This window comes from Marinitoga sp. 1137 (assembly GCF_001941525.1).
GTDB classification, from domain to species: domain Bacteria; phylum Thermotogota; class Thermotogae; order Petrotogales; family Petrotogaceae; genus Marinitoga; species Marinitoga piezophila.
Genome location: NZ_CP009471.1, coordinates 288,357 through 346,027, shown reverse-complemented (window position 1 = coordinate 346,027; position 57,671 = coordinate 288,357). Strand labels below are relative to the sequence as shown.

At 27.7% G+C, this 57,671-nt stretch carries 56 protein-coding genes, 1 pseudogene and 1 CRISPR repeat array (2 of these 58 cut by a window edge); of the genes and pseudogenes, 19 read left to right on the top strand and 38 right to left on the bottom strand.

The features are described 5' to 3' along the window. The 4 genes from LN42_RS01730 to LN42_RS01720 all read left to right on the top strand — a co-directional run. A protein-coding gene (locus LN42_RS01730; RefSeq protein WP_075780199.1) for a viroplasmin family protein crosses the window boundary here: on the top strand, positions 1 to 73 show its 3' end. It extends 1,379 nt beyond the left edge of the window; the window shows 73 of its 1,452 coding nt (coding positions 1,380-1,452); the start codon falls outside the window, past its left edge; its stop codon occupies positions 71 to 73. A gap of 11 nt (positions 74 to 84) precedes the next feature. Beyond that, positions 85 to 447 carry a type II toxin-antitoxin system RnlB family antitoxin gene (locus LN42_RS01725; RefSeq protein WP_075780198.1) on the top strand — a complete coding sequence of 121 codons (363 nt, stop codon included), beginning with the start codon at positions 85 to 87 and terminating at the stop codon, positions 445 to 447. 161 nt (positions 448 to 608) lie between these two features. Further along, positions 609 to 776: a hypothetical protein gene (locus LN42_RS10905; RefSeq protein ID WP_156865366.1), complete on the top strand. Its 168-nt coding sequence runs from the start codon at positions 609 to 611 to the stop codon at positions 774 to 776. Further along, positions 773 to 2,227: a recombinase family protein gene (locus tag LN42_RS01720; protein WP_075780197.1), complete on the top strand. Its 1,455-nt coding sequence runs from the start codon at positions 773 to 775 to the stop codon at positions 2,225 to 2,227. Before LN42_RS10905 ends, LN42_RS01720 begins: the two co-directional genes overlap by 4 nt. Positions 2,228 to 2,311: 84 nt before the next feature. Here the strand turns inward: LN42_RS01720 and LN42_RS01715 are convergent, their stop codons facing one another. Next, positions 2,312 to 3,121 carry a hypothetical protein gene (locus LN42_RS01715; protein WP_075780196.1) on the bottom strand — a complete coding sequence of 270 codons (810 nt, stop codon included), beginning with the start codon at positions 3,119 to 3,121 and terminating at the stop codon, positions 2,312 to 2,314. Between the two features lie 352 nt (positions 3,122 to 3,473). On the opposite strand from LN42_RS01715, the gene LN42_RS01710 reads away from it, so the two are divergent. After that, a complete protein-coding gene (locus LN42_RS01710; RefSeq protein ID WP_075780195.1) occupies positions 3,474 to 4,748 on the top strand; it encodes a TrpB-like pyridoxal phosphate-dependent enzyme in 1,275 nt (424 codons plus the stop codon). Positions 4,749 to 4,846: 98 nt separating this feature from the next. Here the strand turns inward: LN42_RS01710 and LN42_RS01705 are convergent, their stop codons facing one another. Together LN42_RS01705 and LN42_RS01700 are read right to left on the bottom strand one after the other, a co-directional pair. Next, positions 4,847 to 6,601: an ABC transporter ATP-binding protein gene (locus tag LN42_RS01705; protein ID WP_014295811.1), complete on the bottom strand. Its 1,755-nt coding sequence runs from the start codon at positions 6,599 to 6,601 to the stop codon at positions 4,847 to 4,849. Beyond that, positions 6,602 to 8,332 carry an ABC transporter ATP-binding protein gene (locus LN42_RS01700; RefSeq protein ID WP_075780194.1) on the bottom strand — a complete coding sequence of 577 codons (1,731 nt, stop codon included), beginning with the start codon at positions 8,330 to 8,332 and terminating at the stop codon, positions 6,602 to 6,604. A gap of 648 nt (positions 8,333 to 8,980) precedes the next feature. Between LN42_RS01700 and LN42_RS01695 the strand changes: the two genes are divergently transcribed. Continuing rightward, positions 8,981 to 9,511 (top strand): hypothetical protein, encoded by a 531-nt coding sequence (locus LN42_RS01695; RefSeq protein WP_075780193.1) that lies wholly within the window; start codon positions 8,981 to 8,983, stop codon positions 9,509 to 9,511. Between the two features lie 75 nt (positions 9,512 to 9,586). Here LN42_RS01695 and LN42_RS01690 read toward each other — a convergent pair whose 3' ends face one another. The 31 genes and pseudogenes from LN42_RS01690 to LN42_RS01540 all read right to left on the bottom strand — a co-directional run bounded on the left by LN42_RS01690 (position 9,587) and on the right by LN42_RS01540 (position 39,279). Further along, positions 9,587 to 9,778, bottom strand: coding sequence for a hypothetical protein (locus LN42_RS01690; RefSeq protein WP_075780192.1), 192 nt, complete (start codon positions 9,776 to 9,778; stop codon positions 9,587 to 9,589). A 55-nt stretch (positions 9,779 to 9,833) separates the two neighbouring features. Beyond that, on the bottom strand, positions 9,834 to 10,115 hold the full coding sequence (locus LN42_RS01685) for a hypothetical protein (protein WP_075780191.1): 282 nt from the start codon (positions 10,113 to 10,115) through the stop codon (positions 9,834 to 9,836). Positions 10,116 to 10,288: 173 nt separating this feature from the next. Further along, positions 10,289 to 10,652: direct repeats of the CRISPR family, unit length 30 nt; unit sequence ATTTACATTCCAATATGGATTATTAAAGAC. 174 nt (positions 10,653 to 10,826) lie between these two features. After that, positions 10,827 to 11,111 (bottom strand): CRISPR-associated endonuclease Cas2, encoded by a 285-nt coding sequence (gene cas2 / locus LN42_RS01680; protein ID WP_075780190.1) that lies wholly within the window; start codon positions 11,109 to 11,111, stop codon positions 10,827 to 10,829. Between the two features lie 5 nt (positions 11,112 to 11,116). Continuing rightward, positions 11,117 to 12,099 (bottom strand): annotated as a pseudogene (cas1b, locus tag LN42_RS01675) (type I-B CRISPR-associated endonuclease Cas1b). 9 nt (positions 12,100 to 12,108) lie between these two features. Continuing rightward, positions 12,109 to 12,600, bottom strand: a complete 492-nt coding sequence (gene cas4, locus LN42_RS01670; RefSeq protein ID WP_075780189.1) for a CRISPR-associated protein Cas4 — start codon at positions 12,598 to 12,600, stop codon at positions 12,109 to 12,111. A gap of 9 nt (positions 12,601 to 12,609) precedes the next feature. Further along, on the bottom strand, positions 12,610 to 14,781 hold the full coding sequence (locus LN42_RS01665) for a CRISPR-associated helicase/endonuclease Cas3 (protein WP_075780188.1): 2,172 nt from the start codon (positions 14,779 to 14,781) through the stop codon (positions 12,610 to 12,612). A gap of 10 nt (positions 14,782 to 14,791) precedes the next feature. Next, the gene (cas5b, locus tag LN42_RS01660) at positions 14,792 to 15,541 is read right to left on the bottom strand and encodes a type I-B CRISPR-associated protein Cas5b (RefSeq protein WP_075780187.1); all 750 of its coding nucleotides are present in this window, start codon (positions 15,539 to 15,541) and stop codon (positions 14,792 to 14,794) included. After that, positions 15,528 to 16,400, bottom strand: a complete 873-nt coding sequence (gene cas7i, locus LN42_RS01655) for a type I-B CRISPR-associated protein Cas7/Cst2/DevR (RefSeq protein WP_075780186.1) — start codon at positions 16,398 to 16,400, stop codon at positions 15,528 to 15,530. The genes cas5b and cas7i overlap by 14 nt, the downstream gene beginning before the upstream one ends. A gap of 1 nt (position 16,401) precedes the next feature. Further along, the gene (gene cas8a1, locus LN42_RS01650) at positions 16,402 to 18,099 is read right to left on the bottom strand and encodes a type I-B CRISPR-associated protein Cas8b1/Cst1 (RefSeq protein ID WP_075780185.1); all 1,698 of its coding nucleotides are present in this window, start codon (positions 18,097 to 18,099) and stop codon (positions 16,402 to 16,404) included. Positions 18,100 to 18,110: 11 nt separating this feature from the next. Next, entirely contained in the window at positions 18,111 to 18,815 is a 705-nt protein-coding gene (cas6, locus tag LN42_RS01645; protein ID WP_075780184.1) for a CRISPR-associated endoribonuclease Cas6, read from the bottom strand. Between the two features lie 419 nt (positions 18,816 to 19,234). Then, entirely contained in the window at positions 19,235 to 19,825 is a 591-nt protein-coding gene (locus LN42_RS01640; RefSeq protein WP_075780183.1) for a hypothetical protein, read from the bottom strand. Positions 19,826 to 19,867: 42 nt separating this feature from the next. Next, a complete protein-coding gene (locus LN42_RS01635; protein ID WP_075780182.1) occupies positions 19,868 to 21,112 on the bottom strand; it encodes a hypothetical protein in 1,245 nt (414 codons plus the stop codon). Between the two features lie 4 nt (positions 21,113 to 21,116). Further along, positions 21,117 to 22,256: a GspE/PulE family protein gene (locus LN42_RS01630; protein ID WP_075780181.1), complete on the bottom strand. Its 1,140-nt coding sequence runs from the start codon at positions 22,254 to 22,256 to the stop codon at positions 21,117 to 21,119. After that, a complete protein-coding gene (ftsZ, locus tag LN42_RS01625; RefSeq protein WP_014295792.1) occupies positions 22,246 to 23,358 on the bottom strand; it encodes a cell division protein FtsZ in 1,113 nt (370 codons plus the stop codon). The genes LN42_RS01630 and ftsZ overlap by 11 nt, the downstream gene beginning before the upstream one ends. Beyond that, positions 23,348 to 24,664, bottom strand: a complete 1,317-nt coding sequence (locus LN42_RS01620) for a cell division protein FtsA (RefSeq protein WP_075780180.1) — start codon at positions 24,662 to 24,664, stop codon at positions 23,348 to 23,350. Before LN42_RS01620 ends, ftsZ begins: the two co-directional genes overlap by 11 nt. 11 nt (positions 24,665 to 24,675) lie before the next feature. Next, positions 24,676 to 25,149, bottom strand: a complete 474-nt coding sequence (locus tag LN42_RS01615; RefSeq protein ID WP_075780179.1) for a DUF4894 domain-containing protein — start codon at positions 25,147 to 25,149, stop codon at positions 24,676 to 24,678. A gap of 1 nt (position 25,150) precedes the next feature. Then, a complete protein-coding gene (locus LN42_RS01610; protein WP_014295789.1) occupies positions 25,151 to 27,079 on the bottom strand; it encodes a type IIA DNA topoisomerase subunit B in 1,929 nt (642 codons plus the stop codon). Beyond that, on the bottom strand, positions 27,076 to 27,375 hold the full coding sequence (locus tag LN42_RS01605; protein ID WP_014295788.1) for a DciA family protein: 300 nt from the start codon (positions 27,373 to 27,375) through the stop codon (positions 27,076 to 27,078). The genes LN42_RS01610 and LN42_RS01605 overlap by 4 nt, the downstream gene beginning before the upstream one ends. A gap of 1 nt (position 27,376) precedes the next feature. Beyond that, positions 27,377 to 28,198: an aminotransferase class IV gene (locus tag LN42_RS01600; RefSeq protein WP_014295787.1), complete on the bottom strand. Its 822-nt coding sequence runs from the start codon at positions 28,196 to 28,198 to the stop codon at positions 27,377 to 27,379. Next, complete coding sequence (mtaB, locus tag LN42_RS01595; RefSeq protein ID WP_198029620.1) at positions 28,188 to 29,480, bottom strand: tRNA (N(6)-L-threonylcarbamoyladenosine(37)-C(2))-methylthiotransferase MtaB; 1,293 nt, start codon at positions 29,478 to 29,480, stop codon at positions 28,188 to 28,190. The genes LN42_RS01600 and mtaB overlap by 11 nt, the downstream gene beginning before the upstream one ends. Positions 29,481 to 29,482: 2 nt before the next feature. Next, positions 29,483 to 29,935: an HPP family protein gene (locus tag LN42_RS01590; protein WP_014295785.1), complete on the bottom strand. Its 453-nt coding sequence runs from the start codon at positions 29,933 to 29,935 to the stop codon at positions 29,483 to 29,485. After that, entirely contained in the window at positions 29,935 to 30,891 is a 957-nt protein-coding gene (locus tag LN42_RS01585) for a 1-phosphofructokinase family hexose kinase (RefSeq protein ID WP_014295784.1), read from the bottom strand. Before LN42_RS01585 ends, LN42_RS01590 begins: the two co-directional genes overlap by 1 nt. 71 nt (positions 30,892 to 30,962) lie before the next feature. Next, a complete protein-coding gene (gene murJ, locus LN42_RS01580; RefSeq protein ID WP_014295783.1) occupies positions 30,963 to 32,462 on the bottom strand; it encodes a murein biosynthesis integral membrane protein MurJ in 1,500 nt (499 codons plus the stop codon). A gap of 54 nt (positions 32,463 to 32,516) precedes the next feature. Next, a complete protein-coding gene (locus LN42_RS01575; protein ID WP_041638713.1) occupies positions 32,517 to 32,891 on the bottom strand; it encodes a CoA-binding protein in 375 nt (124 codons plus the stop codon). 14 nt (positions 32,892 to 32,905) lie between these two features. Then, positions 32,906 to 33,814 carry an AEC family transporter gene (locus tag LN42_RS01570; RefSeq protein WP_014295781.1) on the bottom strand — a complete coding sequence of 303 codons (909 nt, stop codon included), beginning with the start codon at positions 33,812 to 33,814 and terminating at the stop codon, positions 32,906 to 32,908. Positions 33,815 to 33,818: 4 nt separating this feature from the next. Beyond that, entirely contained in the window at positions 33,819 to 35,006 is a 1,188-nt protein-coding gene (locus tag LN42_RS01565) for a L,D-transpeptidase family protein (RefSeq protein ID WP_050899147.1), read from the bottom strand. After that, positions 34,933 to 36,141 (bottom strand): bifunctional phosphopantothenoylcysteine decarboxylase/phosphopantothenate--cysteine ligase CoaBC, encoded by a 1,209-nt coding sequence (coaBC, locus tag LN42_RS01560; RefSeq protein ID WP_075780177.1) that lies wholly within the window; start codon positions 36,139 to 36,141, stop codon positions 34,933 to 34,935. Before coaBC ends, LN42_RS01565 begins: the two co-directional genes overlap by 74 nt. Continuing rightward, positions 36,122 to 37,528, bottom strand: coding sequence for a glutamate--tRNA ligase (gltX, locus tag LN42_RS01555; protein ID WP_075780176.1), 1,407 nt, complete (start codon positions 37,526 to 37,528; stop codon positions 36,122 to 36,124). The genes coaBC and gltX overlap by 20 nt, the downstream gene beginning before the upstream one ends. Next, a complete protein-coding gene (locus tag LN42_RS01550) occupies positions 37,525 to 38,049 on the bottom strand; it encodes a TIGR00725 family protein (protein WP_075780175.1) in 525 nt (174 codons plus the stop codon). The genes gltX and LN42_RS01550 overlap by 4 nt, the downstream gene beginning before the upstream one ends. Before the next feature lie 5 nt (positions 38,050 to 38,054). Further along, the gene (lptB, locus tag LN42_RS01545) at positions 38,055 to 38,765 is read right to left on the bottom strand and encodes an LPS export ABC transporter ATP-binding protein (RefSeq protein ID WP_014295776.1); all 711 of its coding nucleotides are present in this window, start codon (positions 38,763 to 38,765) and stop codon (positions 38,055 to 38,057) included. Between the two features lie 4 nt (positions 38,766 to 38,769). Then, the gene (locus LN42_RS01540; protein WP_014295775.1) at positions 38,770 to 39,279 is read right to left on the bottom strand and encodes an OmpH family outer membrane protein; all 510 of its coding nucleotides are present in this window, start codon (positions 39,277 to 39,279) and stop codon (positions 38,770 to 38,772) included. 273 nt (positions 39,280 to 39,552) lie between these two features. On the opposite strand from LN42_RS01540, the gene LN42_RS01535 reads away from it, so the two are divergent. Both LN42_RS01535 and LN42_RS01530 read left to right on the top strand, forming a co-directional pair. After that, complete coding sequence (locus LN42_RS01535) at positions 39,553 to 41,178, top strand: putative manganese-dependent inorganic diphosphatase (protein ID WP_014295774.1); 1,626 nt, start codon at positions 39,553 to 39,555, stop codon at positions 41,176 to 41,178. Between the two features lie 243 nt (positions 41,179 to 41,421). Beyond that, positions 41,422 to 41,931, top strand: coding sequence for a hypothetical protein (locus LN42_RS01530; RefSeq protein ID WP_014295773.1), 510 nt, complete (start codon positions 41,422 to 41,424; stop codon positions 41,929 to 41,931). 55 nt (positions 41,932 to 41,986) lie between these two features. Here LN42_RS01530 and LN42_RS01525 read toward each other — a convergent pair whose 3' ends face one another. Genes LN42_RS01525 through obgE form a run of 4 tightly spaced genes read right to left on the bottom strand, consistent with a single transcriptional unit; the run spans position 41,987 to position 45,901 of the window. Then, positions 41,987 to 43,168: a class I SAM-dependent rRNA methyltransferase gene (locus LN42_RS01525; RefSeq protein ID WP_014295772.1), complete on the bottom strand. Its 1,182-nt coding sequence runs from the start codon at positions 43,166 to 43,168 to the stop codon at positions 41,987 to 41,989. Positions 43,169 to 43,208: 40 nt separating this feature from the next. Next, positions 43,209 to 44,000, bottom strand: a complete 792-nt coding sequence (locus tag LN42_RS01520; RefSeq protein WP_083635616.1) for a shikimate dehydrogenase — start codon at positions 43,998 to 44,000, stop codon at positions 43,209 to 43,211. A 9-nt stretch (positions 44,001 to 44,009) separates the two neighbouring features. Next, entirely contained in the window at positions 44,010 to 44,567 is a 558-nt protein-coding gene (nadD, locus tag LN42_RS01515) for a nicotinate (nicotinamide) nucleotide adenylyltransferase (protein WP_014295770.1), read from the bottom strand. Between the two features lie 5 nt (positions 44,568 to 44,572). After that, the gene (gene obgE / locus LN42_RS01510) at positions 44,573 to 45,901 is read right to left on the bottom strand and encodes a GTPase ObgE (RefSeq protein WP_014295769.1); all 1,329 of its coding nucleotides are present in this window, start codon (positions 45,899 to 45,901) and stop codon (positions 44,573 to 44,575) included. Between the two features lie 65 nt (positions 45,902 to 45,966). Between obgE and LN42_RS01505 the strand changes: the two genes are divergently transcribed. The 11 genes from LN42_RS01505 to LN42_RS01455 all read left to right on the top strand — a co-directional run. Further along, on the top strand, positions 45,967 to 46,212 hold the full coding sequence (locus LN42_RS01505) for a DUF370 domain-containing protein (protein WP_014295768.1): 246 nt from the start codon (positions 45,967 to 45,969) through the stop codon (positions 46,210 to 46,212). A 2-nt stretch (positions 46,213 to 46,214) separates the two neighbouring features. Next, positions 46,215 to 46,805, top strand: a complete 591-nt coding sequence (gene clpP / locus LN42_RS01500) for an ATP-dependent Clp endopeptidase proteolytic subunit ClpP (RefSeq protein WP_041638420.1) — start codon at positions 46,215 to 46,217, stop codon at positions 46,803 to 46,805. A gap of 117 nt (positions 46,806 to 46,922) precedes the next feature. After that, complete coding sequence (gene mutS / locus LN42_RS01495; RefSeq protein ID WP_232223912.1) at positions 46,923 to 49,337, top strand: DNA mismatch repair protein MutS; 2,415 nt, start codon at positions 46,923 to 46,925, stop codon at positions 49,335 to 49,337. A 61-nt stretch (positions 49,338 to 49,398) separates the two neighbouring features. Next, a complete protein-coding gene (locus LN42_RS01490; protein WP_075780174.1) occupies positions 49,399 to 50,481 on the top strand; it encodes a Xaa-Pro peptidase family protein in 1,083 nt (360 codons plus the stop codon). A gap of 29 nt (positions 50,482 to 50,510) precedes the next feature. Further along, the gene (efp, locus tag LN42_RS01485; protein WP_014295764.1) at positions 50,511 to 51,068 is read left to right on the top strand and encodes an elongation factor P; all 558 of its coding nucleotides are present in this window, start codon (positions 50,511 to 50,513) and stop codon (positions 51,066 to 51,068) included. Between the two features lie 15 nt (positions 51,069 to 51,083). Continuing rightward, positions 51,084 to 51,518 (top strand): Asp23/Gls24 family envelope stress response protein, encoded by a 435-nt coding sequence (locus tag LN42_RS01480; RefSeq protein ID WP_014295763.1) that lies wholly within the window; start codon positions 51,084 to 51,086, stop codon positions 51,516 to 51,518. After that, complete coding sequence (gene nusB / locus LN42_RS01475; protein WP_014295762.1) at positions 51,515 to 51,943, top strand: transcription antitermination factor NusB; 429 nt, start codon at positions 51,515 to 51,517, stop codon at positions 51,941 to 51,943. The genes LN42_RS01480 and nusB overlap by 4 nt, the downstream gene beginning before the upstream one ends. Positions 51,944 to 51,953: 10 nt before the next feature. After that, entirely contained in the window at positions 51,954 to 53,795 is a 1,842-nt protein-coding gene (dxs, locus tag LN42_RS01470; protein ID WP_148265119.1) for a 1-deoxy-D-xylulose-5-phosphate synthase, read from the top strand. Positions 53,796 to 53,809: 14 nt separating this feature from the next. Continuing rightward, complete coding sequence (locus LN42_RS01465) at positions 53,810 to 54,370, top strand: hypothetical protein (protein ID WP_041638418.1); 561 nt, start codon at positions 53,810 to 53,812, stop codon at positions 54,368 to 54,370. A gap of 6 nt (positions 54,371 to 54,376) precedes the next feature. Then, positions 54,377 to 56,698, top strand: a complete 2,322-nt coding sequence (locus LN42_RS01460) for an endonuclease MutS2 (protein ID WP_014295759.1) — start codon at positions 54,377 to 54,379, stop codon at positions 56,696 to 56,698. A 2-nt stretch (positions 56,699 to 56,700) separates the two neighbouring features. Beyond that, positions 56,701 to 57,671 carry the start of a cell division protein FtsA gene (locus LN42_RS01455; RefSeq protein WP_014295758.1) on the top strand. 1,111 nt of this gene lie beyond the right edge of the window, so only the first 971 of its 2,082 coding nucleotides appear in the window; the start codon lies at positions 56,701 to 56,703; its stop codon lies beyond the right edge, outside the window.

Below are 57,671 nucleotides of genomic sequence, written 5' to 3'. Positions count from 1 at the left end.
TGCAATGATAATGGAAGGAATTCAATTAATAAAAGATACATACGATATATATATAAATAATAAAAAACCATAGAGGTGATTACTATGGAATCGTTTAAAATAAAAAAAATTAAAAATGAAAAATATGAATATTTAGTTTTATCAATTTCATATATTAATCCTTTCGAGGAACTTGATAAAATTGAAAAAAAATTAAAAACAAGAAAATATAAAGGTTATATTTTATTTGACCTTTATTTGTCTCATGTCAATAACAATTATAGATTTGCGGAAGGCTATTTTGATGGTGAAAAATTTGTAAAATCTAAATTCAAATGGTTATCTGATATTGGTGAAAATATAAAGAAAATATCTTATAAGTTTTTTTCTGATCATCCTGATTATATCGATAATAGTTTGTTGTCATCAGTCGATAAACTGTATTTCAAAGAAAAAATGTTTATATAATGAAAATCGTTCCTTCGTGGAACGATTTTTTTTATTTTCCGAAATAACAAAAATGTAGTATAATATATGTTGATATTAATCTATAATGTTTAATCATAATATATTTATAAGTTTGCATCACTTCAGTAAGAAAATATTAAAATGTGTTTGAGGTGATGCAAATGATTATAGTTCGTGTGCTTGTTTCTGAAGAAGATTTGGATCTTTTGAAGGAATTTGGATTTATGTTTTGGGATGAGAGAAAGTTAACTCAGGAAGAGCTTTATAATTTTTATAAGTTTTTACTTTCGCTACAAAAGGTTAGTAAGGAGGGAAGTGAGGAACTATGAAAAAGGCTGCAGCTTATGCAAGAGTATCTACTACCGAACAATCAAAAACAAGTATTGATGGACAATTAGATACTATAAGAAATTTTGCTAAATTTAATGATATAAAAATAGTTGAAGAGTTTTGGGATAAGGAGTCTGGAGGTAAAATGTCCAGACCTAATTTTGATATTATGATAGAAAATGCTTTTGCTGGAAAATATGATCTTATTCTTGTGGAAAAGATAGATAGGTTCGCAAGAGAGGACATTGAGGCTACTTTATTGATTAAACAACTTGAAGATGCTGGGATATTTGTTATGTCTGTTTTAGAACCTGCTGACGTAACAACTCCCTCTGGAAGATTTCAACGTTGGATTATGTTAGGTTTCGGGAAATTAGAAAGAGAAATAATCGCTGATAGAACAAAAAGAAGAATGAGAGATACTGCTAAGCGCGGCTATTGGATGGGGGGAATTCCACCATATGGTTATAAAACTGTAGAAGTGAAAGATAACGAAGAAAGAATAAGAAAGAAGTTAGAAATAGTTGAAGAAGAAGCAAAAGTAATAAGAAAAATTTTTGAGTTGCATGCTGATGGTAAAGGATTAGCAGCAATCGCAGATTATTTAAATAACAAAAATATTCTAACTAGGAAAGGAAAAACGTGGGCCAAAACAACAATATATGATATTCTTAGAAATAAAAAATATATTGGAATTTATGAATATGGAAGAGGAACTAAAAAAAATCATCATGCTAAAAATACCAAGCCTTTAATTATAGAAAATGTAATTCCACCTATTATTGATGATGAGTTATGGGAAAAGTCAAAAAGTCAATTTAGAACTCCTGTAAGAATTTCTATGATCAGAAATTATTTATTACGAGGAAAAATATATTGTGCTGAATGCGGAGCTCCTCTTGTTGGAAACGGCGGGAAAAAGAGTATGTATGTATGCTCTAACTGGAAAAGCAGGAAAGGTGATCATTATGTTGGTATATCGAAAAATAAAATTGAAAAACATGTATTTCTCCATTTAAAACATTTATTGATTGATAATAAACCTGATTTTCGTGAAATTGCAAATACATTTAATTACCTATATCAAACCAAAAAGCAGTCTAAAAATAAAAAGATAAAATATGTTGAAAATATGTTGAATGAAAAATATGAACAAAGAAAAAATATTATAGATGCAATTAAAAAAGGAGTGATGGTTGAAAGTTTAACAGAAGAAGCAGAAAATATAGAAAAAGAAATTAAAAGACTTAAACTGGAATTAGAAAGATTAATGCAAAATGAATATTTTGAAATTACTGAAGAAGAATTAGAACATCGTTGGAACAATTTAACAGAAATGATTTTAAGTGATGATGAGGATACATTGAAAGAATTATATGATTTGTTAATTGAAAGAATAGAGGTGGCAAGTGATGGATATATACGAATTATAAATAAAGAACTTTTATAATCCATACTTGTATGGAAAGGTACGAATAGCCGTGGGGCTGCCATAAAAAACAGCGACGTTTATTAAAACGTCGCTGTTTTTTTATCAAGTTTTTGTTAAATAATTGATTTCCCAGAAATTCCATAGATATTCTGGTCCTTTTTTATATAATAATTTTAATGAATCAAGTTTTTTATTGTTTGAATGCCAGAAATCTATAATGGCGAACATTCCTGATATTGCAATATATTTATCCCAATAATTATTTGCTGTAATTCCCTTTATTAAAAGATTTTTATCTAATTTATTTTTCAATTTTTCTTTTAACATTTCATATGAATATTCTCTTTTTTTAATATATTTTTTTTCGTTCCAATTAATTTGTTCTATGTTATTTGAATAGGATAAAAAATGTGCAAATCCCTCGTCAAAAAATAAATATTTTAATTGATTTTCGATTTTTTGTGGATATTGAAATCTTTGATGAATGTAGTAATGAGCTAATTCATGAGTGATTAATAAGGATATATTTTCTTTTAACTTTGGAGGATTGTCAATATTTTTTTCAAGTAAATATATATCGAAAATCATCAAAGTATTTCCATTTTCATCATATCTTATCATTGCTTCGTAAGGGGATGGAGCGCCAATGATTGGGAAAATAATGAAGCTATTATCTGTATTATCAGATATTTCAAATATATTTTTCCATATATTATAATTACAAGGTTTAAATGAAAAAATGATATTTTTGAATAAATTATAAGTGTTTTTAATTTTTTGATAAGATTCCTCTGGAGGTGCTTCAAATAAAATTTTTCCATTCTCAATAAGAGAAAAGATTTTATTGTTTGAGAGTTTTTTTAAATTTTTTTCCATTAAATATGTATCTATTATTTCTGTATTTATTTTCATTTTCCATTTTTCTCCTTTCATGAGTTTTTATATTTAATATAATATATTATACATTATTTTTGGTGGAAGACTTTACTTTTTGAAATTTTTGTAGTATAATATACGAAAATTATTATAAAGAGGTTTTGTGTATGGGAAATTATTATAATAGAAATATAGTTGTGAATACAAATTTTAATAGCGTAAATTGGTGGTGGACGCCCGGTGGGTGTCTACTGCTTTGTCATGCTTCGGAAAAATGAGGCATTAAAGCGAGTGATTATTAATTAATGTAGGCAGTCACCGGATATCCAAATTGGATATCCGGTTTTTTTATTTTAAATTACAAATTTGAAAGAAAGGGGTTGATTTTATGGGTAAAAGAGAAAGAGTTTATTTGTCTGTTGAGGAGATGCCAAAATACTGGTATAATGCATTAGCTGATTTGCCATTTGAACTTGATCCACCTTTAAATCCACAAACTAAGGAAATAATGAAACCAGAAGAATTAGAGGCAATTTTTCCAAAACCAATTGTAGAGCAGGAAGTTACAAAGGAGAGATATATAAAGATTCCTGATGAAGTTTTAGAGGAATATGCAATTTTCAGGCCAACACCACTTATTAGAGCAACTAATCTTGAAGAATACCTTGAAACACCTGCAAGGATTTATTATAAATATGAAGGTGTTTCTCCAACCGGCAGTCATAAGACTAATACTTCTATTCCTCAGGCATATTATAATAGAATTTCTGGTGTTGATACTCTTGTCACTGAAACAGGTGCTGGACAATGGGGAAGCGCTTTATCTTATGCAGGTCTAAAATTTGGATTGAACATAGAGGTATATATGGTTAAGACAAGTTTTGAACAAAAGCCAATGAGGAAACATCTTATTAATCTTTTTAATGGTAAGGTTACTCCAAGTCCAAGTTTAGATACTGAATTTGGTAAAAAGATGATTTCAATGGATGAAGATAATCCAGGTAGTTTAGGAATAGCAATTAGTGAAGCATTGGAAGTTGTATTTACCAAAAAGAATGCAAAATATGCTCTCGGCAGTGTTTTAAATCATGTTTTATTGCATCAGAGTATAATAGGACTTGAAATTAAGAAACAGCTTGAAAAGATTAATGAAAGTGCTGATGTTGTTATAGGATGTCACGGTGGAGGTTCCAATCTTGGTGGAACAATTTTGCCGTTTGTTCCAGAAAAACTTTCTAATGATAATATTAAATTTCTTGCATGTGAGCCGAAGTCCTGTCCTTCTTTAACTGAAGGTGAGTATAGATACGATAATGGCGATACTGCAGGTTTAACTCCTTTAATGAAAATGTATACACTGGGAAAAGAATTTATTCCTCCTAAGATTCATGCAGGTGGATTACGTTATCACGGTTCTGCACCAATTATTGCAAGGTTAAAACACGAAGGGCTTTTAGATGCTGTAGCTTTTTCACAGGATGAAACTTTTGAAGCTGCAAAATTGTTTGCGAAATTAGAAGGTATTGTTCCAGCTCCTGAATCTTCCCATGCAATTGCTGGTGCAATTAAGGAAGCAATTGAAGCAAAAGAAAATAAAGAAGAGAAGGTTATTGTATTTACATTGTCCGGTCATGGGCTTCTTGATTTAACAGCGTATTCTTAATAAAAAAGCCAGCCAGGATTGATCCTGGCTGGCTTAAATTATAGTATAAACTCATTTATTATCACAATATATTCTAATTTTTAAGGTTCCACTTTTGTTTATGCACCTATTTCAAGAAACTTAAATTGTGAAAGATATAAATTGTAATAAAATCCTTTTTTAGACATTAGTTCATCATGATTCCCGGATTCAATGATTTTTCCATTATCAATATAAAATATTCTATCGGCATTTCTGATTGTGGATAGTCTATGAGCAATAACAAATGATGTTCTACCTTTTAATAATTTTTTAATCCCATCTTGTACTAATTTTTCTGTGTGTGTATCAATATTTGATGTCGCTTCGTCTAAAATTAAGATTTTTGGATTTGCGAGTAAGGCTCTTGCAAAAGAGATTAATTGTCTTTCTCCAATTGATAATCTCACACCTCTTTCGTTAACTTTTGTATCATAACCTTTTTCTAATTTCATAATAAATTCGTGAGCATGAACAGCTTTAGCAACATTGATAATTTCTTCATCTGTGGCATCCAATTTTCCATATCTAATATTTTCTTTTATAGTATCTGAAAATAGAAATGTATCCTGCAGCATAATTCCCATTTGAGAGCGTAAAGATTCAAGATCCACGTTTTTAATATCTATTCCATCAATTAATATTTTACCTTTTTGGGGATCGTAAAATCTGCTAATTAAATTAATTACAGTTGTTTTTCCTGCGCCGGTTGGTCCGACTAGAGCTATAGTTTCTCCTGCATTTACTTTAAAAGACATGTCTTTTAATATAATTTCTTTATCGTATGAAAAATATACATTTTTAAATTCAACTTTTCCCTTTATTTCAGGCATAATTCTGGCATTTTTTGAATTAACAATAAGTGGTTTAGTATCCAGTATCTCAAATATTCTTTCTGCTGCTGAAATATTGGTAACAAGCGAGTTATAAAAATTACTTAAATTCATAATAGGTCTCCAGAACATACCTATATAACCAATAAAAGCTACAACAGTTCCAACGGTTATTTCATTTAAATCTATCATTTTGGTACTTAAATAAAATACAACAACACTTCCAATTCCCCAGGAAACCAAAACCATTGCCCAGAACCAATCATTTATTTTTACAGCATTAACAAATGAATTCATCATTTTTTGAGTTAAAAATCTGAATTTTTTATTTGTTTTATTTTCAGCAGTAAACGATTTAATAATTCTAATTCCTGATATGTCTTCATGTGTAAAAGCATTTAATTCAGAACGGTTTTTTCTATAATTCATCCATCGTTTTCTACTAATGTTTTCAATTAGAAATAAACCAAAAAGCAGAAATGGCAATATTATCATTGATGCAAGGGCTAGCTTAAAGTTCATCGAAAACATTATTATTGCTACAAAAACAAGAGTTAAAAATTCAGGTACTAAACTTGTTATACTATTAGAAAATAGTTGTTGAAGTGAATTTACATCATTCACAACACGTGCTAAAATTTTTCCTACAGGTTTAGTATCAAAAAAGGAAAATGAAAGTTTTTGTATGTGTTCGTATAATTCATGTCTAATATTCACAACGATTTTATTTGTAATTTTACCCATTAATATAATGCGCATTCTTGAAATAAAAAGTGAGAGCAGGTTTAAAAACATTACAGCTACTCCAACTATTATTAAACCGTTGAGATTATTATTTGCAATGTATTTATCTATAGCTATTTTAAAGAAATAGGGATTTATTAAATTAATACCCATTACTATAATCATAAGAAAAATAACCATAATTGTTTGTTTAAAGAACGGTTTTAAGTATGAAAATATTCTTAAAATAGTTTTTGTTTTTTCAAATTTTAAATTCATTTATACCACCTCATCTTCAATTAAATCCTCAAAGTCCTTAAATTGCTCAGCATAAATTTCATAATATCTTCCTTTCATATTTAATAATTCATCATGTGTTCCTCTTTCGATGATTTCGCCATTATCAAGATAGATTATTTCATCGGCATTTTTTACAGCAGAGATTCTATGAGCAATAATAATTTTTGTGTTTTGTAGTTCTTTTGAATATATACTTTTTAATAATTCATATTCTGTATCCATATCAAGAGCTGAAGTTGCATCATCAAAAATTATTATAGGAGCTTTTTTTATAAGCGCTCTTGCAATTGTTAATCTTTGTTTCTGGCCTCCCGATAATCCCAGCCCTCTTTCTCCAATAATTGTGTCAAATTTTTCTGGTAATTTCATAATAAAATCATAAGCCTGTGCTTCTTTACAGGCGCTTATTATTTCTTTATCATCAATATTGTCATTTCCATATTTTATGTTTTCTTTTACTGTATCTGAAAATAGAAAAGTATCCTGGAAAACATAGCTTATATTTTTTCTAAGTGTGTTTAAAGAAAAATCTTTTATATTTATTCCGTCAATTAAAATTTCACCTTCATCGATTTCATAAAATCTGGATAATAAACTTATTAATGTACTTTTTCCACATCCAGTTGGACCCATTATTGCAAGTGTTTTTCCAGGTTTAATCTTAAAATTTATATTTTTTAATATGTATTCATTATCATATTTAAAACTTACATTTTTAAATTCAATCTCACCATTTAATTTTTCAATCTTTATTCCTTTAAAATCTTCCGTATCTTCCTTTAAAATTTTTTCTATTTTTTTAGCTGAAGCATTTGCTTGAGAAAAAATATTGGAAAGCCATCCTATTAGTCGCATTGGCCATACAATCATCCACATATAACCGTTGAAAGCAACAAGAGTACCAATAGATATATTTCCTTTTATTACTAAAGCTCCACCTACAGTTACAACTAGTATTAAAGCGCCATTGCCAAGAAATTCAATTGTGGGAAAATATTTGCCCCATATTCGAGATTTTTCAAGATTTAATTCATAGTTTTCGTTATTTAATTTTAAAAATTTCATGATTTCATATTTTTCTCTTGCAAAGGCTTTAACAAGACGAACGCCAGAAATATTTTCCTGAGCTGTGGTATTTATCACAGCAGCCTGATCGCTTATCTTATCAAATGCTTTTCCTATTTCATTTTCTAATTTAGTTGCAAGATATGCAATAGCAGGAGCTGAAATTAAACTAATTAAAGCGAGTTTCCAGTTTAAATAAAATAAAACAAGACTTCCAAGAATAAAATATAATGCAAACTCAACAGCAATACTTATTCCAAAACCAAGAGCATTCCAGATATTATCTACATCTTCTCCTATTCTGGACATTAATTCTCCAGTGTTAGTTTTATCAAAATAGGTAAAAGGTAACTTTTGAATATGTTTAAAAAGGTCGTTTTTGATATTTTTGCTTATCTGAGAACCAGTAAAATCAAATAAAAATTCCTGAGAATACCCCATTAATGCTCTGAAGATAGTTATAAAAAATATACCGGATAAAACAGGAAATAATAAGTTTCTTTTCCCACCAACGATAATGTCATCTATAACAATTTTATTCAGGTATGGGAGTATCAGCTCTGCTGATACTCCGCCAATTAGGCATAAAGATGCAATAATAATAAATCTTTTCTGTTGAGAAACATATTTTAAAATACTTTTCATGATATAACCTCCTAAATCTGTGAGCGTTTTAGTTCAATTAGAATATCTTTTAACTTGTCCATAACGTCAAAACCTTCATAATATGATGTTTTTTTGTTTTTCAGCAAAAAATCATGCTTATACTTTTTCATAAAAATCCCCTCCTTAAATTTTGTGAAAAATTTATAAAAAAGGGCTATGGTATAAATACACCATAGCCCTTTATGTAGATAAATATAAAAAATGGGCTATGGTGTGATAACCATAGCCCAAATTTTATGTCTATATTCAACAACAATCGACCTTTATTTGAGCGAGGTTATCACATGAAGTAGACACACTTCTCCCACTATCAAATTGTAATAATTCAAATCTTACAAATGCTAATTTATTCATGTGATACCCTCCTTCCGTGAAATTTTTCATTATTTACAATATAACATATTTTTTTGATATTAAAAAATGCTATTATTAATAATGACTTTTAATTAAACGGAATTATTATAAGTTATAACCAAAAAACCAATTTTTTCTTAATGAGTAAAAATTTTAAGGAATTTCTAAGTGAAAACTAAGTTTTCTTTAAGTTTTAAAGGTTAATATATAAGTATCGAAAGACAGGAAGGAAAACAAAAAATAAAAAAACAAAATTACTATGGAGGTGTTATTATGAAGAAATTATTAACAGCATTATTAGTAGGTGGATTGATGACAGGTTCAATTTTTGCATTTAATGCAAATGCACCAAGGGTATATCAGGAAACGTCAGGAACAGTACCAATGTATCAAAATTATCAAGGAGTACCAGGTGGATATTTATTTACTGAAGAAAATATGATAACAGTAACTGGAGTAATTGAATCAATAGAAGAAAATGAGGATTATCCAGGATTATTGGAAATAAAAGTTAAAACAGAAGCAGGAGAAGAAATAGAATTACATGCAAATGCATATTTTGTTGGAAGTTTAGAAATAGGACAAACAATGGAAGTAACAGGATGGTCGGTGGAAATAAATGGAGAAAAAATCTTTAGACCAGCAGAAACAAAAATAGACGGAGAAGAAATATTATTAAACGGTTTTAGAGGTTCAGCAAGAGGAACAGGATATGCATCACAGACACAATATCCAGCACAACCTGGAGCATATGCAAAACCAGCACCAAGAGGTAGAGGTCATGGTGGAAGAGGAAGATTTTAATAAACAGGGCAACAGCTTGTTGCCCTAATTTGGTAATTAACAAAATTGAAAATTGCGAAACAAGTTGTTGCGCATTTAAATATCTTTATCCTTTTTAACCAAATTCATATTATTAATTATCTCTTGACTTATTGCTTTATACTTCTCTTCAAGACTATCATAAGCTTCTTTTAACCTTGGATTTTTTCTAAAAGCATTTTCCTTATATTCTTCATAATCATATAATTTTATTTTTTTGATTTTTATCACCATCCTATTTAATTTCATTTGCAATCAATTCTATATAGTAATGAAAATAATAGGTATGAATATAGTTTACAGGTTATATTCTTTCTAAATATTTTAGTTCTTTTTTGTCTATATCAGAAAGACCTGATAGTATTCTAATTATATTTTTACGTTCTTTTTTTAGAATTTGATCTGTTTCTTCAATTATTTTGGTAGCCTCTTTTTTTATACGAGGATTAGTTACTTTCTTCAATTTTCTCATTGCCATTTCACGAAAATATGCTGCATCTTCAGCATAATATGGATCATCTTCATAATCTGTTATTGCTGAATTATATCTATATGCATATGTTAAAGCATCTATTTCCTTTTCCATAATAAAACCTCTTTCTTCATAATTTTATCAAGTCGTTTTTCTTTTTCAATAAACACAGTTTTAATTTTTCCAAATAGAGCATTAGTTTTTACAATAAAATTCTCTTTATTTATTATATCATAATTTTCCAGAACTTTTTTAACGAAAACCTCAGTTTCAAAATATTTGCACTAATTCACATTCCAATATGGATTATTAAAGACATCGGAGGATTTTTAAGCGATTCTCAGCGTTCAGAAAATTTACATTCCAATATGGATTATTAAAGACAAAAAACAAGACGCGTGCGTGTTGATAAGCATCTGCGATTTACATTCCAATATGGATTATTAAAGACTATTATTGCGTTAGGTGTCATTGCAGTGTATAATAAATTTACATTCCAATATGGATTATTAAAGACAGTAAGTAAATCAACTTCTTTACCAATCTCAAACTCATTTACATTCCAATATGGATTATTAAAGACTTAAGTTTTAACATCAAGCGCCAATGCCACATGCCAGTATTTACATTCCAATATGGATTATTAAAGACACCGCCATTTGTAATGAGTTTTATAAGAGAATTTAGTATATTTTTATTGTCGCAATATCAAAGAGTAAGAAAAAATTTCTTTATATAAAGTAATATGTTTTTAGAATAATTTATAATAGTGACTTACAATTCCTGTCGTTGCCTTATAATTTTTACAATATTGAACATCGACAATCACAAAAAGTTTGATGTTTTATCTTCTTTCAATCCCCAAAAATCTTTTTCAAGCCAACGTTCATGCCGACTTTTGAAAATTATTATAGAATCTTCGTCTTTTCTTATTACTTTTTCTAGTTCCGATTTTAATTTTAGAATTTCCGCTTTTGTTAGCTCTCCTTCAAAAACAGAATTTTGAATATGATAAAGATATTTCTTGCATATTTTAAAAACTTTAGGTAATATTTTTTGCCCTTTTCCTTCTTCATCGAATTTAATATCATATACTAAAATAATATACAATCTTATCACCACCATAGTTTAAAACCTTCATAAACTTTTTCCCCTAATAAATGCTTTACCAATTTATATGCTTCTAATCGTATTAAATACCGATAAGATACTTTCTTTTTTAGTGTTTTATGATATATAGTTTCTTTAAGCCTTTCATCGTATTTTTGAAGAATTTTTTTCATCCCACTTTTTTTAAATACAGATTATTTAATTCTTTACTGAAATCTTTTTCAGAAATTATTTTTTTATTTAATAATGAAAATATCATTCTATCTACAAGAATAGGTTTAAAGATTTCTGAAAGGTCTAAACTTAGAGAAAATCTACGTTCTCCTGGTTCATGTAAATATGAAATTGTTGGATTTAAATATGTTCTGTAAATTTCAGATAATGTAGTGGTATATATAAGTGAATTTATAAATGATATTAGTGTATTTACAATATTATCAGGTGGTCTTTTTACTCTTTTGGTAAATTCATAATTAATTATTTTTTTCCATGAAGAATAATAATGTTCTCTTATATTTCCTTCTATTCCCATTAATGAATTTATTGATGTTTGTTTTTTTATTTCTTTTCTTAAGGATTCTATTTTTTTAATTTCTTCAATTAAATTTTTATTTCTTTCATTGTAATATCTTAGATTTCTATATATGTTATAACTTGCTGAAGTGATTAATTCAGAGGCAATTTCAACTCTTTTTTGAGTATTTAAATAATGTTCTACCTGTTTTATTAATAAAAAGCCTGATACCTGTTTCTCTTTTGGATAGTAACTTCCTGAATAAAATCCATAGTAATTATAAAAATGCATAATAATATTTTTTTGAGATAAAAAATTTAATAATTTGCTGTTGATATTTAATTCACCAAAAACATATATTTCAGATGTTTTTTCTATAGGAATATATGATTTATTTTCTTTAGTAATAAAAATTAAACTATTATCTTTTCTTTTTAATTCTCCATTTGAGAAAATATATATGGATTTTTTCATTATATCACCTTAAATATAACACAATTCATAATATGCACATTTTTTACAGTATTTTTTATTGACGACGTCAGGAATTTTATCCGTTTCTTTTATTTGAATTATATTTTTTATTATTTCTTCTATTTTTGTTTTATCTTCTTCTGAAAACTTGACTTTGATTCTTTTTCTAAGTTTTGGATAATCTATAATTCCTTCTGAAATATCAATATCATAATTTCTTAAGTAATAAATATAATATTTTAATTGCCATATTGAAGCTTCTTCAAATGTTTGAGATTTTTTTATTTCGTGAAGAATTTTTTTATTTTTTATAAGGTCTATATTTATTTCATCGTTAATCATAATGTTTTTTGTATTGTTTTTATAATAATTTTCTTCAATAATTTTTCCAATTTGAACATCCTCATTTTCTTCTTCCATCAGAATTTTATGTGAATAAAACCAGAGTTTTCTCTTACATATGAAATAATAATAAAATTCTATTCCGGAAATATTTTTCATAATATCGCCTCAAAAGAATTGATTTTCATCATCAATTTCTTCACTTTTTTCATAATAAATTCCAACTTCAGGTGAATACTCACATTTGTGAATATATATTTTTTCATATTTATTTAGTTTTAATTCGTCGATTTTTTTAAGTTCTCTAAACCAAATTGAGGATGTATATTCCATTATTTTTATTTTTACATTGTATTTTTCTTTTTTAGTTAAATTAACATCATTATATTTTGATATAAGAGTTTCTATTATATTTTTATTTTCGAGATATACAGGTTCTGGTATCACAATAACATTTTCTATATTTCTGAATATTTTGTTTATATCTTTTTTTTCAGCTTCATATGGATTGAAGCTTTTTACATACTCTATCATTTTTTCTAAGGTTTTATAATATTCTGTATCTTTTAAATTTTCTACTGTATATGTTGAATTGATTAATTCAATTTTATCTTTTTCGGTTAATACACCATCTACATTTTTAAGTTTTTCTTTTGATAATTTAAATATATCTTTATCAATAAAACTTTTTAAACCTGAGATTTTATTTTTTTCTCCACCTAAAAAGAGATAAGTATTATAACCATCTTTTTCCCAATCACGATGTCTATATACGCGCCCCAAACGCTGAAAAAAACTATTTAAATCAGATAGTTCTGTAATGAGTATGTCGAAATCCACGTCTAAAGAAGCTTCTACTATTTGAGTGCTTATCCATATTCCGTTGGATGCATAATTATTTCCAAATTCAATTATTTCTTTTTCTTTTTTCAATCTGTCTTTTTTTATAAATTTTGAATGAAGTAAATTTATTTCATTTATTCCGTAATCTTTTAAATTATTATAGATTTCCTGCACTTTTTTTACAGTATTACATATTACAAGAATTCTTTCTTTTTGATTTTTATTGTATATGTTATATATGAAATCACTGTTTATTTCTTCATCTATTACTTTTACACTGTGTCTAATTCTATCATTAATGAAAGGTTTTTCAGGTATTATGAAATTTATTTTCATTTTTTTCATAAAATCAATCAAAAATGTTGGTAAGGTTGCTGTAAGTATTGAGAATTTTCCGTCAAAATCGGTTATTAGTTTTATTCCAAGAAGTAAATATGATAACAAATCTGCTGAATACATTTGAACTTCATCAAATACAATTTTTGAATATGATAACGTGGCTAGTTTAGCTTCAAATCCTCTGTATAAATATACTATATCTAGTAGTTGATCAAGAGTAGTAATTGTTAAAGCAAGAGACATTTGCTTTGTAGCGGTGTAATAATAATTCAAATCAAGCTCTTCAAGTATTTCTTCTCTTTTTAAATATTCTGAATATGTATCAGAGTGTAAAATCCCAACTTTTTCAATATATTCTTTTTTTAATATTTTTTTTATTATTCTGTCATAAATAGCATTTATCGCTATTTTTAAAGGTAAAGTATAAAAACCTTTGTTATTTCCTATCCATAATAAACCAGCTTCTGTTTTTCCCATTCCTGTTTGAGCTATTGCTATAACATTTTTTTCTCTATTTTTTATCATAAACTTTTGAAGCTCATTCCATTGGTATCCAATCTTTTCCAGGTTTTCAATAAGAAAATCGTTTTTCAATTCAACATCAATGTGAGCGCTTGCTGCGTAATCCAATTTATTTAGCAAACCTTTTATTAAAACATATTTTTTAAAGTTACTATTTTCTTTATAAGTTCTATCTCCTAGCTGAAAATAATAATCGTCAATGTAATCAACTAGATGTAAATTAGGGATTTTTTCATATTTGAAATTTTTAAGTTGTTTTTTTAAACTCTCATATTGATTTTCAATGATTTCATTTGAGTAATCTGCATAATTCCTTTCATGATGATATGCAACTGCTTGATATAATATTTGTATCTCTTCATCACTAAATTTTTCTGACAATTCATCAGGATCTATAAATAAAAGGCTTAATAGCGCATGTGGAATTTCTTTATTATATCTTTTGTGGTATCTTAATTTATTCTGAAAATTTTCATTTATTTTTCCAAGGTCATGATATAAACAGACATATTCAAGCAAATCCCAATTAATAGGGATTTGTTTATAAATATTTTTTAAATGTTTTAATTGAAAAAGTAAGTTATCAGTATGTTCTTGAATAGTTTCTTCGGGGTTAGATTTAGCAAGAAATTTCATATTTTCTCTCCTAAGCTAAAAATAAAACATCATTATCTTCGTCTATATATGCTTCATGGTTTCTAAGAATGCTTATATTAGAATTGTATAATACTTTTATTTTATTCCATTTTCTAAAAATTTTAGTGTTTTTTCCACTACCAATACTTTGCAGTGTATAATCTTTATTTAATGTATATTTTGTTCCTGTGAATTTTATACCAGATACTTTATTGATAGATTTTATTGTATTTATATATTCTTCAGGTATATAATATGAATAATTACTTCTTATGCTTTTTTCGAGAATTTTTTTATGAAAATCTATAATTTTTACATCTCTTATTATTGCAAGATCTTCCCTCCTTCCGAGTGAAGGATATTCTCGTGGATATTTTAGAGCATTTTCAATTATTTCCAGTAATGATTCATCTTTGGGAACTATATGTATTAATAATTCTACATTCACTAATAGTTCTGTTGTTGCTATACCTCTGGTTATTCCGTAATTATATTCTTCAATTTTTAGTTGATGTCGTCCTTTTTCAAATTTCATACCAGGTTTGAATTCATATCTTGTGTATAAATCATTTGTTTTAGAATTATATTTACCTGCAATACTTAATTTCATTTCTTTATAATCTTTAAAATCACATAATTTATGAATCATTCCAATTACTGTTGAATAAGGAGGGAGAGGATATGTCTCCCTCAATCCAAAACTTGTTGGAATTTTATAATTTGCTGTTTCCTGTTCTATTTTTATTTTAATTGCTTTCATAATATTTTCTAACCCTTTCTTTTAGAGTTTTGAATAACTCAGGAATAGAAATGGCATTTAATTTTTCTTTTATTTCATTTTCATTATCAAATTTTCCATTGATTACACCACATAATGTGTTTTCTTTTATTTCTGGATATTCAAGCATTGAAACTAAAGGTTCAACCTTAATTTTGTTGTTTTTTACCTCTACCAAATTTTGAAAGAATGGATTTTTTATATTATATACTCCACCAATAGCAAAGAGAGGTTTTAAATCTTCTCTTCTACCTTTTATGTCTCTATATAAAAAGGCTATTGTATCCAATAATTTCTCAATTCTTCTTGCTTTTTCTTCATTAGGTAAATTAATTTCATCATTAAGATCGATTCCTATCTCGTCAAGATCAATATTTATAGTATATCTATAATATGCTCTGTGAATTTCTGACTGAGCAATATTCATGTTTTCATTTAATCTATCAGCTAATCCTTTGTTTGTTAAGAAATCAAGATCTCCATAAAATTCTTCTAATGCTATTGCATTGGATAATCTCACCTTTGCATCTCTTGTTAAACTGCCTTTCCCCTTTTCTGTTTTCATATAGCCAAAGAAATCTATTTCTGGATATTTTTCTATTGTTGCATCAGGATGAAATTGAATTACCTTCTTATCCCCGCTACCTTCTGCAACAACTGGGGCCAAATCTTCTTCTAATTGTTCTACAATATTATATCTTAATGCCTGTCTTGAAATATATGTATACATTCCATTTTCACGAGATAGTTTTTTTAATGAGGTTACATTTCCAATTCCTTCACCATAATTTGCACTTTCTGCTTCGAAAACTATTGTTAAAGTTAATCCTTTTCTTTCCATATTATTCCTCTCCTTTCGTATTTGATTCTCCTATTAATCCTGCTACAAATGAATATCCTGCAGTTTTGAAAACTTCGTCATTTTCTAAAGCTTCTATAATTACTTTAGGAACAGGTTTATCTACATATAAGTAACAATTTAAAATTACATCCATAAAACCATCTTTGTTATTTACTTTTAGTGCATTTAATAATTTATAAGAGATACCTCCAAGTTTATGTTCGCTATTTTTTCTGTTATATTCTTTTTTTAACAAGTAACCTTGATAATTTGCATTACCAACTAAATTTTCAGGAAATTCCATATTTTTCACCTCTTTCAAATAATTTAAATTTATTTTTATTAATTGTTTAATTGTAAAAGTGTTAAAATAGCCGTTGTTTACGTTTGAGATTTTTAATCTTAAAAGAGTGTTTATCAAAGAATACAAACTGATATTATTTGATATTCTATATATAACTTCTTCATATATGGATATTTTCTCATTCCAATTTTTATTATTGGAAGGAAAATAAAACTGAGCAATTAGAAAATCCAATTCTTCTTCTGAATTTTTTAAAACTGATAAAATTTTTTTCGATAGAATATTAAATTCGTATTTTTCATTTTTTAATTTAACTATTTGAATGTCTGAATATTCATACGAAGCAGTTTTGTTTTTATTTTCATAGATTGACTTTAATAATTCGGAATAACTATTGTTTAAATTATTGTGTGGATCATTAAGGACTTGCATTTTTATCTTTTTATTAATTCTTACTAATTCTTCTATTGAATGATTTAGATTAATAAATATTCCTTTATCATATACATATGTAAATCCTGCAGGAACACATGAATAGACTAATCTACAGATTGGACATATGTATGTATCATTAACAAAATTCCATACATTTGAAGGTTTTCTTGCATCATCAAATCCTATATTCTTCAAAAAGGACATATTATATTCAAGACTTTTTATAGGTCTATTACAGGAGAAGCATTTATATTTATATTTTTTAAATTCTTCATCATCTATATTTATGTAATTAAAAAATGTATCTATAAAATGCTTTTTATAATCTATATATACGTCTTTTTCTTTTGTTTGGCGATTTAAAAAGCTTACACCATCCCAGGCATTTCTTATTAGATTAGAATATCTTATATTTTGTGCAACAATATATTTTTTTGAAGATTTTAGATTTAAAAAGTTTATTAGATTTTCAAGTATCAATAAGTTATTTTTAATATCTTCTATTTTTTCAACTTTTTTAATTTTTTTAAGCTTTTTTATTTCATTTAATATATCCAATTTTATATTTTCTTTTTCTTCAATTAGTGGATAAACGCTTTTAAAACTGTTTTTCTTAAGATTATTTTTGAAATAGTCAATCATCTTATTTAATAATTCTAAATCTTTTATATTGTATTCATTTTTTTCATTTAATGTTTCAACAGCTTCTTTATATGAAACCAATTGATGCCATGGTAAATTAGTATATGTTTCTATAAAATAATTAAAAAATTTTTCTTCAAAATTTTCAAAAGCATTTATTGAAATTTTAACTTCATCAAAGTCAAGATCCTCATTTTCTTCATTGGTTCTATATCTAACATTATCATGACCTAAAATTTCTATTAAACCAACAAGACCAGCGTTATATAACCAGTCTGATGTTCTAAAAATTAGAAAATTATTTTTTATTTCTTCCATATATATCACCCCTAAATTATTTCTACCATTCCAAAACCAGAACTTCTTTTACTGCCAATACCAGATTTGTATAAGAACCCTAATAATTTTGTGTCTCCACTGATTTTAAAAATTCCTAGGTTCGATTTTATTTTTTTATTATAATTCAAAACTGTAGTTTTTTTAATGTCTAGAGGTTTTATTGTAAAATCTGATATCTTGTAATCAAATAGTTTAGTATATTGATATTTTATATTTTCTTTTAGAATATCAATAGCCTTATCTTCATCAAAATAATAAAATTTATCAGTTTCTTTTGTATGTTCTCTAATTAAAATAGGAGATAATGTTTTTACTATGACTTCATTTTTATGTATCACTTTTTCAGGTATTTTTATAATTTTTGTTAGTTTTAAAGAATTTCCTTTTATAGGGAAAGCTTCAAATTTCATATTCATAAAAGCATTATAAAAATATGCTCCAGTTGTATATGAAGGTGTAGAAAAGAAAAGGGATAAGTTTGTATTTTCTAATTCGATAAAATCCAGAAATTTGCATTTTCCAAAATAAACAGAAAATGTATAATCTTTTAATATAGGATCTTGATTTTTATAGTATTTTGTATATAACATTTCATCATAACTTTGTAGAGATTTTTTTATAAAACTCATAAATACTCTTCTATAATCTTTTGGGAAAGCATTTTCTTTTAAATTAAAAACTAATTTTAATCTCATTTACTCACCTCTTTTAAAAATTTGAATATATTAATTTATCACCTGATATATTAATAAAATGTAAAAAAATAAAGAGACCATCAAAAGGTCTCTCGATTTTAGAAAATCTATTGATTTTTTGTTAATTCTTTTTACCATAATTAACATCTCCATCCCCGTAGTTTCTACTAATATTATAACTCTTTTTCTAATTATTGTCAAGTTTTTGTTAAATTACTAATTTTCCAGAAGTTCCACAGATATTCCGGTCATTTTTTATATAATAATTTTAAGGAATTAAGTTTTTTATTATTTGAATTACAAAAATCTATAGTAGTAAAAAGCCCTTTATTATATTACAATATGTTTCAAATTTTTCTAAAAATACAGCATGTCCAGATTCTTAATAAAAAATCCAGCCAATTTTCTGGCTGGATTTTTTACTGTTCAATGTTTATAAACCCAATAATTTCAAATAATTTTATTAGGAAAATTAAGGTTAGGTTTAAGACAAATAATATAATTAATAAATTTAGAATAATTACATCGTCTATTACAAATTTTGCCAATAATAGATAAGAAAAGGTAAGTACGACAGCTTCTACTGATATTAATTTTATTGCTATGGAAAGTTCTTTTGATAAAGTTATATCATATAAATTTTTATAGGCTATTCTTTCTAATATTAAAGAGATTAGATAAATAAAAAAGGATAAAGAAATGACAAAGAAATAATTTCTTATGCTTTCAAGTAAAGAGTATTTTAGGGTGAATAGAGAATCAAAATTGTTAGCAAGACCTGGATAATTTTTGAAAATCATAATTATGCTTTGTGGAACAAAGAAACTAATTAGAGAATAAAATAAAAATAGTGATATTACAAAATAATAAAATGTTTTTTTGTTATTTGTTTTTTCGCTAAGTAAATAAATACCGATGAATTGAAGGATAATTCCTATGGTATTTAATTCATTGATAAACATAAGGATTATACCAATTCCTAAAAAATAACGTTCTTTTTTTAAATGCATTTTACCATCCCCCATATTAATAGTTTATTCCATGTAATTTAATTATTTATTTTGATTAATTCCAACATATACAGTTACTTTTCTTTCGATTACACTTTCATTTGTTTTTACAGTATAAATTAATTGATATTTTCCTGGAATTGATAAAGTTACAGGACGATCGTAAGGTGAGAGGTAATATACTATAGCCTTTCCACCAGAATTTATGTATATTCTCCTTTTGTCGGAATTTTCATAGTTGAATACAACTGTGTTTTTATCAAGATTAATGAGTCTTAACGAATATCCCGTAATTTCAATAAATCTTTCTTTTTTGAGGTCTTTGTTATTGATATAAAATATTCCCTGAAATTTTTCATTTACTGGATAAAAGAGATAAGTATCCATTGACAGACTTATGTTTTTTAATTTTGTTTCAATTTTATCTGTAATTGGGAATGGAATATATACAGCCTGATTAAATTGTTTTGAAACGAAATATAGATCATATGTTCCCTTTTCTATTCTTGGTATATTAAAATCATTTACTTTTTTCTCAAGAGATTTTAATGTTAAATAACCAAAATCTACAGGAATTTCTTTTATTAATTTCTTTTTTTTGGTATATATTTGAATTGTTCCTTTAAATTCAAATTGTCTGGTTTCTTCAGAATAGTTTCTTGCCTCTATGATGAGTTGAGGATACTCATTTTCAAGGAAGAAGCCTTTTTTTAGATAGACATTATATCTAACTGTATGTATATAATCTATTTCTTTGTGCAATTTTATTTCTTTTCCATTTGAATTAAATGTGGAATATATTATGTATTTACCGTCAGGAATTTTTGAAAGAGGGTTTATATTCATTAGATCAAATATTTTTTTTGTTTCATATGGCGATAATTGATATTTTATTATTTTTGGATATTCGAATTTATAGAATGTTTCGCTTGAATCTCCTGTTATTTTGTAGATTATAAACTTAAATGAATCTATTTTTACATCTATTGGTGAGGTAGTACTATTGTTCATAGAAACAGAGACTGTTAAAGGATCAGGGTATGTGTATTTGTCTGAGGAAAATATTGAATAAGAAATTTTGTCAACTAAAACATAAAATCCGAAATTATATCGAGGAAAATATTTTTTTGAAATGAATATAAAAGCTATTGCGAGTATTGAAATAAAGATAATAAGCATATTGTTTATTTTTTGTCTTCTTTTTTGAATTTGACGCAATTTATCTTTTTTTGCTTTTTCCTCATCTAATTTTTTCCATTCTTCAGGACTTTTTGAATAATAACCCATTATATCATCCCCCTATGCTAGTGATGAATTGATTGTATTCTTCTGTATCTATTTTTCCCTGAATTAATAATCTATTTAGCTGAATTTCTGGTGATATATAAAAAATGGAGTTTTTAATTTCATCTATTTTGTTAGAAAGAATCATTTGTTTTGTATATTCATTTATGTGAAGGATTTCGAAAACAGGAATTATGTCAGAGTATCCAGTGTATTTACAGGTTTCGCACCCTTTTTTATTACAAGAACAAAGTATTTTTACAAATCGCTGATTGTAGATAATTTTTAAAGTGTCAAGAAGATATGATTTATTTAATCCTAATAATTCTAATCGTTGAATTGCATTAAATACATTATTTGCGTGAATTGTTGAAAATACATAATGTCCAGTCATTGCTGATTCAAGAGTTAGCTTTGCAAATTCATCTGTTCTTATTTCTCCAGTCATTATTATGTCTGGATCATGACGTAATATATTTTTTAATATAGAAGTTTTTTGAGAATCATTTTTTATTTCAATTTGTTCTGCACCGGGAATTATATATTCTAAGGGATTTTCGATAGTTATTATTTTTTTAGTTTTTTCTTTTAAAAGTTGAAGAATTATGAAAGCTAACGAGGTTGTTTTTCCACTACCTGTTGGTCCAGAAAAAATAATGAGACCATCTTTGTGTAGTTTTATTGATTCAATACTTTTTAAAAATTCTTCGGGATATTTAAGATTTTCTACAGTTAAATCATTTATTGTTTTTAATTTCCTGATTACACAATTTGTTCCGTAATTATTGTTTATCAATGAAACTCTAAAATAATTATTCAAAAAAGTAAAGGACCCATCTGCTGGATCCCTATTATTTATTATGTCTATTTTACTCATTATCTGTATTTTTGTTAATATTTTCTTATATTCATCTTTTTCGAGTTCTGATAATTTTATTAATTCAGTATTATATCTATAATATATTGTTACACATGATTTTTTAGAAGAAAAGTGAAGATCACTTATATTGTTATTTAATAAATACATCATTATATCTTCAAATGAAGATAATCTTGAGGAATTTGTATCTTCAGTTTTTTTGAAAAAATCCACAGTTGAATTTGTAAATAATTGTTCAATAGCAAGTTTTTCCAGTTTACTCTTCATAATCTCCCTGCTGAGCTTCAAGATATTTTTCTAATTTTATTCGTTCTTCATTTGCAACATTGTTTCCAAATAACCTATATACTGCAGGTATTTCGTAAATGTTTTCACCATCATATTCGTTCATGATTTTGTTGTAGCCAGCTGCAACAATAGTTACTTTTAATTCATCTGGTTGCATATCTTCAACTTCAGTAATTCCGTATTTTAAATTTACTTCATCTGTTGAGTAAGAATGAAGTATAGAAGTTACTATTTTTAAATCTTTTAATGTAGGATTTTTACCAGATACATTAACTAATGCTGCTGTTGCATTTTGAACAGAATTTTCAAGGAATTTAGAGTTTAAAGCATTTTTAGCTGCTTCTTCTGCTCTATTGTCTCCTTTACCCCAACCTATACCAAGCATTGCTGAACCTCTTCTTTTTAATACTGATTCAACGTCAGCAAAGTCTGTATTAACAAGACCTTTTTTGGTAATTAAGTCTGAAATACCTGTGATACCCTGGTATAATATGTCATCAGCTTTAGCAAATGCCTGTCTAATTGGGATATCATCATTGTCTTCAAGTAATTTGTCATTTGATATTTTTATTAATGTGTCTACATATGGTTTTAATTTGTTTAAACCTCTGTTTGCGATTTTTTGTTTTGTAGAACCTTCAAAGTGGAAAGGTATTGTAACTACAGCAACAGTTAATATTCCTAATTCTCTTGCAACTCTTGCAATTACAGGAGAGGCACCGGTACCTGTTCCACCACCTAAGCCAGCAGTGATAAATAACAGGTCAGTTCCCTGAATCATTTCACGTATTTCATCAATACTTTCTTCGGCAGCCTTTTCTCCTTTATCAGGATTTCCACCAGCCCCAAGTCCTCTGGTAAGTTCTTTACCAAGTTGAAGTTTGAATTTTGCACTGCTTGCTTCAAGGACCTGAACATCTGTATTAGCTGCGATAAGGTCAACATCTTTTACACCAAGACGAACCATTCGTTCTATAGCATTATTTCCAGCGCCGCCGACCCCCATTACTTTTATTACATATTTAGGTCTTTTATGGAAAATTTCTTTATTTTCATCTGGCATAGGTAAATTAAATGGCATCTTCATTACCCCCTAACAGGATTCTACCTAATTTTGCGAAGAATCCACTCTTTTTTTCCTGTTTTTCTTGAATTCTTGGATTATTTTCAATTACATTTTCTTCAGATTCTTCTATGTATAATTTTGGTATATTTGTACCGCTAAAATATAGGTTAATTGTACCAATAAGTGGTGCAAAAAGAGGATCTTTGTAAATTTCTTCAGCATTTTCAATATAGAAATTGGATGAATTGTTTACAGCAATACCCAATCTTGTTTGCAATCCCATAAAATCGGATATTGTTTTTTCTATGTTTTTGATTCTTGCGCCTCCGCCTGTATGAACAACTCCAGCCTGTAATCCTCCAGCAATTTCAACAGTGTTTTCATACTCTAATTTTGCAAGATCGCTGTTTAATTTGTTTATGATTTCTCTTACTCTTGCAAATACAATTTTGTTTAAAAGATTTTGTGTTGTATATTCATAGTGATCACCAACAAGGCTTAAATAATCAATCTTTTTAACAGCTTTTGTATCCTGAAGACATACAGCATGGTCTTCTAAAAGCCTAAGAGCCTCTTTTTCAGAAGTTTTTAATACGTGCATTATATCTTTTAATACATATTCCACACCAACTTCAAAGTCAAGATAGAATTTTGGTATTCCATCTTTGAATAAAAGCATACGTGCTTTTGAATGACCTAAATCAATTATTCCAACTCCTAAGTTTCTATCTGATGTATTGGTTACACCATATGCTGCTGCAAGTGTCGAATCGTATATAGGGATTTCTCCTTCGATTAGATTTTTTATTGTATTTCTAATAGGTGCAAACGAGTTTTCTGGTACCCATACAACATTTATTGTTGAGTTTAATGAGTAATTTGCTACAAATGCAACAGGGTTTTTAACTCTTTTTTCGTCAACTTCGAAATCTACAAATTTTATATCTAATACTTCTTTATTGGATTCAGAATATTTTTGCTGTATATTTGCTTTTATCTTTTCAAGATCCATTTCTGTTATTTCTTTTGGTTCTGTGAATTCAAGTGTATAATTTTCTCTTGATATTTTTAATTCGTTTGTTGCATATGAAATTATTATTTCTATTTCTCTTGCTTTACTATTTTCCCCTTCAAGTGAGTATATAACATTTTCTATCTTTTTTCTTAATGATTTTACATCCTGTATTTGTCCTTTGACGATTCCTTCAGCACGTTCTATTGCACTTGATATTAACTGAAAATTACCTCTATTTTCTTCAATTGCGATTCCTTTTACATAGTAATTTCCAATATCGATAGCATAAATTACCTTTTTGGCCATTTTAATCCCTCCTAATAAATGCTGATTAAACTACCACCAGAGAGTAAATAATAACTTCCCGGTTCATATTTTTCAAGTTTTTTTAATGTTTGATTTAAATAATTTACAACTTCATCCCATGAGTTATAAAATATTTTGTATTCTGGATTTATATATATAATTTTATTTTTAAAATCTATAGTAGATATATAATTTAATTCGTTAAGAGTCAATTTGTTTATTTTATCTTTGTATTTTAAGAAGTCATTATATTCTATGTTTGGAAAACCTAAAATAGGAATATCAGATATTTTAAAAATATAACCATTTTTGTTTAGTAAAAAATACCTATGATTTATCTCTACAACGCATATTGGCTGAGATATATTATCTAATATAGGACGAACAGGTTTAGAAGGGATAATTAAATAAGATAGTATTATATAAAATATTATAAAAACATATAATACTGTTGTAATAAGTATTATCGAACGTTGAACGTTCATCTTAGATGTCTAACTCCTTAACCTTTAATGCGTGTTCTTCAATAAATTCCCTTCTAGCTGAAGGATCACTTCCCATTAAGATTTCAAGAATTTCTTCTGTTTCTACAATATCATCAATATTAATTTGAATTAATTTTCTCTTTTCAGGATTCATTGTGGTTTCCCATAATTGATCTGAGTTCATTTCACCAAGACCTTTATATCTCTGAAGTGAATACTTTTTTCCTTCAAATTCTTTTTTTAATTCCTCTAATTCAGCATCTGAGTATAAATATTTTTCAAATTTACCAGATTTAAATTTGTATAGAGGAGGTTGAGCTGCATATATTCTTCCAGCTTTAAGTAATTCTGGCATAAACCTGTAAAATAATGCTAATAACAATGTTCTAATATGAGCTCCGTCAACATCAGCATCTGTCATTATTATTATCTTCCCATAACGTAATTTTGATATATCAAAGTTTTCGCCAATTCCCGTTCCAATAGCCGAAATTATGTTAGCTACCTGTTCATTTTTCATTAATCTTTCAATATCATGCTTTTCTACATTTATTATTTTACCTCTTAAAGGTAATATAGCCTGGAAATTTCTATCTCTTGCGGTTTTAGCATTTCCACCAGCAGAATTACCTTCAACAATAAATAATTCTGATTCATCGAGATTATTTGATGTACAATCTGCCAATTTCCCAGGTAATGGCGAATTTTCAAATATAGATTTTCTTTTTACCTTTTCTCTTGCTTTTCTTGCACTTATTCTTGCTCTTGCAGCTTCTTTTATTCTTTCAAATATTAATTTTGTATCTTTTGGGTGTGAATCAAGATATTTTACTAAATATTCCGCGACTATATCGTTTACAGCTGCTCTAACTTCTTTACTTCCCAGTTTTGCTTTTGTTTGTCCTTCAAAAACAGGATCAGGAAGTTTAATACTTAATATAGCTATTAAACCTTCTCTGACATCTTCGCCCGTAAAATTAGGATCTTTTTCTTTTAAAAATCCAGCTTTTTTGGCATAGTCATTCATTACTCTTGTAAGTGTTGTTTTAAATGCTGATTCGTGTTCCCCGCCTTCTACAGTTCTTATATTGTTAACAAAACTGAATATGTGAGGATAATCGTTTCTTGTATACATCATTGAAAATTCAACTATTATATCTGAAAAGTTTTCGCCACGAGGATTTTTAAAAGAACCTTTTCCAAAAATTGGTGATTCATGAATAGGTGCTTTTTTATTCTTTTTTATTAAATAATCAAGAAATTCAGAAAGTCCTTCTTTAAAAAGGAATTTTTGTTTTTTATTTCTTTTTTCATCTATAAATTCTATTTCGAGACCAGGGTTTAAGAAAGCCAATTCCCTTAATCTATTTTCTATGATTTGACCTTCAACTTCAATATCTCCATTTTCAAAGATTTCAGCATCAGGTTTAAATTTTATATGTGTACCTGTTTTATTCGTCTCACCTAATATTTCTACTTCAGTTACCTTTTTTCCTCTTGAATATTTTTGATAATAAATTTTTCCATTTCTATGAACCCATACTTCTAAGAATTCTGATAATGCATTAACAACAGATGCACCAACTCCGTGGAGCCCACCACTTATTTTATATGTTTCTGTATTAAATTTACCTCCAGCATGTAAAGTTGTAAATACAACTTCAAGAGTGTCTTTTTTTTCTGTAGGGTGTGGACCAACTGGAATACCTCTTCCGTTATCCATTACTTCTATAGTATCATCTTCATTTATTTTTACCATTATTTTGGTACAGAAACCACTCATATATTCATCAACACTATTGTCAACAATTTCATATACAAGATGGTTTAAACCTGCTTTTCCAATTGATCCAATATACATACCAGGTCTTTTTCTAACAGGTTCTAAACCTTTTAATACTTTAATATCTTCTTGAGAATAATGGCTCATCTAACAGCACCTCCAGTAAATTTTATGCTTTTTATCCTGTCTATTTGCAATGAATTATTAATTTCTTTTATTAATTTATTTTTTTTAAATAGAATTTCCTGTTTTATGTAGTTGTTTTCAACATACAAAAAAAGCGTGGAGGTTTTTAAATCTATATCAACCACCTCCACTGAGGTAAAATTATATTTATCTAAAATTGCTGATATCTTATTTTTTATCTCGTCAAGCAACATAATTTTTTTTATAACATTGTTTTTTGAAGATAATTCATATAAGATATCTTTGATTTCTTTCATATTAATCCCAATATTCGTTGTTTTGTATAATAAAGTCTTTCCAGTAATTTATTAATGTTTCAGTTGTAATACCTGGGGCATTAAAGGTAAAATTAGGAACTATTCTTCTTACTGGAACAATTCCTGCACTTGTATGAGTTAAGAATATTTCATCTGCTGATAATAATTCCCATAATTCAATATTTCTTTCTTCAAAGTCTATATTGAAGCTTTTTATAAGGTCGATAACAACTTTTCTTGTAATTCCAGGTAATATACCAGCTGATAAAGGAGGAGTTATAATTACTCCAGCACTTACCATAAATAGATTTGATTTTGTTCCTTCAGTTACATAACCAAATTCGTTTAATACTATTGCATCATAATACACATTGTATTTTTGTCTTAAATATAATCCATAGCCATTTAGAGAAGTTTTTACATAATATGGAATAACGGGATTTTTTGGTTTTCTTTCTCGAGATATTGCCAAAACAACTCCACTCTCTCTTAAATCATCAACTTCATATATCGGCTCAATAAACGCATAAAAACTTTTATTTTTTGATGTGTATTTGTTAATTAATATTTTTATTCTTATGTCTTCTTTGCAATTAAACTTTTTAACTCCTTCAAGAAGAGTTTCTTTTAGTTTATTGTATTCAGGGAATTCTAATCCCAAAAATATGGCAGATTTTTTTAATCTTTCATAGTGAAAGTTAAGGGCAAATAGATTTTTGTTGTATGTTCTAATGGTTTCGTAAGTAGAATATCCGTTAAATATTTCAAAATCTTCACTTTTATATTCAGTACTTTCTATCCATTCTTTTGAATTATAAAACACTTGATATCACTCCAGTATTTTCAATTTTATTTATTTTTACTTTATGAAAATCATTTAAGTTTATACTATTATTTAATATTTTATGGTATATATAATATTCATCATATCCGTAACTGTATTGATTATCCTTTTTTTCTATAAGAATTTCTGGGGTTATACCAGAGTTAATTAATTTTTTTAAATATTGTTCATTTGAATTTTTTATGTATTGTTGCAATTGTTTCATGCGGGCTTTTTTTATTTCACCTGAAACTTGGTGAGGCATTTTTGACGCTTTGGTATTTGGACGTGATGAATATCTAAATGCATGAACTCTTGAGAATGGATATTTATTAATAAATTCTAATAATATTTCAAAATCTTCATTAGTTTCGCCTGGAAAACCAACAATTATATCTGAGGATATGGAAAAAATATCGTTTATTCTAAAAATCATATCGAATAAATTTATTAGATATTTTTCATTATATTTTCTTCCCATATTTTCCAGAACTTTTGTGGAAACATGCTGGAGTGATAAATGTATGTGTTTTTCGAAAATTTTGCTCTCATTGAGAAATTGAATGATATTTTCATTGATGAAATCGGGATATAAAGAACTAATCCTAAAACGAATTTTTTGGGATTGATATTTTTTTTCAATATTCATTATCAGATTTAATAAATTATAATCTGTTCCATAACCATAATAGGTTAAATTGATGCCAGTAATAATAAATTCTTTTACCCCTTTTTTAATAAGAGAATCAATTTTTTTGAATATCTCATCTTTTGAGACACTTCTTATTTTATTTCCTCTTGCGAATATTATTCTACAATATGTACAGAACTCAAGACATCCTTCTTCAATTGGCAGGAAATATCTTGAATAATTATTATAAGGTTTTTGAGGTAGAAATATTTTTTCATTTTTTGAATGCCAATAATCAAGGTCTACAAAGACACCATTTTTATCTATATAATTTTCTATGTATTTTTTTTCAAGGTTTCCTAAGATTAGATCAACACCATTTTTCAGTAATGATTTCGTATCTGTATGTGTGTAACACCCAACAACAACGACTTTGGTATCAGGTTTTTCTCTTTTGGTCTTCCTTATTAATTGGCGAATTTTCCTTTCGGCTTCAGAAGTTACTGTGCATGAGTTTATAATTAATATATCACTCTTAGTTGATTTGTCATATTCAACAATATAATTTAAAGAAGATAATTTCTCACCAATTACTTCACTTTCAGCCTGATTTAATTTGCATCCATATGTAACTATATTAACTTTTTCCAATATTATTCCTCCAAAATACCCTTTGCTGCTAAACTTAAAAGTTTAATTCTTCTTACAATACCAATAAGCCTGTTATCATAATCAACAACAGGAACTATTTTTAAACTCTTTTTTATTATTACATCGGCAACATGTAAAGCTGTGTCGTCATAATAAACTTTTGTAGGATTTTTATCCATTATTTCTGAAACGGGTTTGTTTAAAATATGACCTAATCCTTTTATGAATTGTTGAGAATCAGGGATAAATGAAGTAGATTGCATTAGAGATAAATATCCCGGGATAGAAGCTTTTATTACCATTGATTCGCTTAATAATCCAACGAGGTGAAATTCGGAATCTACAACAGGCAACGCTGAGTATCCATGCCTTTCACATAAAGTTATAAATCTATCTATAGTTACGTCCTCTGCTAAGGAAGTTACATCTTTTAACATAATATCTTCTACTTTCATTATTTCACCTTCTTTACTTCAAAGTAATTTAGATATTTATGAATCTCTTCTATATCTTCAATATACTTTTCGATATGATGAACTTTGGCAATAGCAGTTGCCATACCAAATTTTGCAGCTTCAAGGTAATTATATCCATTCTTTAATATATAATATATAATTCCTGTCATGAAAGAGTCACCAACACCAAATAAATGAGATCTATCAACATTTTCTTCTAATTTGAATAACCAGATTCCTTCAGGGGTTGCAATTATATCTCCTTCAACATGATAACTGAGAACAGCTAATTTTGCGCCATGTTTTATAATATCTTCTGCAGCATATACATAGTCATCCATTTCTTTTAATTCTCTATCAAAATATTTTTTCTCTCTTCTTAAGTCAATTCTTACTACCATAGGACATGATTTTTCAATTGCCTCGTTAAAATGAGGACCATTTGCTTCCATATATGTTGTAACCCCATTTTTCTTTGCAAGTTCAAACATTCTTGCATAGATATCAACTGGTGCATTAGGTGGAATGCTTCCAGAAATTAAAACATGTTCTACAAGAGAAAGTGAATTTTTATATCTTTGAATCATATGGTTAATATCTATTTCCTGAAGTTTTGGACCACTTGAATTAATTTGAGTAATTGTGTGATTTTTCAGGTCCAATATAGCGATATTTTCACGAGTTTCTTCCTCAACAAAAACAAAGTTTGCAGTTATATTTTTATCTTCGAGTAATTTTTCTAAAAACACTCTTCCAACAAATCCGCCTAAAAAACCCAAGGCCATGTTTTCAACGCCTAATTTACTAAGCATTTTTGATACATTGATACCTTTTCCACCAGGTTCCATTACAGAATTAGATGGATTAGAAATTCTAAACATATGTCCGCATTTAAAGTCTTCTACGATTATTTCTCTATCTAGTGAAGGATTTAATGTTACGGTCATTACATCCATAATTTAGCCCCCTCAAAATTATTTGTTATATTCATCTTTATTATACCACAAATGTCAAATTTTGTGAATTTTTAACCATTTTTTTTGAGTTTATTTTTTAGCATTTTTGATATTTCGGTGAAGTATTTACAATTTAGCAAATATGCCGCAACAGCGTATATTATCATTCCTTCAATAACAAGTATAAGTGTGTAGATGTTTGATATATATAATTTCTTTGATATATATAATATTGTTCCCATAATAAATGATGCAATAAAGATTTTTAATACTTCAATTATGTCATTTTTATCAAAATGTGCAAATAAATCCCAACCCAGAATTATCATACCAATCATTCCTGAAATTGATGTTGCCAAACCAATTCCGGCAGTTCCAAAATATTTAGCAAGTATAATATCGAGTATTATGTTAATTGTAACCATTATAAATGAAATTTTTGTTGGTTTTTTGGAGTCTAATTTTGAATAATAATTTCTTACAAGAATACCGTGAATGGAATAGAAAACAATACCAATAGAATATGCAATTAATGTGTAGGCAGTTGCTGTTGTATCATTTGAAGTAAAGCTACCATGCTGATATATTAATTTAATTATTTCTTTGCTTAATATAATTAATCCAGATGCAGCGGGAATTGTTAAAAATAAGGATATGATTATCGCTTCTTTAAACTCTTTTACAAAATTTTCCATATCATCTTTTGCAGATAATTTAGATAATCTTGGAAGAATAACGTTTGCGATGCTCACAGAAAAAATTGCTAAAGGCAATTGATATAATCTTAATGCATATTGAATAGTTGCAACTCCACCTTCTCCAGTCCAGGTTGCAACATTTGTATCCACAATACTATTAATATGAGAAATGGCAACACCAAATAATGCAGGAATAAACATTACCATTATTTCGTTTATATAGTCTTTTTTTATAACAGGATAATATTTAAAATATTTTTTCTTATGTACGTAAATATAAACAAAGAATAATTGAAAAAATCCGCCAAGGAGAAACCCAATTGTTGGACCTAAAATTTTAATAGGAAAATATACAGAAAATAAAATACCTAATATGGTAAAAACATTGGTTATTGCTGGTGATACTCCCGAGATAAAGAAATTGCTTTCATTATGTAAAATACTGGCAAATATCGACCATATGGAAATAAAAGTAATAAATGGAAATGTGATTTTCATTAAAAAGGCAGAAAGGTTTAAATATTCTTTATCTAAACCACTTCCGAGTATTTTAGCAAAAATTGGTGAATAAAAAAATACTAGAATATATAGAGAAAATGTGATTAAAAATAAAATATTTATTGCGGTGCTTGCAAATAGATCAGCCTCTTTTCCTTTTTTTCTATTGTATAAAGGAATGAATACAGTAGAAAAAGCACCTTCAGCAAATATTCTTCTTAGAAAAAATGGAAGAAGTATTGCTATAATATAGGCATCATATTCTCCACTTCTTCCAAAGTAATATGCGAAAAGCATATCTCTGAATAATCCAAGAAAACGACTTACCATTGTGGCAGATGCAAATATTGCGGTGTATTTTAAAATCCCAGACATTATAACAGCCCCTTTTTATTTACTATTATAAAAGAAAGCCCTTTAATAGGGCTTTTATATTGTTTCAACCATTATACATTTATAGAACAGGTAATCAACTTCTGGATCATTTAATGAATCCAAGAATTCTTTGATTTCCTGAGATTCGGCACCTGGTTGATACCAGAATTTTTTAAATCCATTTTTATAAGCCTCTTTTGTAATTTCTAATCCAATTTTAGGCGGGACAACAAAGTTTAAAACATCAACTTCTGGTAATTCATTAACTGATTTATATGTTTTAATTCCTTCTATTTCATCATAATTTGGAGTTACTGGTAATACTTCATATCCTTTTTTTACAAGGTCTTTTAAGATTTTATATCCAAATTTTGATTTATTTGTTGTGGCACCTATTAACGCGATTTTTTTTATTTTTGATATATCTATCATATTAATTCCTCCTAAAGATTAATAAGATAATATAATAATGGAACAGTTAAAATTGATAATAGAGTACTTACAAAAACAAGCAAATTACCTAATGCAGGATTTATCTTTAATTCTTCAGTAATAAATGATACATTCATTCCAACAGGCATTCCTGCTTCAATTACAAATATCGCTCCAAGAATAGGGTCAAATTTTAATAGTTTTACTATAAAAATGGCGAGAACTGGAAATACAATTAATCTGAAAAAAGTAGTTAAAATGGTATCGTATAAATCATAGATTTTAATTTTTATTTTTGATAAAGAAACACCGATGTTTATAAGAATGATCACAATACTTGCATTTTTTATCATTTCAATTGGTTCAGAAATAACAGCTGGAAAGTTATACCAGAATATATTATTTGCACCTAATATCCATCCAATTAAGAATCCCCATAACATGGGTAATTTAACCATATTTAATAATCCTTTTTTTATATTTCCTGTAAGAATAACTATACCTATTGAAAATGAAAGTAATGTCATTGCAATAACGTAAATTACAGCTTTAGCAATATATTCATCTCCAAATAGTGCTCCAACAACGGGATATCCTAAATATCCGCCATTTGAAAACATCAATGCAAAAGATATAATTCCCCATTCAGATTTTATGAGGTTCAATTTTTTTAGGATAAATGGAATTAAAATAGCTAATATAAAAAGGATTATATATCCTGAAAAAAATACTTTCAATTCATCTGATTTTGGTGGATGAGAATTTATTGCTGTAAATGCTAAAACATTTCCTGCAACCCATATTGTAATTTTATTTAGAATTTTATTGTCATATTCTTCAAATGTTTTGCCGAGAATATATCCAATAGAGATTATAATGAAAAGAGGTAATACCTTGAAAAAAGCAAGAGAAAATAACATCTATTCACCTCACTGATTTTATAGCATATACTTCTGTTCCAATTCCTGTTAAAAAGTCGAGAAGTTCAACATCCTGATTAAATAATCTTATGCAGCCGTGAGAAATACGTTTCCCGATTTCCCATGGCTTTGTAGTACCATGAATTCCATATTGTTCTTCTGAGAGTTGTAACCATCTACTTCCAATTCCATTAATTATTGATCCCGGTTTTATGTATTCACCATACCAATATAATGCAGGTTCTTTTTCTTTATACATAATTCTATAATATCCAGGTGGTGTTGCATCGCTTCTTCCAACTGCAGCTGGAAAAGTTAAAACCTTTTCACCAAGATAATATAGATTTAAAATACTTTTATCAAGATCTACCGTAATAACCAAAGGACTTTCACCAAATCGTAATTTCCCTATTTTTAGTAACTGTCCGGAGTATATTTTTTTAGGATCTTTAATATTATTATATAGAACAATTTCACCGGGTTTTACTCCAAATTTTCGGGCGATTTTATATATTGAATCACCTTTTTTGACAAGATAATTGCTTATAAATTCAACTCTATAAGACGCTCCTTTAAGATTAGAAGAACCAAAAAACCAATCTTTTTTAAAGAATTTTATTTTTTTTGAAAAAGAGATTTTATATGTATTTTCATAGGTTATATCGAGAGTGTGAAATCCGTTATCAAGATTTTGTGGAAGATAGAAAATATTATTTTCAGTATTTAATAGTTCAATTTTATTATCAATTTTAATTCCTGTAATTTTGAATTCATTATTTGAATTATTTACAAGAACTCCTTTCCAGCCATCTGGTGTTTCAATTGTTGAAATTTCTGCATTTAAAGGTGTAGAAAAATATTTTAATTTAATAAAATTATGAAAAGTAAGAGTTTTATGACCATTTAAGGAATCAAATTCAATATTGAATGTGAGAATATCGTTTTTTGAAAAATCATTGATATTAATTTTTATTCCTATATACGATGGAGTTGTAGAATATTCAGGTATTACTCTGAATCCACCTGAATAAACGGATACATGCGGATTTATCATTTTTTCTTTTGTAATAAACTTTAAAAATATAATATTGTCATGAAAATCATCAATACTTAGAGTGTTAGCTATTAATAAGCTTTGAAATATAATCAGCAATATTAATAGCAATATTCTTTTTGGTGTTTTTTTCAACATGGGTAACATCTCCCAATTTATTAAGAATATAAACTTCATTATAATCCACATTAAAACCTGTTTCTGCTTTTGATACATCATTTGTAATAATCAAATCGCAATTTTTTTCTTTGAGTTTTTTCTTTGCATATTCAATGAGATTATTAGTTTCTGCGGCAAAGCCCACTAGTAATTGATTTTCTTTCTTTATTTTTCCTATTGTTTTTAAAATATCAGGATTTTTTATTAATTCTAAGGTTATTGAGTCTTTATCTTTCTTTATCTTTTGTTTTGAAGCATTTTTTACTTTGAAATCAGATACGGCAGCTGTCATTATTATAATATTCATATTTTCGTATTTATCTTTTGCTGCTTCTAACATTTCTTCAGCAGTAGTTATATTAATAATTTCTTTTATTAATGGAGAAGGTTTTAAGTTTGTAGGACCTGAAATTAATATTACTTCAGCTCCTCTTAATGCGAATTCTTTTGCAATTTCATATCCCATTTTTCCACTTGATTTATTTGTTATATTTCTTACAGGATCTATCGGCTCAACAGTAGGACCAGCAGTGATTAGTATTTTTTTTCCTTTGAAGTCTTGTGGAGATAAGAATTTTTCTATATATTCCATGATTATTTCATTGTCAGGATATCTTCCTTTTCCTATTTCGCCACATGCAAGATGACCAACTTCTGGTTCAACAATTGTCCAACCATCATTTTTTAAATTTTTCAAATTTCGTTGAAATGCTGGTGAATCATACATTCTTGTATTCATTGTTGGAACTACTATTTTCGCTTTTTTTCTAAAGGCTAAACCTATTAATGAAACAAGATCATCTGAAATTCCATTCGCAATTTTTGCAATTATATTTGAAGTAGCTGGTGCAACAACAAAAACATCGCTTTCCATTGAAAGCTGTGTGTGGGGAATCCAACCATCTTTAACTTCATTAAAGTAATCACTATAAACTGGACAATTTCCAACAGCAGAGAAAACTACAGGTGAAATCATTTTTTTTGCATCTTCTGTCATAACTATATTAAGTTGTGCATTTGTTTTTCTTAATCTTGATGCAAGATCTACTGCTTTGTATATAGCAATTCCGCTACTTACGCCAAGCGTAATTTTTTTATCCTTGAATCTGTTCATTTAAAAACACCTCTGTTTTTTTAAGACGAGAAATTGTTTTTTCTTTTCCCAATACGGCTATTGACTCGAATAATCCCGGAGTCACTAACTTTCCCAATACAGCCCCTCTAATTGTTTGAAATGTGTTCTTTTTGGAAGTGATTTTTAAATCGGCAATTTCTCTTATAGTTTTTTCAACGCTTTCTATTGTATATTCTTGTAATTCTTCAAATTTTGTTATAGTTGTTTTTAAAAGTTCTGGTGCCCATTCTTTTTTTAGAAACTTTTGTATGTATTTTTCATCATAATCATAATTGTCGTCGAAAAAGTTATATGAAAAATCTTTTAATTGTTTTAATGTGTTAATTTTTTCTCTTGAGATTTTTATTACTTCTTTTGAAAAATCTATGTCTTTTTCCAGCATATTAATAAATTCAATATCATTAATATATCCAAGCCATTCTTTAAGTTCAGAATATAATTCTTCTATATCCAATAATCTTAAATGTTTTCCACAAATCCATTCAAGTTTTTCATAATCAAATATAACACCTTTGTTAGAGATTTTTTCCGGAACAAAATTATCTATTTTATCTTTGAAATTAAAGATTTCATCTTCTATTGTCCAGCCCAATAAAGCAAGGTAGTTCATTAAAGCTGATTTTAAGTAACCTTCTTTTCTAAAAAAGTCAACAGTGGTGCCTCCATGTCTTTTGCTTAAAGGTTTTCTGTCATTTCCAAGGATTAAAGGGATATGCATAAATTCTGGAATATTCCAGTTAAAAGCCTGATATAATAATATCTGTTTTTGAGTATTTGAAATATGGTCTTCACCACGAATTACATGAGTAATTTCCATATAATGATCATCAATTACAACGGTAAAATTATATACGGGAATTCCATTTGATCTCAGGATTATAAAATCATCAATATATTCATTTTTAAATTCAATTTCTCCTTTTAAAAGGTCATTGAATCTTACAGAACCTTCTTTATTTATTTTAAATTTTACAACAATAGAAAAATCTTTTGTATTATATTCTTCAGGAAATTCATATGATTTGTGTATAACTTCTTCACCCTTATACACAGCATAATAAGCTTTTTCTTCTTTCAATAATTGATTTATATGTTCTTTATAAATTTCCAATCTTTCGCTTTGTCTATAAGGACCAAAATCTCCCCCTTTATCAGGTCCCTCATCCCAGTCAAGACCACACCATTTCATTGAATCAAGTATTTCATTTTCAAATTCTTTACTTGAACGTTCTAAATCTGTATCTTCAATACGCAGAATAAATTTTCCGTTATTTTTTTTTGCATATAACCAGTTAAATAAAGCTGTTCTAACTCCGCCAACATGTAAATGCCCAGTAGGGCTTGGAGCAAATCTTAGACGTATCATTTTTCAACCTCCATTTTTTTCAATAACTTTTCAAGTTCTTCTATGGTATTTACAGAATAAACTTTTGCTGTTTTTCTATTGTCAAGATATGTATTTTCTATTAAACATTTTTTTATTCTATCAGTCCATCCACCTGTGTTATTCATTAAAATAATAGGTTTTCCGTTTGCATATGCACCCAATAATTCAATGGCTGTACCAATTTCACCACCTATGCTAACAATTACATCAACGCTTTTTACAAGAACAAATGATCTCATTGAAAAATCCAGGCCGGTTTTTATGTGGTAATCTATATATTGATTTCCATCTATTTCCCAGGGAAGAATTCCCACAGTAACTCCGTTGCTTTCTTTAGCACCTTTTGAAACAATTTCCATAATTCCATTTCTTCCACCGCTATATAATATCCACCCATTTTTTGCAATCATTTTTCCAATTTCAAAGGTAATTTCAGAAAGATTTTTAATTTTTTCTTCGGTTAATTCTCCCGAATATCCAATCACTCCAATTTTCAACATTTATATCACCAACCCAGATAATTTTCAATAACTTTTTCATCTTTTAAAACTTCTTCAGGTTTTCCATGAGCAATAACATTACCTTTATGAACGACATATAATATATCAACAACTTCAGCAATTTCATCAACATTGTGATCTGTAACAATTACACCTAACCCTCTTTTAGAAAGAGATTTGATGATTTTTTGTATATCTTTTACTGTAATAGGATCAATTCCTACAAACGGTTCATCGAGAAGAATAAATTTAGGTTTCATTAGCAATGTTCTTGCAAACTCCAATCTTCTTTTTTCACCACCGGATAAGGAGTCAGCAATTTGATTTTTAAGTTCTAATATTCCAAATTCGCTTAATATATCTGTAATGATTTTTTCTTTGTTTTCAATTTTTAACATGGAAGCAATTAAATCCATGTTATCCCATACAGTTAAATTTCTAAAAACAGAAGGTTCCTGTGGAAGATATGCAATTCCATTCTTTGCACGTATATGTACAGGTAAATGAGTTATTTTAATATTGTCCAATAATACCTCACCGCTTTTAGGTACTACAATACCAAGAATAGTTTTAAATAAAGTAGATTTTCCGGCACCGTTGGGACCAAGGATCCCAACAATTTCACCAGTGCCGGCTTCAAAATCTACTCCATTTAAAACTATTTTTCTTCCATACTTTTTTATAATTTTTTTGCAAACAAGTGTATGTTTTTCCATCGAATTAATTTACACCCGCTGTTTTTAACATTTCAATAATTTGCGGAGTTATATCTACTAATTCATCAGCATATAAAACTGATGGTTCATATAATACTAAGTTGTAACCATTATCTTTAGCGTATTTCACTATTTTTTCTTTTACTTCTGCTAATAATTCATTTGTCTTCTTTGTGTATTCATCCTGAATAGCTTTTTGATATTCATTAATTCTTAACTGTAATTCCTGTTGTTTTTTTACCAATTCATCATTTGTAGCACCTGAGTTTTTTAAGTCTTCAAATTCTTTTTGTAATTTATTGATTTTTCCCTGATAATACTGTAAGTCGTTTTTGTATTTTTCCTGTAAGTCCTGCCATTTATAATAGGACTGAGTTACTTTTTCCATTTGTACAAATGCTATTTTTAAGTTTTTCCCTGTTTCTCTGGAATTTTCAGAAATTCCAATTTTAGGAATAAATAAAAATGCTGCAATAAGCGCTACTGCCACTAAGAGTTTTGAAGTTTTTTTCACCAAAAACACCTCCTGAAAAATTTTTAATCTCTGTATATTATATCATTATTTGTATAATTTAAAAAACATTTTTTTTGAAAAAAGATTATTTATTTCTTAATTTATAATACATGAACTTGAATAATAAATTGATATTAATCTTAACATTTTAGTATTATCATAATAATACCCCTATCCTCCTTAAAATAAATTAAGGAATTTCGGAGCGTAAGCTCCGTTTTTTTTATGTGGTAAAATGATATTATATTCTGTAAAAATTGTGAGGTGATATAAATGAAAAATGAAATATATGTAATAGGTCATAAACGTCCTGATACTGATAGTATTGCTGCTGCAATATCTTATGCTTATTTAAAGAATCAAATAGATAATGATAATACATATAAACCATATAGACTGGGAGATATAAATCCTGAAAGTAATTTTGTTTTGAATTATTTTAGCATAAATAAGCCGGAATTATTAGAACATGTATACATTCAAGTAAAAGATGCAATGGTAAAAGATGTTGTTTTAGCTAAAAGAGAATCAACAATATTTGAAATTGGAAACACGATGTTAGAGAAACATGTTAAGAGTATCCCAATTGTTGATGAAGAGAATAAATTAATAGGCCTTTTAACTGAAAGAGAATTAGCCAGAAATTTTTTGAAAGAAATACAGAATTTTACACTTGAAGAGAATCCACCAAAGGTTAAAGATATTATAAAAACAATGGATGCAAAATTAATTGTTGGAGATGAAAATAAAAAATTAATGGGTTGTCCAACAATTGGAGCAATGACAGCAGAAGAAGTTAAAAGATACTTAAAAAAGAATGATGTATTGATAACAGGAAATAGGGAAGATGTTCAAAAAATAGCACTGGAGAGTGGAGTAAGCTGTTTAATAATAACAGGGGATTTTATTCCTTCAAAAAAAATAATAAATCTTGCTGAAGAGAAAAATATTCCGATAGTTGTAACTCCTCATCCTACATATGTTGCAGGGAGGTTATTACGTCTAAGTACTCATGTGGAAAGAATAATGAGCAGAAATCCATTAACCACATCACCTGATGAAATACTAAAAGATTTTGAAGAGGAATTAATGCAGGATAAGAAAGGTGTTGCGGTTGTAGTAGATAAAAATGGATATGTAAAAGGTATTATAACAAGACATGATTTGATAAAACCAAAACAGAAAAAAGTTATATTAGTAGATCACTCGGAAAAATCCCAAAGTGTAGAAGGAATTGAAGAAGCTGAAATTCTTGAAATTGTGGATCATCATAGATTAGGAGGATTGGAAACAGGGCTTCCAATTACTGCTCATATTAGACCTGTAGGATGTACAAATACAATAATATGGGATTTATATAAAAAACACAATATTATTCCTCCAAAAGAAATCGCTGGTGTAATGCTTTCAGCAATATTATCAGATACCATGCTTTTAAAATCACCTACTACTACTGATGAAGATAAAAAAGCAGTTGAAGAAATTTCAAATTTATTAAAACTTGACGCTATAAATTATGGTATAGAAATGTATAAAGCTAAAACTGATCTTGAAGATTTTAGTGAAAAACAAATTTTAACAATAGATTTGAAAGAATCAAGATTATCTCGCGGAACCATTGCAATTGCTCAAATAGAGGTAATTGATGTAGAAAGTATTTTAAAAAGAAAGGATAAGATTTTAAATGAGATGGAAAAAATTGTAGAAGAAAGAGGATACATCTTATTTTTATTCCTTTTAACTGATGTTTTAAAAGAAGGTTCTTATATATTTGCAGCTGGTCAATATAAATTGGCTGAAAAAATATTTAGACGTGATTTTTCAGATAAAATATCCTATCTTGAAGGAATTGTATCAAGAAAAAAACAGGTAATGCCTCTTGTTTTCAGAAATACTTAGATTTACAAGAAACTCTGTATATCTATTATGGATATGCAGAGTTTTTTTTTATAAAAATACTTCAGATAACATCAAAAAAAACGTTTTTACAATATATTTCTTTGTAAATTAGTTTCAATAAATCATATTTAAATAGAAATAAATTAGAAAATAAAAATTAAAAGTTCTTTTTACTATTTTTTAACATTAATAATCGTATATTTTTGATATAATAAAAAATGAATTAAAAGATGGGGTGATTATATGGATCAAGTATTAAAGGAAAAGTTATGGGATTTTCTTGTTCTTTTTATTACTCTAATTGGAACAATATATATATTTACATCATTTGTTTTAGAATATATAAACAATAACATTATTTTTAAAGAACACTTTTATGGTTTTCTTAAAATCTTTGTAAATACAGTTGATTTAAAAAAGATAGTAATTTTTTCCGCTATTTTGTTATTTGTGATTATTTCTTTAGAAATGATTGCCAATATTTTAATTCTAAAAATATTAAGAGTCAAAATTGATAAAGTGAAGTTTTTTCTTGCTTTTCTTATAATAAATGGATTAACCTCTCTTATAAATATACTCATGTTATATTTAGTTAGTCCGTCAATTAAAACAGTTATTATTTTATATATTTTGATTACTCTTATTAATAATTTTCTGGTTTTTCAGGAAGATTTAGGGAAACAAAAACTCAAATATATAAAATTTCAGATATTCATATTTCTTATAATGAGTCTATTTGTAACTATAATTTAAAAACAGCGCTTTTGAAAGCGCTGTTTTTTTATAGATTATAGAGAACAAGAAATAATTACAATTTCATATTTTCAAGTTGGAAAATATAGAATTTAAGATATTCTGTTTCTAAAATATTATATACTACAGGATGATCTGGTGATTGATTTCCTTTAAATATTTGTCTTAATAATAGTTTATTATCTTTAGCTGCATCGAAAATGATTCTTTTGAATTCTTCGTCATATACCAATTGTGTACATGATGCCGTGGCAAATAAAGAACCATTTTTTGTTATTCTCATAGCTCTTAAATTTAATTCTTTATAACCTCTTATAGCATTTTTTATTGAACTTCTTGACTTGGCTAGAGATGGAGGATCAATAATAACAAAGTCAAAATAGATATTTGCGCCGTCAAATTTTCTAAGCTGATCAAATGTATTTGTTTCATATAAATCATATTTGTCCTTTGAGATATTATTTTCTTTTAAAGTTTTTTCAAGAACAAATAAAGCTCTATCAGAATAATCAAGGAATGTGACATGTTTTGCACCGCCAGATAATGCATGGATACCAAAATTTCCTGTATATGAAAATCCATCGAGAACATTTTTATCTTTAGCTAATTCTTTTACTTTAAGAGCGTTATATCTTTGATCTAAAAAGAATCCTGTTTTTTGTCCAAGCGTATCGGCAAAAAACTTTATTCCGTTGATTTCAAATGGAATCAATTCAGGGCCTGTTTTATATATCCACCCTTCAGTGTATTCGAATTCTTCTATTTTAGCACTTTTTTCATCATCTTTCTCGAAAATTCCCTTTGGATTAATGAGTTCTACTAACGAATCGATAATATGATTCTTGAGTTTATATATTCCAAGAGTATTAATTTGAATGACTAAATAATCATTGAATTTATCTACGATAAGTCCTGGGAAATAATCGCCTTCGCCAAATATTAATCTAAAGGTATTTTCATTACCAAAAATCATTTTTCTATAATCGATAGCTTTTTTAATTTTTCCTTTTATCCATTCTTTATCGATCTCTTCATTCTTTTTTGTTAAAAGTCTAACTCTTATTTTTGAGTTATCGTTAATATATCCTTTTCCAATGAAATTCTTATTATAAAAAACATTTACTATCTCGCCGTTAGCGTATTCTCCTTGAATTTCATTTATTTCATTTTCATATATCCAGGGATGGCCATTTACAACCCTGCTTTTAATTCCTTTTTTCAAATATACATTTGCCATAAAATCTCTCCTTATTTAAATAGATTCATAGAATATTATATCATTTTTTGAAGTTCTGAAAAGCTTTCTTAAATTTTGATTCATCGTATATATTCCATATTTTAAGATTTTCAATAGCCTGATAATACCACATTTTTTCACCGGTGATAAGGTTTATGTTTAATTCTTTTGCCAATTCTTGAAGAGGAGTATTATAATAAACAACGTCATATACGAGTTTAATGTTTTTCAAATATGAGGGTTCTATAGGCAATTTTTCATTAAACATGCCTAACGATGAAGCATTTATAAATATAGATGTATCTTTTAATTCATTGTTTAATTTTTCCAGCGGATATGGAATAATATTTATAATTTTCTGAAATTCAACTTTTAAATTTAAAGCCCTTTCATATGTTCTGTTAATTACTGTGACTTTATCGATACCTAATTTGTATAATCCATAAACAATGGCGCGTGCTACACCACCAGCGCCAAAAATTAATATTTTTCCATTTAAGTTATAATTTGATTCTTTTAATGAATTTATGAACCCGATCCAATCAGTGTTATAACCAATTTTATTGTAAATATTATTTATTGCTTTTAAAACTGAAGCGTCTTCTATAACATCAATATATTTCATTATTTTCTCTTTAAAAGGAACAGTGACATTTAGACCATCATAACTATTTAAAATTTTTTCAATTTCAAAATCAAAAAGTTCAGGATTAATAGTTATAGAATTATAAGAAGAATCACTATTTAGAAATTTAAAATATTCAGTATAAACTTTTTCTGAAAGGGTTATTTTATGAGGAAATTGTAGAATTCCTAATTTAATTTTATTCACCTCATTTTTCTAAAAAGTTTTTAAAATATCATCTACTATAGAATCTGATACCATTCCATAAATGCTGAGTTTTTTTCTAATTCTTTCTCTTATATTTGTTGAAGATATTTCTATTATTGGAGAATCTAAAAAGATATGTTCAATATTATAATTTTCAAATTTTAATTTTTCAGAAAATCTCTTATAAACAACAAGAGTAACATTTTTTAGTAATTCTTTCCATTTATACCATGTATGAAAGCTAATTAGTGAATCTTCGCCAATTAATAAATATATTTCGTCATTATATTTTTCTTTTAAAAATTTTACCGTTTGTAGTGTATAAGAAGGTTTATCAAGTTTTTCCTCAATTCTGGAAATTTCAAATCTTTCAGATGGAAAAGTATTTTTGCACCATTCAATTCGTTTGTCATAATTTGCAATATCTGAATTTTCAAGTTTATGTGGTGGAGTATAAGCCGGGATAATTAAAAATTTATCTGGTTTTAAATAATCATATGCATATTCGGCTATAATTCTATGTCCAATGTGAGGTGGATTAAATGTTCCACCAAATATTACAATCATTTATATCACTCCATATATTCAAATGCGAAATCACCAAGATAAACGGTATCTCCTTCTTTTACACCGACTTTCTTAAGGAATCTTTCTAAACCGCTTTTTTCAAGTATTTGTAAAATCTTCAGCCTTGCATCTTTTTGGTCAATAGGATATTTTTTCAATAACACTTCAACATCATGACCGGTAATTTCATAAACACCTTCATCCCATTTGATAATTTCAAATCTAACTTTTTTAGGTATATCAACATCTACAGGTTTAATTTTTAATTTTATTTTATCAGGAGCATTTTTTAAAGATTCAAGTATCTGCTTTTGCCTATCTATACGCATTTCTTTGATTGTATCCCATATAGTATTTAAAAGTAAATCTATATTCTTTCTTGTAGCAGCGGAAATAGGAATGATTTTTTTGCCCAATTTTTCTTCAAGTTTATTTAACCTTTTTTCTAATTCGTCTTCAGGTAATAAATCAATTTTGTTTACTGCTATGATTTCAGGTTTTTTAGCAAGTTCTTCAGAAAATTTTTCCAATTCCATTCGTATTGTATAATAATCATCTTCAGCTTTTCTTCCTTCGCTTTCTGAAATGTCGAGTATATGCACTAAACAATAACATCTTTCAACGTGTTTTAGAAATTTATCTCCTAACCCAACGCCTTCATGAGCACCAGGGACTAATCCTGGAATATCTGCGACAACAAAAGAATTTCCATCACCCATATCAACAACACCAAGATTAGGTATTAAAGTAGTAAAATGATAATTAGCTATTTTGGGTCGAGCTCGTGAAATAACAGAAATTAAGGTAGATTTACCAACATTAGGATATCCTATAATTCCAACATCTGCTAAAACCTTTAATTCTAATCTTAAAACTCTTGATTCTCCTTCGATTCCCTTTTCTGCAATAGTTGGAGCCTGAACTCTGGAATTTGTAAAATGAATATTTCCTTTTCCTCCTTTTCCGCCGCGTGCGACTACAACATATTGATTTGGATATTTAAGATCGGCTATTAATTCATTAGTTTCATAATCATATACAAGGGTTCCAACAGGGACTTTTATTATTAAATCTTCACCGTTTCTACCATACATTTTCTTTCCCTGACCATTTTTTCCGTTTTCAGCTCTAAACTTCTTTTTATGTTTGAAATCCATTAATGTGTTTTTTTCTACAGTAGACATTATTATTACATTACCGCCATCACCACCATCACCGCCGTCAGGGCCGCCTTTTGGAATAAATTTCTCTCTTCTAAAACTTACAGCGCCATCGCCACCTTTGCCTCCGAATACGGTTATAATAACTTCATCTATAAAATTATTTTCACTCATTTTATCGCCTCCGTTTTGATTTTTTAATATTTTCAGTGTATAATATAAAGGATGGAGGTGAAAATATGGCTATCATAAATGTAACAAAAAACTCTTTTATTATCGCAGAAAGGATACATTCAATTATACCAGAAAAATTCTCCCATTTTAAGCGATTAAAGAAAGAACATAGAAATACTACAAGTCTTGTAGATTTAACCTATGGAAAAAGTGTGAAATCAATATTATTTACAGATAGCGGCCATATGTTTTTATTAGCAATACCAGTAAACAAGATTTTTGAAAAGATAAGGAGAGTGAATGAACAGTGAGCATGCCTATACCAGTTGTTGTTGAATCAAGTGGTAGATATGAAAGAGCTTATGATATTTATTCAAGACTTTTAAAAGATAGAATTATATTTCTTGGTTCAGAAGTTAATGATTATGTTTCTAATCTTATTGTAGCACAAATGCTGTTTCTTGAAGCTCAGGATCCAGAAAAAGATATTTATTTATATATAAACAGTCCTGGAGGTTCTATTACAGCAGGTCTTGCAATATATGATACTATGCAATATATAAAGCCAGATGTTTCTACAATTTGTATAGGTCAGGCTGCATCAATGGGTGCTGTGTTGTTAACTGCTGGTGCAAAAGGGAAAAGATTTGCTCTTCCAAATTCAAGGATTATGATTCATCAACCCTGGGGTGGAGCGCAGGGAACTGCAAAGGATATAGAAATACAGGCTCAGGAAATCTTAAGGATGAAGAAAATGTTAAATAAAATATTAAGCGAACATACAGGAAAAGATGTTTCTCAAATTGAAAAAGATGCAGATAGAGATTTCTTTATGTCTGCTGAAGAAGCAAAAGAATATGGATTAATTGATAAAGTAATAAAAAGTCGAAAAGAAATTAAATAAAATAACATTAATCAGGGCATTTTTGCCCTGATTAATAACATTATTATATGTAAAAATTCAGGGTGCGAAAGCACCCTGAAATAATGGGAAGGTGATATTATTAAAACTCTTACCCCTATGATGAGACAATATCTTGAAATAAAGGAAGATTACAAGGATTGTCTCGTTTTATTTAGACTAGGTGATTTTTATGAAACCTTTTTTGAAGACGCAAAAATAACCAGCGAAGCCCTTCAAATTACTTTAACCCAGAGAAATGGTCATCCTATGGCCGGTATTCCTCATCATGCGCTTGATAATTACTTAAAAAAACTGCTTGATCAGGGCTTTAAAGTGGCTATTTGTGAACAAATGGAGGATCCTTCAACAGCAAAAGGTATAGTAAAACGTGAGGTTACTCAGGTTTTAACTCCGGGTACAGTTGTTGAGGAAAATATGATAGATGAAAATAATAGATATTCGTTATTAATATATCCTGCTAAAAAAGGATATGTTTTTGTGATTTTTGATTTTAGTACAGGTGATTTGTATATAGACACATTTGAATATACTGAAAATGAAATTATGGACTTTATTTCTTCCTATTCATTTGTGCAAGTGTTATTAACAAACAATCTTAGAAATATAAAAAATAATATCAAAAATTCTTATCCAGGTTTGTACGTTGAAGAATTAGAAGATTGGTATTTCAATAAAAATAATATTGATATAGTTAAAGAAAGTTATGGAATATTAAACCCGGATGTTCTAAAATTAAATGATGAAGAAATTTATGCTCTTGGAGCTGTATTTAAATATCTTGAAGTTTCCCAAAAACAAAAAATAACGCATTTTTCATTTCCTAAAAGATTTAAAACATCTAATAATATGATTCTTGATTCAACGACTATTTTAAATCTCGGATTATTACCAAATAAAGAAACTAAAGGAAAAACATTATATGATGTATTGAAGTTTACAAAAACTTCAATGGGTGCAAGGCATCTTCAACAGTGGATATCAAAGCCATTAATATCAAAAAAAGAAATAGAAGAAAGGCAGGATATTCTGGAAATATTTAGAAATGATCAGCTGGTTATGGAAGAATTAAAGGAGTATCTTTCTGCTGTAAGAGATGTTGAAAGAATTGCATCAAGAATTTCTTTAATGAAAGCTACTCCGCGCGATTTAACGGCATTAAAAACAACATTAGAAGTAATTCCATATATAAATGAATTACTTCTAATGTTAGGTCTTGAAACTCTTGAAGAGTTTTTTGAATTAAAAGAATTACTAAAACGTGCAATAGTAGATGAGCCTTCCAATCAAATTGGTAAAGGAAAAGTAATAAAAGAAGGATTTAATGAGGAGCTTGACCAATATAAAAAAATATTTGAAAAATCTTCAGATTTTCTAAAGGAAATAGAAATAAAAGAAAAAGAAAAAACTGGAATTACCAATCTTAAAGTAGGAAGAAATAAAATATATGGTTTTTATATTGAAGTTACAAAAGCAAACAGCGATAAAGTGCCCGGGTATTATATAAGAAAACAAACTTTGGTTAATTCTGAAAGGTATATTACAGAAGAACTTAGAGAGTTAGAAGAAAAATTTAGTATAGCAGAAAAGAAGATAGATGAACTTGAAAAGAGGATTTTTGAAGATTTAATAAGGGATTTACAAAGATATGTAAAAACACTTAAAATATTTGCTGAAAATATTTCAAAAATAGATATTTTACGTGGTTTTGCAGAAGCCTCGATTAAATATAATTATGTGAGACCTATATTTTCTGATAATAAATTTATTATAAAAAATGGAAGGCATCCTGTAGTAGAAAGGTTTGTAGAACAATTCACGCCAAATGATATAATGCTTGATGAAAATAAGAGATTTGTTATTTTAACTGGACCAAATATGAGTGGTAAATCTACATATTTAAGGCAAATTGGAATTATCTCAATAATGGCACAAATAGGATCATTTGTTCCGGCTGAATATGCTGAAATGCCTATATTAAACAATATATATACGAGAATAGGTGCAAAAGATGATGTTGTAAGCGGGAAATCAACCTTTCTTGTGGAAATGTCAGAGGTTTCAAGTATTCTAAATAATGCTGACGAAAAAAGTCTTGTTCTTCTTGATGAAGTTGGAAGGGGAACGGGAACAATAGATGGAATAAGTGTTGCATGGGCGACATCCGAATATATATATCAGATTTTAAAATCATATACTATTTTTGCTACACATTATATGGAGCTTACTATGTTGGCGGATTTTTATGATGGGATTTTAAATAAAAGAGTAAAGGTTATGGAAACAGAATCAGGTATAATATTTATGCATAAAATAGAAGATGGAATTAGTGATAAAAGTTATGGTATAGAAGTAGCGAAACTTGCAGGATTACCGGCAGAAGTTGTTTCACGTGCAAAAGAGGTTATGGAAGAAATTTCAAACAAAACTGAATTTGAAAATAAATTAAAGAGTATGAAAAAAATAAAACATAGAAAGTATCAAAAAAATACCAAACAATTAAAACTTTTTTAGCCTAACTATGATATAATATATTTTAGTGTTTTATTAAAATATTTATGAAAGGGGATAGATCATGTTTTTTGACAGAATCAATCTCTTAAGAGAAAAAATGGCAAATAAAGGTTTAGATGGATATTTAATTATTAATATTGAAAGCTCTTCAAAACCATCATCATACTATTTAACAGGATTTACCGGATCTTTTTCTGTTGTTTTAATAACAGAAAAAGAAGTAAAGTTTATGACAGATGGAAGATACATAGAACAGGCTACAAAACAAACAGGAGAAAAACCAATTATCTTAAAAGGAAAATTGGAAGAAGAAATAAAAAAACTTATTGAATTACCTGAAGGAGCAAAAATAGGATTTGAAGCTAACACTGTTTCTTCTCATATATATTTAAATATATTAATGAAATTTGAAAAATATACATTTATTCCAGCTGAAGAACTTTTATTGGAATTAAGAAGAACAAAATCAATGGAAGAAGTAGAATATATAAAAAAAGCTGTTGAAATAGCTGAAAAAGCTTTGCAAGAAACATTGGATACATTTAAATTAGGAATGACAGAAAAAGAATTTGCAGCAAAACTTGAATATAATATGAAAATTTTCGGTTCAGACACTTATGCATTTGAAACAATAGTTGCATCAGGTCCAAGAGGTGCTTTACCTCATGGGATTGCATCAGATAAAACTATTAATAAAGGTGAATTGGTAGTAATTGACTTTGGAGCATATGCAAATGGTTATAATTCAGATATTACAAGAACCATTGCTATTGGTGAAATTTCAGAAAAACATAGAGAAATATATGAAATAGTTTTAAAGGCACAGAAAGCTGCTGTTGCAGGTGTAAAACCTGGATTGGCATATTCTGAAATAGATAAGATAGCAAGAGACATTATTTCTGAAGCAGGGTATGGTGAATATTTCTCACATGGACTTGGACATGGAGTAGGGCTTGAAGTTCATGAAAGTCCAAGAGTATCTAAATTATCAACTGAAACCTCACAACCTGGTGATATAATTACAATAGAACCGGGAATCTATATTCCAGGAGAAGTTGGAATAAGAATTGAAGATGATGTATTGGTAACAGAAGATGGTTATGAATTATTAACAACTTTTGATAAAAATCTTATTATAATATAAAAAAGAAAAAAGATAGGAGGAATGTAAGAATGGTAGTAGTTGGAGATTTAAAAAAAGGAATGATTATACTTTTAGATGGGGAATTATACAGAGTATTAGGAATGCAGAAACATTTCACAGGTAGAGGTAGTGGAATAATAAAAACAAAATTAAAGAATATAAAAACAGGTTATGTAATAGATAAAAATTTCAACTCTGGTGAAAAGGTTGAAGAAGCTGCTCTTGAATATAGACCAGCTGAATACTTATATCACGATGGAGATAGTTATGTATTCATGGATTTAAACACATATGAGCAATATTTATTATCAGAAGAAGATGTTGCAGATGCTAAAGATTATTTAATAGACAATCTCGAAGTTACTTTAACATTCTATGATGAAAAACCTGTTGGAATAGTATTGCCAACAGTTGTGGTACTTGAAGTTGTTGAAACAGAACCTAATTTTAAAGGAGATACTGCTTCAGGAGGAGGAAAACCAGCAATTTTACAGACTGGATTAAAAACAACAGTTCCATTTTTTGTTGAAGTGGGACAAAAAGTAAAAGTAGACACAAGAACCGGTGAATATATTGAAAGAGCCTGAGAAGGGAGGGATAATATGGCCATGTATGAAAAAAATCAATTTGGTGAATTAACCTTCACTGATAGTGCATTAAAAGAATTGGCCATGAAATCGTATCAATTATTTTTTAAAGAAAATGTTGAAGGTGCAGATTTAAATGAAAGAGATTTAGCAAAATTGATTAAAGTAAATGAAAATGATGACGGAACAATATCAGTATTCGTAAAAACAAAAGCAAAATATGGTGAGAGCATAATAAAATTCGCAAAGGATTTACAGGAATTCTTAAAATCAGAAGTAGAAAAAATGACAGAAGTGCCTGTAAGAAATGTTGATATTGTTCTTGATGGATTAATTATTTCTTCTACGGAAGATAATTATGAAGAATTAGAAGAAGCAGAAAAACCAGAAATTGAAGAAGAAATAGACTATGAAAAAATCGAAGATGAAAATGGGAGTGTTGAAAATTGATTCCAAAAAGAAGATATGTTAGAGAAGCAGTATTAGAAGCGACATTTCAACTTGATTTTATTGAGGGTATAGAATATGAAAATGTAATAGATTTATTGAGGGACCTTTTAAAAGAAAAAAAGGTCCCTCAAAACCTATTTGAAGAAGGGGAAATTTATTTACAAAATATTTTGGAAAATAAAGATAGATATGATGAATATATAAAAAAATATCTTATTAATTGGGATTTTGATAGAGTTGCAAATATTGAAAAAACTATTTTAAGACTTGCAATATTTGAGTTAGAAAAAAGAAAGGATATTCCGCCTAAGGTTATTCTTGATGAAGCTGTTGAATTAGCAAAAAAATATTCCAATGAAAAAAGTGCCAAATTTATAAACGGTATTTTAGATAAAATAGCAAAAGAAGAATTTAAAAGGCTATAGAGGTGGTTGGATGGATATGGAAAACCCTTTGTACCACAAGATACGGGAAATGGATTATGAAGAATTAGAGAGTTTAGCGAATAAAATAAGGAATTATATATATGAAACGGTTACAAAAAATACAGGACATCTTGCCTCAAATCTTGGAGTGGTTGAATTAACCCTTGCACTATATAGAATTTTTGACCCGAAAGAGGATATTGTTATCTGGGATACAAGTCATCAAGCATATATACATAAATTACTAACTGGAAGATGGGAAGCATTTAAAACATTAAGACAGAAAAATGGAATTAGTGGATTTACAAATATATTCGAAAGTGAATATGATTATTTTGGTGCTGGGCATGCTGGCACTTCTATTTCTGCTGCTTTGGGATATGAAATAGGGTTTAAAAATCAAAATATTGATAAGAATATTATCGCTATTATTGGTGATGGTGCATTTACCAGTGGTATGGTACTTGAATCATTAAATCAGTTAAAATCACTTCATTCTAAAATAAAAATAATACTTGTTAATAATGAAATGTCTATTTCAGAAAATGTTGGAGCTATTGCAAAAATTTTAAATAAAGTAAGATTATCAAATGATTATTATGCAATAAAGGAAAAAATAAAAGATACTCTTGAAAGTTCAGAAGTTGGTCAGGATATTGAACACACATTGAAAAAAATACGTGATGGTATTAAACATACAGTATATAATGAAGCAATGAGTATATTTGAAGGTATGGGAATAAAATATTATGGTCCAGTAGACGGGCACGATATAAAATCCCTTGAAAAATATCTTAGATTTATAAAAAATTATGATGATGGTCCATGTATTTTACATTTAAAAACCATTAAAGGTAAAGGAATGGACTTTGCTGAAGAAAATCCAACAAAATATCATGGAGTGAGCAATAAAAAATCAGAAAAACTTTCTTATAGTAAGGTAGTTGGTAATGTTCTTAAAGAATTAGGTGAGAAATATAATTTTGTTTCCTTTACCGCTGCTATGGAGGAAGGAACAGGGTTAAATATTTTAAAGTCCCGATATCCTGAAAAGGTTATTGATATGGGAATTACAGAACCATCAATAGTTACAGCTGCAGGAGCGACGAGACTTGCAGGGACATTCGCAATTGTTGATATATATTCATCATTTATGCAAAGAGCATTTGACTCAATTATTCATGATATAGCTTTACAAAAAATTCCTGTATTATATTTGCTCGATAGAGCTGGTATCGTTGGAGAAGACGGACCAACTCATCATGGTGTATTTGATATATCTTATTTGAGATTGGTGCCAGATATTGAAATATTGACACCATTAAATGCCCAGGATTTAGCTAATATGCTATATACCGTATTGGAAAACGATCTGGAAAAACCTACATTTATAAGATTTCCAAGAGGTGGAGAATATATAGATATAAAAGATATAATAAATAATTTAGAATTAGTGGATGAAAAATGGAAAGTAATAAAAGAAGAATCAAAAGAAAATATCGTTTTTGTTGTTGGACAATTAATTGAAGAATATAAAGAATTATGGGATGAACTTAATGCAACAATTATTGGTGTTAGAAGCGTTAAACCAATTGATGAAGGGATTTTAAAAGAATATATAAAGGATAATACAAATATTTTTATTGTAGAGGAGAATGCGATAAAAGGCGGATTTAATGAAGAAATAAAAACATATATTATAAAGAATAAAATAAATATAGATTCATTAGTAGAATTAGGAGCTAACGATGAATTTATTCCTCAGGGAACAAGAAAAGAATTATTAGATGAATATATAGTAAAACCAGAGTATTTAAGAGAAAAAATAGGAATTACCCATAAAACAAAATGAAAGGGGCGTTGAAAGTGAAAAAAGTTTTATTATTGATTTCTATATTTGTTGTTGCCATTACTGCTTTTACTATTAACATAGCTGTTATGGGAACATATGGAATTACTGCATCTTCTACATCTATTGATATAGCTGGTTGGGATGATACATTTAAAAACTTTGATTATTATACAGTTAGAATAGGTTTGCTCTTTCCAGCAGAAGATTCTCCAGAAATGTCATTTGGTCCATATTTTGGTTATACAGTTTATGATAATATATCACAAACACAATTAAAAGATTTAAATGCAATTATAGAAGATACTGGTTATGAAATCGGGATAATTACAACATATAACACCGATTTTTTATTTAATACAAAATTCAATGTATTAGCAGTTGGTGGAATGCATACAGAAGATGAGTTTAAAACTCTTTCTACAATAATAAACATTAATCTTGGATTGTCATATGAATTTTCTAATTTCAATATTATGTTATTGGGTGGATACGAGTCAAGATATTTCTCTACTGATAATAAAATGGCAACTATCAATTATTTTCCTCTTAATATAGCTCTGGAGGTGTCTTTTTAATAAAATATGAATTCCAAAACATATAAAGATCTTGAAATAGATAAAATACTAAATTTAATATCCTCAAAAGCCTCTTCAAGATATGGAAAAAGATATATACTTGAAGAGTTTGAATATTTCCAAGATTATGAAAAAATTGAAGAAGAATACAAAATAATAGATGAGATTAATAATTATATATATGAATACGGTGAATTTGATATTCGCGGAATCCCTATAATATATGATGAAATAAAAAAAGTTGAAAATGGTACATATTTAGATCCAATTGAATATAAAAGAATTGCTGATTTTCTTTCTCAGACACAAAATTTATATAAAGAAAATAGAAAAAATCTTATTAAATATACTCATTTACAGGATTTAATATTTTCTATTCCTGAAACAGATAATTTTATTGATATTGTATATAAAGCTATTGATGAAGATGGGAATGTAAAAGATTCCGCAAGCGATTTATTGAGACGAATAAGAAAAAGAATAGAAAATAATAAAAAAAGCATTTCTGTAACTTTAAGAAGAATAATAGGAAAATATCAAAAATATGTAAGTATTCAACAGCCTACTGTAAAAAATAATAGATATTGCATAGTTATAAGAAGTGAATATAAAAATAAAATAAATGGTTCTATTATTGCATATTCAGATAGAGGAGTTTCGGTATATATTGAACCGTATGAAGTAGGAAAACTCAATGCTGAACTTTCTGATTTATTTGCTCAGGAAAAAGCAGAAATATCAAGGATTTTAGGTGAAATATACCTTAAACTTGTAAAAATACTTCCCAAAGTAAAAAAAACTATAAGTATAGTTGAGTATATTGATTCATTACAGGCTAGAATAAAATACGCTAAAGAAAATAGATATGTATTTTCAAAACCAGAGAAAAATAAAAAGTATATATATCTTTCCGATATAAGACATCCTTTAATAGAAAAAGAAAAGGTAGTTCCAGTAACTCTAAAATTACCTAAAGATAAGTCTGGAATGATTATTACAGGGCCAAATACAGGCGGAAAAACTGTAGTTTTAAAATCTGTAGGGATAAGCGTTGTATTTTCTCATGCTGTATATCCAGTACCTGCGGAAATGGCGAATATCCCATATATAACAAATATTTTTACTGATATTGGTGATGAACAAAGTATTGAACAAACATTGAGTACTTTTTCTTCGCATTTGAAAAATATAAAAAATATATTGGATAATGCACATGAAAAAACATTGGTATTAATTGATGAACTTGGCACGGGAACTGATCCTATTGAGGGATCCGCTTTAGCAATAGCCATAATAGAAAAACTTCTCGAATTAAACAGCACATTTTTTATTACTTCACATTTATCCGCAGTAAAAATGTACTCTATAGAAAATGAAAGATTATTATCGGCTTCTATGGGATTTGATAAAAATACATTATCTCCAACGTACAGGTTATTAATAGGTGTCCCAGGTGCATCACATGCAATTGATATTGCAGAACGTCTTGGGCTTCCTCATGATGTATTGGTTAAAGCCAACAACTTTTTAAGTAAAGAACAGGTATATGATGAAAAAATAATAGAAAATCTTTCGCAAATATATGAAGAATTAGAAAAAGAAAAAGAATTACATAAACAAAAGCATAAAGAAGTTATACAACTTCAAAGAAATCTTGAAGAACAATTGGAAATAATTAAGAAAAGAGAATTAGAAAAAATTGATGAAGAAATAAAAGAGTATAAGGAATATCTAAAAAATCTAAAAAAAGATGTAGAAAATTATATTTCCATATTGAAAAACGAAAAGAATATAGACAAAATTAAGGATTTAAATAAAAAAATTGAAAAGAAAAAAAGAGAATTAGAAAAAACTAAGATAAAAAACAATAATAAAAAGAATGAAAATAATATAAATATAGGGGATGTAGTATTAATTGGTGGTGAAAAGGCAAAGGTAATAAAAATTTTAAAAGATAAAATACAGGTAAAATTTATTGAAAAACCATTTGAATTGACTGTTTCTCCAGATGAAATCAAATTAGAAAAAAGTAAAGACGAAAAAAATAAAAATCAAAAAAATTCTATGCATATTCCGGTATTAAAACCTATAAAAAATGAAATTGATATTAGAGGTTATACAGTAGAAGACGCAATTCCAGAAATAGAAAAATTCATATCAGATTTAATAGCCTCTAATATGAAAGGTGGATATATTATTCACGGGAAAGGTACCGGAAAACTTGCAATGGGAATCTGGGCATATCTAAGAAAAAATAGGAGAATAAAATCTTTCAGATTAGGAAATGATAATGAAGGGGGTACAGGAGTTACCTACGTGGAGGTGTAAAAATGTTTGCTCTTGATATAGGAACACGCTTTATAGTTGGAATAATATCAGAAATGACAGAAGATGGAGAAATTATTATAGAAAATTTTGCCGTAAAAGAACATGAAAATCGTGCAATGCTTGATGGACAAATACATGATGTTACAAAGGTTTCAAAAGGTGTTGAAAAGATAATTAAACAATTAAAAGAAAACATAGATGATGAATCCAAAATAAAAAATGTAGCCGTTGCTCTTGCAGGAAGGTTTTTAGTAACAACAATAGGCGAATATGAAATGGAAATTTCTAACATGAATTATATTGATTATAATACCGTTAAGACATTGGAATTGGAAGCAGTAAAAGATGCAGTTAAAAATTTAGAAATAGAAAAAAATTTCTATTGCGTAGGTTATTCTGTATTATATTATGAAATAGATGGAGAATGGATAAAAAAATTAGAAGGACAAAAAGGTGAAAAAGCAAAGGCAAAGGTTATTGCAGCATTTTTGCCTAAAAATGTTGTTGATGCAATGCTTGCCGTTTTAGAATTAAATGATTTAGAGCCAGTTCACATTACTCTTGAACCTATAGCAGCTATGAATCTAATTGTTCCGGAAGATTTAAGAACATTAAATATCGCCATGGTTGATGTAGGAGCTGGAACAAGCGATATTGCAATAGCAAAAGATGGAACAATAATCGGATATGGTATGGTTCCAATGGCAGGAGATGAAATTTCTGAAGCCATTTCAAAAGAATTATTAGTGGATTTTAAAACAGCAGAACGACTAAAAAGAGAATTAAATAATCAGGAAAAAGATGTATTTACATACAAAGATATACTTGATTTTGAACAGGAAATTTCAAAAGAAAAAATTCTTGAAATTATCGAACCTGTAGTTGAGGAAATAACTTCAAAAATAGCAGAAAAAATACTTGAATTAAATGGAAAACCTCCAATAGCTGTTATGGTTGTTGGTGGTGGAGGGAA

Excerpts from the sequence above, each read along its gene's own strand:
- LN42_RS01700 (WP_075780194.1), bottom strand. The coding sequence starts at position 8,332 with ATGAAAAGTATTTTAAAATATGTTTCTCAACAGAAAAGATTTATTATT.
- LN42_RS01665 (WP_075780188.1), bottom strand. The coding sequence starts at position 14,781 with ATGAAATTTCTTGCTAAATCTAACCCCGAAGAAACTATTCAAGAACAT.
- LN42_RS01710 (WP_075780195.1), top strand. The coding sequence starts at position 3,474 with ATGGGTAAAAGAGAAAGAGTTTATTTGTCTGTTGAGGAGATGCCAAAA.
- LN42_RS01535 (WP_014295774.1), top strand. The coding sequence starts at position 39,553 with ATGAAAAATGAAATATATGTAATAGGTCATAAACGTCCTGATACTGAT.
- LN42_RS01725 (WP_075780198.1), top strand. The coding sequence starts at position 85 with ATGGAATCGTTTAAAATAAAAAAAATTAAAAATGAAAAATATGAATAT.
- cas8a1 (WP_075780185.1), bottom strand. The coding sequence starts at position 18,099 with ATGGAAGAAATAAAAAATAATTTTCTAATTTTTAGAACATCAGACTGG.
- cas6 (WP_075780184.1), bottom strand. The coding sequence starts at position 18,815 with ATGAGATTAAAATTAGTTTTTAATTTAAAAGAAAATGCTTTCCCAAAA.
- LN42_RS01460 (WP_014295759.1), top strand. The coding sequence starts at position 54,377 with ATGAATTCCAAAACATATAAAGATCTTGAAATAGATAAAATACTAAAT.
- clpP (WP_041638420.1), top strand. The coding sequence starts at position 46,215 with ATGCCTATACCAGTTGTTGTTGAATCAAGTGGTAGATATGAAAGAGCT.
- dxs (WP_148265119.1), top strand. The coding sequence starts at position 51,954 with ATGGATATGGAAAACCCTTTGTACCACAAGATACGGGAAATGGATTAT.
- LN42_RS01550 (WP_075780175.1), bottom strand. The coding sequence starts at position 38,049 with ATGTTGAAAATTGGAGTGATTGGATATTCGGGAGAATTAACCGAAGAA.
- cas5b (WP_075780187.1), bottom strand. The coding sequence starts at position 15,541 with ATGAAAGCAATTAAAATAAAAATAGAACAGGAAACAGCAAATTATAAA.
- murJ (WP_014295783.1), bottom strand. The coding sequence starts at position 32,462 with ATGTCTGGGATTTTAAAATACACCGCAATATTTGCATCTGCCACAATG.
- mutS (WP_232223912.1), top strand. The coding sequence starts at position 46,923 with ATGATGAGACAATATCTTGAAATAAAGGAAGATTACAAGGATTGTCTC.
- LN42_RS01685 (WP_075780191.1), bottom strand. The coding sequence starts at position 10,115 with ATGGAAAAGGAAATAGATGCTTTAACATATGCATATAGATATAATTCA.
- LN42_RS10905 (WP_156865366.1), top strand. The coding sequence starts at position 609 with ATGATTATAGTTCGTGTGCTTGTTTCTGAAGAAGATTTGGATCTTTTG.
- gltX (WP_075780176.1), bottom strand. The coding sequence starts at position 37,528 with ATGATACGTCTAAGATTTGCTCCAAGCCCTACTGGGCATTTACATGTT.
- LN42_RS01605 (WP_014295788.1), bottom strand. The coding sequence starts at position 27,375 with ATGAAAGAAATCAAAGATATCTTATATGAATTATCTTCAAAAAACAAT.
- LN42_RS01705 (WP_014295811.1), bottom strand. The coding sequence starts at position 6,601 with ATGAATTTAAAATTTGAAAAAACAAAAACTATTTTAAGAATATTTTCA.
- LN42_RS01620 (WP_075780180.1), bottom strand. The coding sequence starts at position 24,664 with ATGGCCAAAAAGGTAATTTATGCTATCGATATTGGAAATTACTATGTA.
- LN42_RS01480 (WP_014295763.1), top strand. The coding sequence starts at position 51,084 with ATGGCCATGTATGAAAAAAATCAATTTGGTGAATTAACCTTCACTGAT.
- nadD (WP_014295770.1), bottom strand. The coding sequence starts at position 44,567 with ATGATTGTAATATTTGGTGGAACATTTAATCCACCTCACATTGGACAT.
- LN42_RS01720 (WP_075780197.1), top strand. The coding sequence starts at position 773 with ATGAAAAAGGCTGCAGCTTATGCAAGAGTATCTACTACCGAACAATCA.
- coaBC (WP_075780177.1), bottom strand. The coding sequence starts at position 36,141 with ATGAACAGATTCAAGGATAAAAAAATTACGCTTGGCGTAAGTAGCGGA.
- LN42_RS01530 (WP_014295773.1), top strand. The coding sequence starts at position 41,422 with ATGGATCAAGTATTAAAGGAAAAGTTATGGGATTTTCTTGTTCTTTTT.
- LN42_RS01635 (WP_075780182.1), bottom strand. The coding sequence starts at position 21,112 with ATGGGTTATTATTCAAAAAGTCCTGAAGAATGGAAAAAATTAGATGAG.
- LN42_RS01640 (WP_075780183.1), bottom strand. The coding sequence starts at position 19,825 with ATGCATTTAAAAAAAGAACGTTATTTTTTAGGAATTGGTATAATCCTT.
- LN42_RS01615 (WP_075780179.1), bottom strand. The coding sequence starts at position 25,149 with ATGAACGTTCAACGTTCGATAATACTTATTACAACAGTATTATATGTT.
- LN42_RS01630 (WP_075780181.1), bottom strand. The coding sequence starts at position 22,256 with ATGAAGAGTAAACTGGAAAAACTTGCTATTGAACAATTATTTACAAAT.
- ftsZ (WP_014295792.1), bottom strand. The coding sequence starts at position 23,358 with ATGCCATTTAATTTACCTATGCCAGATGAAAATAAAGAAATTTTCCAT.
- LN42_RS01695 (WP_075780193.1), top strand. The coding sequence starts at position 8,981 with ATGAAGAAATTATTAACAGCATTATTAGTAGGTGGATTGATGACAGGT.
- LN42_RS01565 (WP_050899147.1), bottom strand. The coding sequence starts at position 35,006 with ATGTTGAAAAAAACACCAAAAAGAATATTGCTATTAATATTGCTGATT.
- obgE (WP_014295769.1), bottom strand. The coding sequence starts at position 45,901 with ATGAGTGAAAATAATTTTATAGATGAAGTTATTATAACCGTATTCGGA.
- LN42_RS01585 (WP_014295784.1), bottom strand. The coding sequence starts at position 30,891 with ATGGATGTAATGACCGTAACATTAAATCCTTCACTAGATAGAGAAATA.
- LN42_RS01570 (WP_014295781.1), bottom strand. The coding sequence starts at position 33,814 with ATGTTATTTTCTCTTGCTTTTTTCAAGGTATTACCTCTTTTCATTATA.
- cas7i (WP_075780186.1), bottom strand. The coding sequence starts at position 16,400 with ATGGAAAGAAAAGGATTAACTTTAACAATAGTTTTCGAAGCAGAAAGT.
- cas4 (WP_075780189.1), bottom strand. The coding sequence starts at position 12,600 with ATGAAAAATATTTCCGGAATAGAATTTTATTATTATTTCATATGTAAG.
- LN42_RS01715 (WP_075780196.1), bottom strand. The coding sequence starts at position 3,121 with ATGAAAATAAATACAGAAATAATAGATACATATTTAATGGAAAAAAAT.
- LN42_RS01590 (WP_014295785.1), bottom strand. The coding sequence starts at position 29,935 with ATGAAAGTAGAAGATATTATGTTAAAAGATGTAACTTCCTTAGCAGAG.
- LN42_RS01525 (WP_014295772.1), bottom strand. The coding sequence starts at position 43,168 with ATGGCAAATGTATATTTGAAAAAAGGAATTAAAAGCAGGGTTGTAAAT.
- LN42_RS01610 (WP_014295789.1), bottom strand. The coding sequence starts at position 27,079 with ATGAGCCATTATTCTCAAGAAGATATTAAAGTATTAAAAGGTTTAGAA.
- LN42_RS01490 (WP_075780174.1), top strand. The coding sequence starts at position 49,399 with ATGTTTTTTGACAGAATCAATCTCTTAAGAGAAAAAATGGCAAATAAA.
- lptB (WP_014295776.1), bottom strand. The coding sequence starts at position 38,765 with ATGGAAAAACATACACTTGTTTGCAAAAAAATTATAAAAAAGTATGGA.
- LN42_RS01505 (WP_014295768.1), top strand. The coding sequence starts at position 45,967 with ATGGCTATCATAAATGTAACAAAAAACTCTTTTATTATCGCAGAAAGG.
- LN42_RS01690 (WP_075780192.1), bottom strand. The coding sequence starts at position 9,778 with ATGAAATTAAATAGGATGGTGATAAAAATCAAAAAAATAAAATTATAT.
- efp (WP_014295764.1), top strand. The coding sequence starts at position 50,511 with ATGGTAGTAGTTGGAGATTTAAAAAAAGGAATGATTATACTTTTAGAT.